The organism is Bradyrhizobium sp. 61 (assembly GCF_023073075.1).
GTDB classification, from domain to species: Bacteria; Pseudomonadota; Alphaproteobacteria; order Rhizobiales; family Xanthobacteraceae; genus Bradyrhizobium; species Bradyrhizobium barranii.
This window is the reverse complement of the sequence record NZ_JADPIU010000082.1, coordinates 230,687-286,595: the sequence shown is the minus strand read 5'-3', so window position 1 is coordinate 286,595 and position 55,909 is coordinate 230,687. Positions and strand designations below refer to the sequence as shown.

The 55,909-nt window shown below is 65.0% G+C and carries 54 protein-coding genes (2 of these 54 cut by a window edge); 25 read left to right on the top strand and 29 right to left on the bottom strand.

The window, feature by feature from the left end; genetic code table 11:
• A protein-coding gene (locus IVB46_RS32235) for a GGDEF domain-containing protein (protein ID WP_247306514.1) crosses the window boundary here: on the bottom strand, positions 1-400 show its start. It extends 647 nt beyond the left edge of the window; only the first 400 of its 1,047 coding nucleotides appear in the window; it begins with the start codon at positions 398-400; the stop codon falls past the left edge of the window.
• A 191-nt stretch (positions 401-591) separates the two neighbouring features.
• Between IVB46_RS32235 and leuS the strand changes: the two genes are divergently transcribed.
• The 3 genes from leuS (at position 592) to holA (ending at position 4,913) form a co-directional block, all read left to right on the top strand.
• Positions 592-3,216, top strand: a complete 2,625-nt coding sequence (gene leuS / locus IVB46_RS32230) for a leucine--tRNA ligase (protein ID WP_247344262.1) — start codon at positions 592-594, stop codon at positions 3,214-3,216.
• A complete protein-coding gene (gene lptE / locus IVB46_RS32225; protein ID WP_028150179.1) occupies positions 3,203-3,754 on the top strand; it encodes an LPS assembly lipoprotein LptE in 552 nt (183 codons plus the stop codon). The genes leuS and lptE overlap by 14 nt, the downstream gene beginning before the upstream one ends.
• A gap of 130 nt (positions 3,755-3,884) precedes the next feature.
• Entirely contained in the window at positions 3,885-4,913 is a 1,029-nt protein-coding gene (holA, locus tag IVB46_RS32220) for a DNA polymerase III subunit delta (RefSeq protein WP_247306492.1), read from the top strand.
• A 265-nt stretch (positions 4,914-5,178) separates the two neighbouring features.
• Here the strand turns inward: holA and IVB46_RS32215 are convergent, their stop codons facing one another.
• The 7 genes from IVB46_RS32215 to hemJ form a co-directional block, all read right to left on the bottom strand.
• Positions 5,179-6,066: a ParB/RepB/Spo0J family partition protein gene (locus IVB46_RS32215; RefSeq protein WP_085403084.1), complete on the bottom strand. Its 888-nt coding sequence runs from the start codon at positions 6,064-6,066 to the stop codon at positions 5,179-5,181.
• 137 nt (positions 6,067-6,203) lie between these two features.
• On the bottom strand, positions 6,204-7,058 hold the full coding sequence (locus IVB46_RS32210) for a ParA family protein (RefSeq protein ID WP_071908759.1): 855 nt from the start codon (positions 7,056-7,058) through the stop codon (positions 6,204-6,206).
• A 30-nt stretch (positions 7,059-7,088) separates the two neighbouring features.
• A complete protein-coding gene (rsmG, locus tag IVB46_RS32205; RefSeq protein ID WP_247306489.1) occupies positions 7,089-7,859 on the bottom strand; it encodes a 16S rRNA (guanine(527)-N(7))-methyltransferase RsmG in 771 nt (256 codons plus the stop codon).
• A 9-nt stretch (positions 7,860-7,868) separates the two neighbouring features.
• Positions 7,869-9,749, bottom strand: coding sequence for a tRNA uridine-5-carboxymethylaminomethyl(34) synthesis enzyme MnmG (gene mnmG / locus IVB46_RS32200; protein WP_247344257.1), 1,881 nt, complete (start codon positions 9,747-9,749; stop codon positions 7,869-7,871).
• Positions 9,750-10,429: 680 nt separating this feature from the next.
• Positions 10,430-11,788, bottom strand: coding sequence for a tRNA uridine-5-carboxymethylaminomethyl(34) synthesis GTPase MnmE (mnmE, locus tag IVB46_RS32195; RefSeq protein WP_247306483.1), 1,359 nt, complete (start codon positions 11,786-11,788; stop codon positions 10,430-10,432).
• 316 nt (positions 11,789-12,104) lie between these two features.
• On the bottom strand, positions 12,105-13,370 hold the full coding sequence (gene rho, locus IVB46_RS32190; RefSeq protein WP_045004625.1) for a transcription termination factor Rho: 1,266 nt from the start codon (positions 13,368-13,370) through the stop codon (positions 12,105-12,107).
• 247 nt (positions 13,371-13,617) lie between these two features.
• Positions 13,618-14,052, bottom strand: coding sequence for a protoporphyrinogen oxidase HemJ (gene hemJ, locus IVB46_RS32185; protein WP_247306929.1), 435 nt, complete (start codon positions 14,050-14,052; stop codon positions 13,618-13,620).
• A 459-nt stretch (positions 14,053-14,511) separates the two neighbouring features.
• Here hemJ and IVB46_RS32180 point away from each other — a divergent pair, with 459 nt between their 5' ends.
• The 4 genes from IVB46_RS32180 to dnaQ are packed head-to-tail and all read left to right on the top strand — an operon-like array spanning position 14,512 to position 17,335.
• Positions 14,512-15,351 (top strand): pyruvate, water dikinase regulatory protein, encoded by an 840-nt coding sequence (locus IVB46_RS32180; protein ID WP_028150170.1) that lies wholly within the window; start codon positions 14,512-14,514, stop codon positions 15,349-15,351.
• An 8-nt stretch (positions 15,352-15,359) separates the two neighbouring features.
• Positions 15,360-15,968 carry a Maf family protein gene (locus IVB46_RS32175; RefSeq protein WP_247306479.1) on the top strand — a complete coding sequence of 203 codons (609 nt, stop codon included), beginning with the start codon at positions 15,360-15,362 and terminating at the stop codon, positions 15,966-15,968.
• 23 nt (positions 15,969-15,991) lie between these two features.
• The gene (coaE, locus tag IVB46_RS32170; protein ID WP_028150168.1) at positions 15,992-16,591 is read left to right on the top strand and encodes a dephospho-CoA kinase; all 600 of its coding nucleotides are present in this window, start codon (positions 15,992-15,994) and stop codon (positions 16,589-16,591) included.
• Between the two features lie 27 nt (positions 16,592-16,618).
• Positions 16,619-17,335: a DNA polymerase III subunit epsilon gene (gene dnaQ, locus IVB46_RS32165; RefSeq protein WP_247306475.1), complete on the top strand. Its 717-nt coding sequence runs from the start codon at positions 16,619-16,621 to the stop codon at positions 17,333-17,335.
• Here dnaQ and secB read toward each other — a convergent pair.
• Positions 17,332-17,817 carry a protein-export chaperone SecB gene (secB, locus tag IVB46_RS32160; protein ID WP_247306472.1) on the bottom strand — a complete coding sequence of 162 codons (486 nt, stop codon included), beginning with the start codon at positions 17,815-17,817 and terminating at the stop codon, positions 17,332-17,334. The two genes, dnaQ and secB, sit on opposite strands and share 4 nt — an antisense overlap.
• Positions 17,818-18,230: 413 nt before the next feature.
• Here secB and IVB46_RS32155 point away from each other — a divergent pair, with 413 nt between their 5' ends.
• From IVB46_RS32155 to IVB46_RS32145, 3 genes are read left to right on the top strand one after another with little or no spacing between them, the layout of a single operon-like run.
• A complete protein-coding gene (locus IVB46_RS32155) occupies positions 18,231-18,938 on the top strand; it encodes a Tim44/TimA family putative adaptor protein (RefSeq protein WP_063980275.1) in 708 nt (235 codons plus the stop codon).
• Positions 18,916-20,469, top strand: a complete 1,554-nt coding sequence (locus tag IVB46_RS32150) for an MltA domain-containing protein (RefSeq protein WP_247306469.1) — start codon at positions 18,916-18,918, stop codon at positions 20,467-20,469. Before IVB46_RS32155 ends, IVB46_RS32150 begins: the two co-directional genes overlap by 23 nt.
• On the top strand, positions 20,466-21,056 hold the full coding sequence (locus IVB46_RS32145; RefSeq protein ID WP_247306448.1) for a Smr/MutS family protein: 591 nt from the start codon (positions 20,466-20,468) through the stop codon (positions 21,054-21,056). Before IVB46_RS32150 ends, IVB46_RS32145 begins: the two co-directional genes overlap by 4 nt.
• Here the strand turns inward: IVB46_RS32145 and IVB46_RS32140 are convergent.
• The 5 genes from IVB46_RS32140 to hslV all read right to left on the bottom strand — a co-directional run bounded on the left by IVB46_RS32140 (position 21,053) and on the right by hslV (position 25,411).
• On the bottom strand, positions 21,053-22,177 hold the full coding sequence (locus IVB46_RS32140; RefSeq protein ID WP_247306443.1) for a hypothetical protein: 1,125 nt from the start codon (positions 22,175-22,177) through the stop codon (positions 21,053-21,055). The two genes, IVB46_RS32145 and IVB46_RS32140, sit on opposite strands and share 4 nt — an antisense overlap.
• A 202-nt stretch (positions 22,178-22,379) precedes the next feature.
• Complete coding sequence (gene hslU / locus IVB46_RS32135; RefSeq protein WP_063980271.1) at positions 22,380-23,684, bottom strand: ATP-dependent protease ATPase subunit HslU; 1,305 nt, start codon at positions 23,682-23,684, stop codon at positions 22,380-22,382.
• A gap of 49 nt (positions 23,685-23,733) precedes the next feature.
• Entirely contained in the window at positions 23,734-24,351 is a 618-nt protein-coding gene (locus IVB46_RS32130) for a DUF2585 domain-containing protein (RefSeq protein ID WP_247306441.1), read from the bottom strand.
• On the bottom strand, positions 24,348-24,833 hold the full coding sequence (locus IVB46_RS32125; protein WP_247306438.1) for a GNAT family N-acetyltransferase: 486 nt from the start codon (positions 24,831-24,833) through the stop codon (positions 24,348-24,350). The genes IVB46_RS32130 and IVB46_RS32125 overlap by 4 nt, the downstream gene beginning before the upstream one ends.
• A gap of 17 nt (positions 24,834-24,850) precedes the next feature.
• Positions 24,851-25,411, bottom strand: a complete 561-nt coding sequence (gene hslV / locus IVB46_RS32120) for an ATP-dependent protease subunit HslV (RefSeq protein WP_028150159.1) — start codon at positions 25,409-25,411, stop codon at positions 24,851-24,853.
• Between the two features lie 190 nt (positions 25,412-25,601).
• On the opposite strand from hslV, the gene hisB reads away from it, so the two are divergent.
• The 7 genes from hisB to coaA all read left to right on the top strand — a co-directional run bounded on the left by hisB (position 25,602) and on the right by coaA (position 30,337).
• On the top strand, positions 25,602-26,195 hold the full coding sequence (gene hisB, locus IVB46_RS32115; RefSeq protein ID WP_247306436.1) for an imidazoleglycerol-phosphate dehydratase HisB: 594 nt from the start codon (positions 25,602-25,604) through the stop codon (positions 26,193-26,195).
• Between the two features lie 65 nt (positions 26,196-26,260).
• A complete protein-coding gene (locus IVB46_RS32110; protein ID WP_028150157.1) occupies positions 26,261-26,791 on the top strand; it encodes a DUF2628 domain-containing protein in 531 nt (176 codons plus the stop codon).
• The gene (gene hisH / locus IVB46_RS32105; RefSeq protein ID WP_028150156.1) at positions 26,788-27,438 is read left to right on the top strand and encodes an imidazole glycerol phosphate synthase subunit HisH; all 651 of its coding nucleotides are present in this window, start codon (positions 26,788-26,790) and stop codon (positions 27,436-27,438) included. The genes IVB46_RS32110 and hisH overlap by 4 nt, the downstream gene beginning before the upstream one ends.
• Positions 27,435-28,172 carry a 1-(5-phosphoribosyl)-5-[(5-phosphoribosylamino)methylideneamino]imidazole-4-carboxamide isomerase gene (gene hisA, locus IVB46_RS32100; protein WP_247306926.1) on the top strand — a complete coding sequence of 246 codons (738 nt, stop codon included), beginning with the start codon at positions 27,435-27,437 and terminating at the stop codon, positions 28,170-28,172. The genes hisH and hisA overlap by 4 nt, the downstream gene beginning before the upstream one ends.
• Positions 28,173-28,182: 10 nt before the next feature.
• Positions 28,183-28,956 (top strand): imidazole glycerol phosphate synthase subunit HisF, encoded by a 774-nt coding sequence (gene hisF / locus IVB46_RS32095; RefSeq protein WP_028150154.1) that lies wholly within the window; start codon positions 28,183-28,185, stop codon positions 28,954-28,956.
• Between the two features lie 78 nt (positions 28,957-29,034).
• The gene (locus IVB46_RS32090; RefSeq protein ID WP_028150153.1) at positions 29,035-29,355 is read left to right on the top strand and encodes a phosphoribosyl-ATP diphosphatase; all 321 of its coding nucleotides are present in this window, start codon (positions 29,035-29,037) and stop codon (positions 29,353-29,355) included.
• A gap of 25 nt (positions 29,356-29,380) precedes the next feature.
• Positions 29,381-30,337 carry a type I pantothenate kinase gene (gene coaA, locus IVB46_RS32085; RefSeq protein WP_028150152.1) on the top strand — a complete coding sequence of 319 codons (957 nt, stop codon included), beginning with the start codon at positions 29,381-29,383 and terminating at the stop codon, positions 30,335-30,337.
• 280 nt (positions 30,338-30,617) lie between these two features.
• Here the strand turns inward: coaA and IVB46_RS32080 are convergent, their stop codons facing one another.
• The 3 genes from IVB46_RS32080 to IVB46_RS32070 form a co-directional block, all read right to left on the bottom strand.
• Positions 30,618-32,852, bottom strand: coding sequence for an ATP-binding protein (locus tag IVB46_RS32080; protein WP_247306433.1), 2,235 nt, complete (start codon positions 32,850-32,852; stop codon positions 30,618-30,620).
• A 119-nt stretch (positions 32,853-32,971) separates the two neighbouring features.
• Positions 32,972-33,445: a hypothetical protein gene (locus tag IVB46_RS32075; RefSeq protein ID WP_247306428.1), complete on the bottom strand. Its 474-nt coding sequence runs from the start codon at positions 33,443-33,445 to the stop codon at positions 32,972-32,974.
• A gap of 109 nt (positions 33,446-33,554) precedes the next feature.
• Positions 33,555-35,093, bottom strand: a complete 1,539-nt coding sequence (locus tag IVB46_RS32070; RefSeq protein WP_247344252.1) for a YifB family Mg chelatase-like AAA ATPase — start codon at positions 35,091-35,093, stop codon at positions 33,555-33,557.
• A gap of 226 nt (positions 35,094-35,319) precedes the next feature.
• Between IVB46_RS32070 and IVB46_RS32065 the strand changes: the two genes are divergently transcribed.
• Positions 35,320-35,565 (top strand): PilZ domain-containing protein, encoded by a 246-nt coding sequence (locus IVB46_RS32065; RefSeq protein WP_027534981.1) that lies wholly within the window; start codon positions 35,320-35,322, stop codon positions 35,563-35,565.
• Positions 35,566-35,644: 79 nt separating this feature from the next.
• Positions 35,645-36,418, top strand: coding sequence for a tetratricopeptide repeat protein (locus IVB46_RS32060; RefSeq protein WP_247306395.1), 774 nt, complete (start codon positions 35,645-35,647; stop codon positions 36,416-36,418).
• An 82-nt stretch (positions 36,419-36,500) separates the two neighbouring features.
• On the opposite strand, the gene IVB46_RS32055 is transcribed toward IVB46_RS32060, so the two are convergent.
• From IVB46_RS32055 to rsmI, 7 genes are all read right to left on the bottom strand, one after another.
• The gene (locus IVB46_RS32055) at positions 36,501-37,793 is read right to left on the bottom strand and encodes an AAA family ATPase (protein ID WP_063980258.1); all 1,293 of its coding nucleotides are present in this window, start codon (positions 37,791-37,793) and stop codon (positions 36,501-36,503) included.
• The gene (locus IVB46_RS32050) at positions 37,790-38,524 is read right to left on the bottom strand and encodes a CpaD family pilus assembly protein (protein ID WP_247306392.1); all 735 of its coding nucleotides are present in this window, start codon (positions 38,522-38,524) and stop codon (positions 37,790-37,792) included. The genes IVB46_RS32055 and IVB46_RS32050 overlap by 4 nt, the downstream gene beginning before the upstream one ends.
• Before the next feature lie 52 nt (positions 38,525-38,576).
• Positions 38,577-40,094, bottom strand: a complete 1,518-nt coding sequence (locus tag IVB46_RS32045; protein ID WP_247306389.1) for a type II and III secretion system protein family protein — start codon at positions 40,092-40,094, stop codon at positions 38,577-38,579.
• Between the two features lie 13 nt (positions 40,095-40,107).
• Positions 40,108-40,923, bottom strand: coding sequence for a Flp pilus assembly protein CpaB (cpaB, locus tag IVB46_RS32040; protein ID WP_063980255.1), 816 nt, complete (start codon positions 40,921-40,923; stop codon positions 40,108-40,110).
• Positions 40,924-41,338: 415 nt separating this feature from the next.
• A complete protein-coding gene (gene gshB / locus IVB46_RS32035) occupies positions 41,339-42,283 on the bottom strand; it encodes a glutathione synthase (protein WP_247306386.1) in 945 nt (314 codons plus the stop codon).
• Positions 42,284-42,293: 10 nt separating this feature from the next.
• Positions 42,294-42,692 carry a YraN family protein gene (locus IVB46_RS32030; protein ID WP_071908793.1) on the bottom strand — a complete coding sequence of 133 codons (399 nt, stop codon included), beginning with the start codon at positions 42,690-42,692 and terminating at the stop codon, positions 42,294-42,296.
• Positions 42,679-43,629 carry a 16S rRNA (cytidine(1402)-2'-O)-methyltransferase gene (rsmI, locus tag IVB46_RS32025; RefSeq protein ID WP_063980252.1) on the bottom strand — a complete coding sequence of 317 codons (951 nt, stop codon included), beginning with the start codon at positions 43,627-43,629 and terminating at the stop codon, positions 42,679-42,681. Before rsmI ends, IVB46_RS32030 begins: the two co-directional genes overlap by 14 nt.
• Positions 43,630-43,968: 339 nt before the next feature.
• Between rsmI and IVB46_RS32020 the strand changes: the two genes are divergently transcribed.
• Positions 43,969-45,204 (top strand): penicillin-binding protein activator, encoded by a 1,236-nt coding sequence (locus IVB46_RS32020; RefSeq protein ID WP_247306384.1) that lies wholly within the window; start codon positions 43,969-43,971, stop codon positions 45,202-45,204.
• Between the two features lie 106 nt (positions 45,205-45,310).
• Here the strand turns inward: IVB46_RS32020 and hemW are convergent, their stop codons facing one another.
• From hemW to rph, 3 genes are read right to left on the bottom strand one after another with little or no spacing between them, the layout of a single operon-like run.
• On the bottom strand, positions 45,311-46,465 hold the full coding sequence (gene hemW, locus IVB46_RS32015) for a radical SAM family heme chaperone HemW (protein ID WP_247306381.1): 1,155 nt from the start codon (positions 46,463-46,465) through the stop codon (positions 45,311-45,313).
• Positions 46,452-47,087 carry an RdgB/HAM1 family non-canonical purine NTP pyrophosphatase gene (gene rdgB / locus IVB46_RS32010; protein ID WP_247306378.1) on the bottom strand — a complete coding sequence of 212 codons (636 nt, stop codon included), beginning with the start codon at positions 47,085-47,087 and terminating at the stop codon, positions 46,452-46,454. The genes hemW and rdgB overlap by 14 nt, the downstream gene beginning before the upstream one ends.
• An 11-nt stretch (positions 47,088-47,098) precedes the next feature.
• A complete protein-coding gene (gene rph / locus IVB46_RS32005; RefSeq protein WP_014490830.1) occupies positions 47,099-47,812 on the bottom strand; it encodes a ribonuclease PH in 714 nt (237 codons plus the stop codon).
• A 168-nt stretch (positions 47,813-47,980) separates the two neighbouring features.
• Between rph and hrcA the strand changes: the two genes are divergently transcribed.
• Both hrcA and grpE read left to right on the top strand, forming a co-directional pair.
• Entirely contained in the window at positions 47,981-49,069 is a 1,089-nt protein-coding gene (gene hrcA, locus IVB46_RS32000) for a heat-inducible transcriptional repressor HrcA (RefSeq protein WP_063980248.1), read from the top strand.
• A gap of 96 nt (positions 49,070-49,165) precedes the next feature.
• Positions 49,166-49,771 (top strand): nucleotide exchange factor GrpE, encoded by a 606-nt coding sequence (gene grpE, locus IVB46_RS31995; protein ID WP_063980247.1) that lies wholly within the window; start codon positions 49,166-49,168, stop codon positions 49,769-49,771.
• A gap of 152 nt (positions 49,772-49,923) precedes the next feature.
• Here the strand turns inward: grpE and pncA are convergent, their stop codons facing one another.
• Both pncA and IVB46_RS31985 read right to left on the bottom strand, forming a co-directional pair.
• Positions 49,924-50,646: a bifunctional nicotinamidase/pyrazinamidase gene (gene pncA / locus IVB46_RS31990; RefSeq protein WP_028155509.1), complete on the bottom strand. Its 723-nt coding sequence runs from the start codon at positions 50,644-50,646 to the stop codon at positions 49,924-49,926.
• Positions 50,647-50,771: 125 nt separating this feature from the next.
• A complete protein-coding gene (locus IVB46_RS31985; RefSeq protein WP_071908807.1) occupies positions 50,772-51,713 on the bottom strand; it encodes a hypothetical protein in 942 nt (313 codons plus the stop codon).
• 395 nt (positions 51,714-52,108) lie between these two features.
• Here IVB46_RS31985 and dnaK point away from each other — a divergent pair, with 395 nt between their 5' ends.
• From dnaK to IVB46_RS31970, 3 genes are all read left to right on the top strand, one after another.
• Positions 52,109-54,010, top strand: a complete 1,902-nt coding sequence (gene dnaK, locus IVB46_RS31980) for a molecular chaperone DnaK (protein WP_071908809.1) — start codon at positions 52,109-52,111, stop codon at positions 54,008-54,010.
• 245 nt (positions 54,011-54,255) lie between these two features.
• Positions 54,256-55,383, top strand: coding sequence for a molecular chaperone DnaJ (gene dnaJ / locus IVB46_RS31975; protein WP_063980245.1), 1,128 nt, complete (start codon positions 54,256-54,258; stop codon positions 55,381-55,383).
• 88 nt (positions 55,384-55,471) lie between these two features.
• Positions 55,472-55,909 carry the 5' portion of an rRNA adenine N-6-methyltransferase family protein gene (locus tag IVB46_RS31970; protein ID WP_028148799.1) on the top strand. Its footprint extends 162 nt past the window's final position, so 438 of the gene's 600 nt are visible here — the first part of the coding sequence; the start codon lies at positions 55,472-55,474; the stop codon falls past the right edge of the window.

Below are 55,909 nucleotides of genomic sequence, written 5' to 3'. Positions count from 1 at the left end.
CCAGCGCCTTCGGATCGACGCCAGCCCTGCCCTGATCAGCGACCTCGCTGATCGCCTGCATCTGGGAACGATTGTCGGCCATGGCCGTCGCCAGAAACTCCTTCGCCGCCCCCATGAGGGCGTGCAGCCGATCGGACGTCTCGGAGGCGACGGCGCCCGCCCGGGGCGCGACATAGGTCTCGAACAGATCCTGGTTGGTCCTGGCGTCGAAGGGACGGTTGTGGTCGATCAGGAGATCGATGGCATTGCGCAGGTCGTCATGGCTGCCTGCGAAATAGTGGAACCAGACGGCAAAATTGGTCGGCGTCGGCGGAATCCGGTGCTCGGCCATGCTCCGCACCGCCCGTCCGGCGACAGACGCGGCATAGTCGTAATCGAGATCGTCGAAGCCTGATTCCATCGCCTGGCGGGGTGCTGTCGGGGGCCAACCTCGCACCGACCCCTTAATCCGATCCCAATGGGCCGTCCGTACTTTAGCGGAGCAGCCTTGCGGGGGGCCGCCGCCAGCGGCAACCCATTGACCCCCTAAGGACTTCTATGGCCTAGTCCGCCGTCTTTAGACGGCCGAATCCACGAAAACCCAACGATTCCATGACCTCCGAACGCTACAACGCCCGCGACGCCGAACCGCGCTGGCAAGCCGCCTGGGACCAGCAGGCGATCTTCGTCTCCAAGAACGACGATTCGCGGCCGAAATACTACGTGCTGGAGATGTTCCCCTACCCGTCCGGGCGCATCCATATCGGCCATGTCCGCAACTACACGCTCGGCGACGTGCTGGCCCGCTTCATGCGCGCCAAGGGGTTCAACGTGCTGCACCCGATGGGCTGGGACGCGTTCGGCCTGCCGGCCGAGAACGCCGCCATCGAGCGCAAGGTCGCGCCGAAGGCCTGGACCTACGACAACATCGCCGCGATGAAGAAACAGCTCCGCTCGATCGGGCTGTCGCTGGACTGGTCGCGCGAATTCGCGACCTGCGACCCCAGCTACTACAAGCATCAGCAGAAGATGTTTTTGGACATGCTCGCCGCCGGCCTGGCCGAGCGTGAGAAGCGCAAGCTCAACTGGGATCCGGTCGACATGACCGTGCTCGCCAACGAGCAGGTGATCGACGGCCGCGGCTGGCGCTCGGGTGCCGTTGTCGAACAACGGGAAATGAGCCAGTGGGTCTTCAAGATCACGAAGTACTCGCAGGAACTGCTGTCCGCGCTGGATGGGCTCGACCGCTGGCCCGACAAGGTGCGGCTGATGCAGCGCAACTGGATCGGCCGCTCCGAGGGCCTGCTGGTCCGCTTCGCGCTGGATCAGGCGACGACGCCCGCCGGCGAGAGCGAGCTGAAGATCTTTACGACGCGCCCGGACACCCTGTTCGGCGCCAAATTCATGGCGATCTCGTCGGATCATCCGCTGGCGCAAGCAGCCGCCGCGAAGAACCCGAAGCTTGCCCAGTTCATCGCTGACATCAAGAAGATCGGCACCGCGCAGGAGATCATCGACACCGCGGAAAAGCAGGGTTTTGACACCGGCATCCGCGCGGTGCACCCGTTCGATCCGAGCTGGAAGCTGCCGGTCTATGTCGCGAACTTCGTGCTGATGGAATACGGCACGGGCGCGATCTTCGGCTGCCCCGCGCACGACCAGCGCGACCTCGACTTCGTCAACAAGTACAATCTCGGCAACATTCCGGTGGTGTGCCCCGAGGGCCAGGATCCGAAGACCTTCGTCATCACCGACACCGCCTATGACGGTGACGGCCGCATGATCAATTCTCGCTTCCTCGACGGCATGACCATCGAGCAGGCCAAGGACGAGGTCGCAAAGCGGCTGGAAGGCGAACTGCGCGGCAACGCGCCGGTTGGCGAGCGTCAGGTCAATTTCCGCCTGCGCGACTGGGGTATTTCACGGCAGCGCTATTGGGGCTGCCCGATTCCCGTCATCCATTGTCCAAAGTGCGATGTGGTGCCGGTGCCGGACGCCGACCTGCCGGTGACGCTGCCGGACGATGCGACCTTCGACAGACCGGGCAACGCGCTCGACCATCACCCGACCTGGAAGCACGTCACCTGCCCCAAATGCGGCGGCAAGGCCCAGCGCGAAACCGACACCATGGACACCTTCGTGGATTCATCCTGGTATTTTGCGCGCTTCACCGATCCCTGGAACGAGAACGCGCCGACGACGCCAGCCGTCGCCAACCGGATGCTGCCGGTCGATCAGTATATCGGCGGCGTCGAGCACGCGATCCTGCATCTGCTCTACAGCCGCTTCTTCACCCGCGCGATGAAGGCGACCGGGCACATTGCGCTGGACGAGCCGTTTTCCGGCATGTTCACACAGGGCATGGTGGTGCACGAGACCTACCAGAAGGCCGACGGCACCTATGTGCAGCCGGCCGAGGTGAAGATCGAGGTCGGCGGCAACGGCCGGCGCGCGACGCTGCTGACGTCAGGCGAAGACATCCAGATCGGTCCGATCGAGAAGATGTCGAAGTCGAAGAAGAACACGGTCGACCCCGACGACATCATCGAGACCTACGGCGCCGATGTCGCCCGCTGGTTCATGCTGTCGGACTCCCCGCCCGACCGCGACGTGATCTGGAGCGACGAGCGCGTCCAGGGTGCCTCGCGCTTCGTGCAGCGGCTGTGGCGGCTGGTGAACGATGCAGTGGAGCTCGGCCAGGCCGCGCCGGCAGATCGTCCGGGCTCGTTCGGCCCGGATGCGACCGCCTTGCGCAAGGCCGCTCATGGCGCGCTGGACAAGGTCACCACCGGGATCGAGCGGCTGCACTTCAACGTCTGCCTTGCCCATATCCGTGAATTCGCCAATGCGTTCTCCGAGGTGCTCCAGCGCCCCGGCCAGCCCACACCTGACCTCGCCTGGGCGGTCCGGGAGGCCAGCCAGATCCTGGTTCAGCTGTTCTCCCCGATGATGCCGCATCTGGCCGAGGAGTGTTGGCAGGTTCTGGGCCATAGCGGGCTGGTTTCCGAGGCCGATTGGCCCCAAATCGAACGCGATTTGCTGGTTGAAGACGCCGTGACCCTGGTGGTCCAGGTCAATGGCAAGAAGCGGGGTGAGGTCACAGTTGCAACAGTGGCCCAGAATCCGGAAATCGAGGCTGCCGTTTTGGCCCTCGATGCGGTAAAACTGGCCCTGGACGGCAAGCCCGTCCGCAAGGTGATCATCGTCCCCAAGAGGATCGTGAATGTTGTCGGCTAGGATCCGGATCGCTGCCCGCTTGCTGGCGGTCGCCGCATTGGCGGCGCTGACGGCTGGCTGCTTCCAGCCGATGTATGCCGAGCGTGGTGACGGCACCCCCGGCCTGCGCGAGAAGCTGATGGGTGTGGACCTTCCGCCGATCAACAAGGCCAATGCCTCCCGCGAGGCCCGTGTCGGCGTCGAGGTCCGCAACGCCCTGGCCTTCAAGCTCTACGGCACGGCCACCGGCATGCCGCCGACCCATCGCCTGGAGATTCGCTTCGCGAGCAGCAAAACGTCGCTGATCGTCGATCCCAATACCGGCCTGCCGAACAGTGAAAACTACGGCATCGACGCCCAGTACAATTTGATCGAGGTCGTCAGCGGCAAGTCGGTCATGACCGGCACGACGTTCGCGCGCGTGTCCTATGACATGCCTGGCTCCTACCAGCGCTTTGCCCGCAACCGGGCCCTGCGCGATGCCGAGGATCGTGCCGCCAACGAGATCGCCGAGAACATCAACACTCGCCTCGCCTCGTTCTTCATCGCCGGCACCTAAGTCATCCCCGTCATTCCGGAGCGCCCGCAGGGCGGATCCGGAATCCAGAGATTATTGATCGAGATTCTCAGGCGCGCAATTGCGCGCCGTAGTTCGCGCTTCGTGCGCCCTGGAATGACAGTCAGGTCCGATGGTCGCGCTGCGCGGAAAAGAGATCGACGCCTTCCTCGCCCGTCCCGACGGGGGCCGACCGATCATCCTGCTCTACGGTCCCGATGCCGGCCTCGTGCGCGAGCGCGCCGATGCACTGATAGCCTCGGCCGTCGACGACCCCAACGATCCCTTCTCCCTCGTCAAGCTCGACGGCGACGAACTCTCCGCCGAGCCGTCGCGGCTCGTCGATGAAGCCATGACGGTGCCGTTGTTCGGCGGCCGCCGCGCCATCCGTGTCCGTGCCGGCTCGCGCAGCTTTGCCAGCGGTATCGATACGCTGGCGGAGATGGGCGTGAAGGATTGCCGGATCGTGATCGAGGCCGGCGAGCTGCGCCCGGAATCGCCCCTGCGCAAAGCCTGCGAGCGCGCCAAGACGGCCGTGGCGATCGGGTGCTATCCCGACACCGAGCGCGACCTTGCCAAACTGATGGACGACGAGCTCCGCATCGCCAATCTGCGCATCGCGCAGGATGCCCGCGCGGCGCTGATGTCATTCCTCGGCGGCGACCGCCAGGCCTCGCGCAATGAGCTGCGCAAGCTGACGCTCTATGCGCATGGCAAAGGCGAGATCACGCTGGATGACGTGATGTCCGTCGTTGCCGATGCGTCCGAGCTGAAACTCGACCCCATCGTCGACGGCGCCTTCGCCGGCCGGCCCGACATCGTCGAGACCGAATTTGCAAAGGCCATGATCGCGGGCACCTATCCCGGCGTGATCATCTCCGCCGCGCAGCGCCAGGCCGCGTGGCTGCACAAATCTGCGCTCGCGATCGCCGACGGCCAGCCTGCGTCCGCCGTGCTCGAGGGCGGCTATCCGCGCCTGCATTTTTCGCGAAAGCCGGCGGTCGAAACGGCGCTGCGCAATTTCAGCGTGGCGCGGCTCACTGCAATCATTGAGCAGCTCGCGACCGCCGCGCTCGACACCCGCAAGCAATCCACCCTCGCTGCCGCCATCGCCCAGCGCACGCTGATGGCCATCGCCGCGAATGCGAAGCGGCGCGGCTGAGGCACCGCTCTCTCCACGTCATTGCGAGGAGCGCAAGCGACGAAGCAATCCAGAGTCCCTCCGCGGAAAGAATCTGGATTGCTTCGCTTCGCTCGCAATGACGATGTGGAAACAGATGCGCCCGCAAAGACGGAACGAAGCGCCTACTCCTCATCCTGAGGAGCGCGCCTTGCGCGCGTCTCGAAGGATGAAGGCCCGGGCCCTCGCCCTTCGAGACGCCGCTTTGCGGCTCCTCAGGGTGAGGGAGACAGACTGTGAATGACGTCTACAGCGCGCCCTTCGCCAGCCGCCTCATCACCTCGTCGAGCTGATCGAGGTTGCGGTAGTTGATCTGGACGGAGCCGCCGGGGTCGCGGTGATTGACCGTGACCTTGAGGCCAAGCGCATCGCTGACGCGCTTTTCGAGATCGATCGTGTCAGGGTCTTTTTCCTTGCCCCCGGTGCTGCGCGCCTTCTGCGGCTTGCGCTCCGGCACACCCTCTTCATGCGCGAGCGCCTCGGCCTGGCGGACGTTGAGGCCTTCCGCGACGATGCGCCTGGCTGACGCGAGCGGATCGGGCACGCCGATCAGCGCGCGGGCGTGGCCGGCGGTCAGCTCGCCGCTCGTGATCAAGGCCTGCACTTCGGCCGGCAGTTTCGTCAGCCGCATCATGTTGGCGATGTGGCTGCGGCTCTTGCCGACGACCTTTGCGATGTCGTCCTGGCTGCGTTTGAACTCGTTGGCGAGCGCGTGATAGCCGAGCGCCTCTTCCATCGGGTTGAGGTCTTCGCGCTGCACGTTCTCGACGATCGCGAACTCCAGCGCATCGCTGTCGCTGATGTCGACCGGCACGATCGGCACTTCGTGCAGGCCGGCCATCTGCGATGCGCGCCAGCGCCGTTCGCCGGCGATGATCTCGAAGCGATCCTGCGCGCCCTTCACCGGACGCACGACGATCGGCTGGATCACGCCGTGCTGCTTGATCGAATCAGAGAGCTCCTTGAGCTCCGTTTCCGAAAAGGCGCGGCGCGGGTTGCGCGGATTGGGCTTGATGAATTCGATCGGCACCTTGCGCTGCGCGCGCGGACGATCGACATGCTGAGCCTCGCCGCCGACGTCACCGATCAGACTCGCAAGACCCCGGCCCAGTCGCGAACGCGCTTCGTCGGCCATCGCCAGCTCCCTTGGATTCACGGTGCAACACTCCAGAACTGAATTATCGTAGAGTGGGCAAAGCGAGGCGTGCCCACCAGTTGTGTGCAGAAGATGGTGGGCACGGTGAAGACGCCTTTGCCCACCCTACGGCAGCGTCAATGCGTGGTGCGCAGCTCGCGCTCGCGCTGGATCACTTCGGTGGCGAGCCGCAAGTAAGCTTCGCTGCCGACGCATTTGAGATCGTAGACCAGGACCGGCTTGCCGTAGGACGGCGCTTCCGAGATGCGCACGTTGCGCGGGATCATGGTCTTGTAGACCTTCTCGCCCATGAACTGACGGACGTCGGCGACGACCTGGTTCGAGAGGTTGTTGCGCGAGTCGAACATGGTCAGCACGATGCCGTGGATCGACAGGTTCGGATTGAGCGTCGAGCGCACCTGCTCCACCGTCTGCAGCAATTGCGACAGACCCTCGAGCGCGAAGAACTCGCACTGGAGCGGCACCAGGATCGCATCGGAGGCCGCCATCGCATTCACCGTGAGCAGGTTGAGCGAGGGCGGGCAGTCGATCAGCACATAGGTGTAGTCGGCGTCCGGCGAGACGTTGTTGTTGAGCGCGCCGATGGCGTCGCGCAGCTTGAACGCGCGGCCGGGCGTGGTGCCGAGCTCGAGCTCGAGGCCGGAGAGATCCATGGTCGAGGGTGCGATGTGCAGCCGCGGCACCGCGGTCGAGACCACCGCCTCGCGCAAAGCAGCTTCGCCGATCAGCACGTCATAGGTCGAGCAGGAGCGGTTGCGGCGATCGATGCCGAGGCCGGTCGAGGCGTTGCCCTGCGGATCGAGATCGACGATCAGGACGCGCTCGCCGATCGCAGCGAGTGCTGTGCCAAGATTGATCGCCGTGGTTGTTTTTCCCACGCCGCCCTTCTGATTCGCCAGCGCCAGGATGCGCGGGTGGCCCTGCGGGACTTCGCCGGTCTGTTGCTGCTGCGGTTCGTCAATCACGCTCATCGCAAATTCCCCACTCGACCCTTGAACGCGTCAGCCGCGCTGCTCGACGGACGTCAGCTCGACGATCCAACCGTCGCCGGTACGGCTTTGGTGAAGCTGCGGCTGAATATTCCAATATTTAGCGGCTTCGGTCAATTCAGCCTCTACATCTTGACCCTTCGGAAACAGCGCTTTTGCACCCTGGCGCATCAGCGGCTCCGCAAAGCCGATGAGTTGATGTAGCGGAGCCAGCGCACGCGCGGTGACGCAATCGACGGGGCCGGTGATTCTATCCACATTATCCCCGATCTCCGCGAGATGTACGAGCCCCGGAGATGCGGTGACGCGAACTGCTTCGCGCAGAAAGGCCGCCTTCTTGGCGATTCGCTCGACGAGATGGACGCTGGCGCCAAGCGTCCCGGCCATGGCACAGGCGAGGACGATTCCGGGAAAGCCGCCGCCGCTGCCGAGGTCGGCCCAGCGTTTGGCCGAAGGGGCGAGATCGACGAGCTGAAGCGAATCGGCGATGTGCCGGGTCCAGAGCTGCGGCAGGGTCGAGGGCGCGACCAGATTGGTCTTGGCCTGCCACTCGCGGAGCAGCGCAATGTAGCGGTCGAGTCGCTCCTCGGTTTCACGTGAAACGGGGGCGAGCCTGAGGGCCGCGAGCTTGTCCGCGGCGATGATCGCGTCCAGCGACCGATCGTTGGCGCTGGCCTTGTCGATCTTCGGCTTGATCGGCGTCGGTTCGGATCGGCGACTCGCGCCCTCGCCCGCCGATGGTTTCCCTGATGACGATCTGCCGCCCGGCCCGCGCTGTTTCACGTGAAACGCCTATGCGATCGCCTTTGAGGTCTTCCGTGCCTCGCGCCGGAGGTAGGCCGCGAGGATACCGAGAGCCGCCGGCGTCATGCCGTCGATCCGGCCAGCCTGGCCGACGGTGAACGGCCGCGCCTTCTCCAGCTTGGCACGCACCTCGTTGGAAAGACCGGGGACCTGCTGGTAATCGACGTCCGACAGCACCATCCCCTCGTCTCGCCTGAAAGCTTCGACGTCGGCGCTCTGGCGCTCGAGATAGACGTCGTACTTCGCGTCGATCTCCAGATGGGTGGCAATGACCGGGTCGATCGCCGACAGCTCCGGCCAGATGGCCCGGACCTGGCTCCAGCCGATGTCCGGATAGGCCATCAACTCGAACGCCGAACGGCGCTGGCCGTCCCGGTTCAGGGTCAGGCCGTGCTTGATCGCCTCGTTCGGGGTGATGGTCAGGGACTTCGACAGCGCCCTGGCCGCATTCAGGGCGTCCATCTTGGCGCGGTGATGCTGCGTCCGGGCGCTCCCGACGCATCCAAGCGCAATCCCCTTCTCGGTGAGGCGCTGATCGGCATTGTCGGCGCGCAGGGTTAGCCGGTACTCGGCGCGTGAGGTGAACATCCGATAGGGTTCGCTGATCCCGCGGGTGACGAGGTCGTCGATCATCACACCGAGATAGCCATCGGCACGGTCGAACACGGTCAGGGCGGCGCCGCTCGCCGCCAAAGCCGCGTTCAGGCCGGCCACGATACCCTGCCCGGCAGCTTCTTCGTATCCGGTGGTGCCGTTGATCTGCCCAGCCAGGAAGAGACCACGCAGACGCTTGGTCTGCAGGGTCGGATCGAGCTCGCGGGGATCGATGTGGTCGTACTCGATGGCATAACCGGGACGGACCATCTTCACCTGCTCCAGGCCAGGAATGCTGGCGAGGATCGCGAGCTGGACCTCCTCCGGCAGCGAGGTCGAGATGCCGTTGGGATAGACGGTGCTATCGTCGAGCCCTTCCGGCTCCAGGAAGATCTGATGGCCGTCGCGGTCGCCAAAGCGGACGATCTTGTCCTCGATCGAGGGACAGTAGCGCGGTCCGGAACTCTTGATCTGGCCGGAGTACATCGGCGAGCGATGGACGTTGGCCCGGATCACTTCATGGGTCGCGGAGGTCGTCCGGGTGATCCCGCACTGGATCTGCGGGGTCGTGATCCGCTCCGTCATCACCGAGAACGGCTCCGGAGGCTCGTCTCCGGGCTGCATCTCGACCGCTGACCAGTCGATCGTGGTGCCGTCCAGACGCGGCGGAGTGCCGGTCTTGAGCCGTCCAAGGGTGAAGCCTGCCCGCTCAAAGGAGCTCGAAAGACCCATCGCCGGGGCTTCGCCGACCCGACCGGCGGGCCAGTTCTTCTCGCCGAGATGGATCAGACCGCGGAGGAAGGTGCCGGTGGTGACGACGACAGCCCCTGCCCGAAGCTCGCGGCCGTCCGCCAAGCGTAGTCCGGTCACCCGGCCCTCGACCACGATCAGCTCGTCCGCCTCGCCCTCGATGACAGAAAGACCTTCGGTGTCCCGGATCGCGGCCTGCATGGCTGCGGCATAAAGCTTCCGGTCGGCCTGGGCTCGGGGCCCCCGGACGGCCGGTCCCTTGCGGCGATTGAGGACGCGGAACTGGATGCCGCCGGCATCGCCGACCCGGCCCATCAGACCATCGAGAGCATCGACCTCGCGGACCAGATGGCCTTTGCCGAGACCGCCGATGGCGGGGTTGCAGGACATCGCGCCGACCGTGGAGAAACGGTGCGTCACCAGAGCGGTCGTCGCACCCATCCGGGCGGAAGCAGCCGCGGCTTCACAGCCGGCGTGGCCGCCGCCAATCACGATGACGTCGAAACTCTCTCGCTCTGTTCGCATGGGCGGACTTCTATCTCAGAGGTGGAGAAGCCGGAAGTAGAAACTGGGTGAGGCGGTTGTTTCCCGTGAAACGGGGCGACAGGAGGCGATGCGCATTTTCGCGAGAACAACCCCATGCACAGTAGAACCGGAACTGAGCGGACTGCCGTTTCACGTGAAACAGGATGGGTCTAACCGGGCGAGAACTCCTGGCGAGATCTCGCCCTGCTCTGGACGCGGGTAGGAGTGATCCGTCTACTCCGTCATTGCGAGCGGAGCGAAGCAATCCAGTGGAGGCAGTCTGGATTGCTTCGTCGCAAGGGCTCCTCGCAATGACGGGATTGGGGGCCGAGTGTCGTTCGCAGCCAAGACCGCTTGAGCAGTGAAATCGAATCTCCCGCCCAAGTCTGCGGGCCCAGAAGCCGCAATGAGGGCCGCTCGCGTTTCACGTGAAACAGGCCGGAAGCGCCCACCACCTGTTTCAGTGAAACAGCAGGAAGCTTGTAGCCCGGCTGGAGCGCAGCGAAATCCGGGAAAGGTGTTCCGGCTGCGGAGCCGTCCCGGATTGCGCTTCGCTTCATCCGGGCTACGAAACTGCAAGCACCTGTTCCATGTGAAACGGCCCGGAACCCATCCCATTGCCGTTTCACGTGAAACGCAAGGACTGGAACAAGCGCTAGTTCTACAATGAAGAACTAGTTCTACTTTCCGATGCAGAATTTCTGGAAGATGGCCCCGAGGACGTCCTCGACGTCGACCCGGCCCAACAGGCGACCCAAGGCATAGGCCGCAGCACGCAACTCTTCGGCGGCAAGCTCTTCGCCGTCTTCTACAAGCTCCAGGCTCCGACGCAAGCTGTCTGAGGCCCGGCGCAACAGATCTCGCTGGCGGGCGCGGGTCACCAATGCGCCCTCGGTCGTCCCGAAAAACTCGGCGGCGAATTTCACCAGAGCGTCGATCAGGTCGGGAACCCCGTCCCCCCGGCTCGCCGAGATCCCGAACTCGCCACGCCGCCCGACGTCCCCCGCCTGGCCCAGATCGATCTTGTTGCGGACGATCCAGACCGAGCCGCTCGATTGATCACGCCCGGGGCCTGACTTCACCAGCGATTGCATCGTACCCGGATCGACAGCGCGCCCACCCTCGACCAGCCACAGCACGAGGTCGGCGGCGTCGGCTCGCGCTCGTGCCCGGCGCACGCCTTCCTGCTCCACAGGATCGTCGGTCTCCCGGATGCCAGCCGTGTCGATTACCGTGACCGGATAGCCGTCGAGATCGAGCTGCACCTCGATCACGTCGCGCGTGGTGCCGGCATGCGGCGAGACGATCGCGACCTCGCGGCGCGCCAGCTGATTGATCAGCGTCGACTTGCCGACATTCGGCTCGCCGGCAATCGCGACCACCAGGCCGTCGCGCAGGCGTTCAGAATGTCCCTGTGCCGCAAGGACTTCTGCGATTTCGTCATGCAGCGCCTTGATCGCTTTTACCGCCGGCGCCCTCAACTCGGCCGGCACATCGCCCTCGTCGGAAAAATCGATGCCGGCCTCGATCAGCGCCGACGCCTCGATGATGCGCTCGCGCCAGTCGCGCGCGCGATCGCCGAGCAGGCCCTGCAACTGGCGCAGCGCCTGGCGGCGCTGACGATCGGTATCGGCATGGATGAGATCGTCGAGGCCTTCGGCTTCGGTGAGATCGAGCTTGCCGTTCTCGAACGCACGCCGCGTGAATTCGCCGGGCTCGGCCGCGCGCGTATTCGGAATAAACGAAATAGCGGAGAGGAGTGCCGCGAGCACCGCGCGGCCGCCATGGACGTGAAATTCAGCGACGTCCTCGCCGGTCGCGCTGGCCGGCCCCGGAAACCAGAGCACGACCGCGTCGTCGATCGCCTGGCCCGCGCCATCGCGGAGCAGCCGGCGGCTGGCCTGTCTCGGCGCCGGCTGCCTCCCCGCCAGCGTCGTGAGCGCGAGCCCCGCTTGCGATCCGGAGACCCGCACCACGGCGATCGCGCTCGGCGCACGGCCGGACGACAGCGCAAAGATGGTCTGGTCTCGCGGATGCATGGCCTATTTGTCCGGCTGGCGACGAAAAGGCAAACGGCCCGTTCTCGCGATGCCGACGCCCCTTTTGCTGCGCTCTGGCCCGCAGCAACGGCTCTATTGCGATGCAATATAAGACGCAGCATTTTGCTGCAAAGGCAGCCTCGCCCAGGCACCAAATGGTCAGCCAGCGTCAAGTATTACGTAAAGATATCAACAACTTCCGGAAAATCCGGATTTTCCTTTCGTCCCATCGCCATGCTGCATTTCTTCCGCAGCAAAGCCGCACAAAAGCAAAAGGGCGCCCGAAGGCGCCCTCTAATCTCATGCTGCATCGCACTCAGGTGTTCATCGAGTCGAAGAACTCTGAATTGCTCTTGGTCGAGCGCAGCTTGTCGAGCAGGAAGTCGATCCCATCCATGGTGCCCATCGGGTTCAGGATGCGGCGGAGCACGTACATTTTCTTGAGCACCTGCGGATCGGTGATGAGCTCCTCCTTGCGGGTGCCGGAGCGCGAGATGTCGATCGCCGGGAAGGTGCGCTTGTCCGAGACCTTGCGGTCCAGGATCAGTTCGGAGTTACCGGTGCCCTTGAACTCTTCGAAGATGACTTCGTCCATGCGGCTGCCGGTATCGACCAGCGCGGTTGCAATGATCGTCAGCGAGCCGCCCTCCTCGATATTGCGGGCGGCACCAAAGAAGCGCTTCGGGCGCTGGAGCGCGTTGGCGTCGACACCACCGGTCAAGACCTTGCCGGATGACGGCACCACGGTGTTGTAGGCGCGGCCCAAGCGCGTGATCGAATCGAGCAGGATCACGACGTCGCGGCCATGCTCGACCAGACGTTTTGCTTTTTCGATCACCATCTCGGCGACCTGGACGTGACGAACCGCCGGCTCGTCGAAGGTCGACGAAACCACCTCGCCCTTCACCGAGCGCTGCATGTCCGTGACTTCTTCCGGACGTTCGTCGATCAGCAGGACGATCAGATAGCATTCGGGGTGATTGTGCGCGATCGAATGCGCGATGTTCTGCATCAGCACGGTTTTACCCGTGCGTGGCGGCGCGACGATCAGCGCGCGCTGGCCCTTTCCGATCGGCGCGACGATATCGATCACCCTTGCAGAAAGGTCTTTTCGCGTCGGGTCGTCGATTTCCATACGGAAACGCTGATTCGGAAACAGCGGCGTGAGGTTGTCGAAATTGACCTTGTGCTTGGCCTTTTCCGGGTCTTCGAAATTGAGCGTGTTGACCTTCAGCAGCGCAAAATAGCGTTCGCCCTCTTTCGGGCTGCGAATGTGGCCTTCGATGGTGTCGCCGGTGCGCAGACCGAAGCGGCGGATCTGCGAGGGCGAAACGTAGATGTCATCCGGTCCCGGCAGATAATTGGCGTCCGGCGAGCGGAGGAATCCGAAGCCGTCGGAGAGCACCTCGACGACGCCCTCGCCAACGATGTCGGTTTCAGCAATCGCGAGCTGCTTGAGGATGGCGAACAGCAGCTCCTGCTTGCGCATGGTGCTGGCATTCTCGACCCCATTCTCTTCCGCGAACGAGACAAGCTCGGCCGGCGTCTTCGACTTGAGGTCCTGGAGTTTAATTTCCCGCATTGGGGTGGTCCTGTGGGGTAACCTTGGGAGGGGGTGCGAGGAGGCTCTGAAATGCGGACGCGAGAAGGTAAGGTCCGCAGGTCTGGCAAGGAGAGCGCCGGTGAGGCTTCAAACCTGATGCGGTGTCCGGCCTCTGGAAAGCTCAGACAAAACCACATCCGCCTGCGTTGGGTGGGATATCGCCAATATAGAAAATCGCTTTCCACTCCGCAAGCCGAAGCGCTGAGCGATTCATCGCAAGCCTTGCCTAGAACGGCTTCACGATCACCATGATGACGATCAAAATCATCAGAGCAGTCGGCACCTCATTGATAATTCGATAGAATTTCTGGCTACGCGGACGCCGGTCGGCGGCGAAATCCTTGCACCAGCGTGAAAAAAAGCCGTGGACCCCAGACATCGCCAGGACCAGTGCCAGTTTTACGTGCAGCCAGCCGAAAGAGAACCAGTGGCCGGACCAGGCGAGATAGAGCCCGGCAAGCCATGTGACGATCATGGCGGGGTTGATGATCGCCTTGAGCAGCCGGCGTTCCATCACTTTGAAGGTTTCCGACTGCTTCGATCCGATCTCGGCCTCGGAGTGATAAACGAACAGCCGCGGCAGGTAGAGCATGCCCACCATCCAGGAGATGACGGCGATCACATGCAGCGCCTTGATCCAGAGATAGACGTCTTCGAACATTTTCTGCGCCCGGCTTTCTGTCCAGCGCAGGGAACGCTGGGGATAGTAAGAACTCGTTAAGGTCTCACCCTGCACACTTATCCATCCATAGGGCCTTCCTTAAAACTAGAATCTTAGATTCTTAAGGTTTGAGTCTATGTGACCGTGAATAGGACTCACACAATTCCGTCCGCACGTTCACGTGCGCTTGTTCACATCCATCAACATATCCCTGATGCTTCCGGCGGCCTTCGATAAGTCGGCCAGCTTCAAAGGCTTGCGCGTTTCTGTCGGCAGCTTATCAAGGGGGTTGTCCGCGCAATCCCGTTTTCCTCTCAACGGGTCGCCGGACTTGTTCCGATGGGCAGTGGTGTGAAGAAAATTGGCACTTGTCCCGCCCCTGGTGTCGCGCAACCCTTTCCGAGGGGTTAAGGTCCACAGAAATCCACAAACCACACCGCCTCCATACAAAGGGCTTTTGTGCCGACCTCGAACAATTATTTCCATCTCCACCTGGTCTCCGACTCCACCGGAGAGACGCTGATCACCGTCGCGCGCGCCGTCGCGGCGCAGTACGCCAACGTCACCCCGGTCGAGCATGTTTATCCCCTGGTGCGCAGCCAGAAGCAGCTCGATCGCGTGCTCGACGAGATCGAGGAGGCGCCGGGGATCGTGCTGTTCACGCTGCTGGAGAAGGATCTCGTCTCCAGGCTCGAGGACAAGTGCAAGCAGATCAACGTTCCGAGCCTGTCGATCATCGGGCCGGTGATGCAGTTGTTCGAAGCCTATCTCGGCGCCGCGACCACGGGCCGCGTCGGCGCCCAGCACGTCCTCAATGCGGAATATTTCAAGCGCATCGACGCGCTGAACTACACGATGATCCACGACGACGGACAGCATGTCGAAGGCCTCGACGATGCCGACGTGGTGCTCGTCGGCGTCTCACGCACCTCCAAGACACCGACGTCGATCTATCTGGCCAATCGCGGCATCCGCACCGCCAACGTGCCATTGGTTCCGGGCATTCCGGTGCCGGCACAATTGGAGACCCTGACGCGGCCGCTGGTGGTGAGCCTGCATGCGACGCCGGAACGCCTGATCCAGGTGCGCCAGAACCGCCTGCTCTCGATGGGTGCCGATACCAGCGGCGACACCTATACCGACAGGCAGGCGGTCGCCGACGAGGTCGCGTTCGCGCGCAAGCTGAGCGCCAAGCACGACTGGCCGCTGCTCGACGTCACGCGGCGATCGATCGAGGAAACCGCCGCGGCGATTATGAAGCTCTACAGTGATCGCCAGCGCAACCGGCCCACGGGATAGTTTCGGCGATGTCTCTCTGGCGCGGCGAAACTCCGTTGATACTGGCCTCGCAGAGCAGCGCGCGAAAGATGCTGCTGGCCAGTGCCGGACTGGAGTTCAAGGCGATTACGGCCGATATCGACGAGCGCGGCATTCAGGCAGCCTCGAAGCTTTCAGGCCCGCATGACATCGCCCTGCTGCTGGCGCGTGAGAAGGCCAAGGCGGTCTCGGCTGGTCATCCAGGGAGCTATGTGATCGGTGCCGACCAGACCCTGGCTCTCGGCGAGCGTCTCTTCAACAAGCCCGCAGGCCGCGCACAGGCGATGGCACAATTGCTCGACCTCGCCGGCAAAAGCCACGCGCTGAATTCCGCGGTGGCCGTGGCGCGAGATGGCAAGATCGTTTTCGAGGATGTTTCGGTGGCCCGCATGACCATGCGGCCGATGACCGAGACGGAGCTTTCCGCCTATCTCGACGCCGCCGGCGATGCGGTGACGACCAGCGTCGGCGCCTATCAGCTCGAAGGTCTCGGCTGCCATCTGTTCGAGCGCATCGAGGGTGACCATTTCACCATTCTCGGCCTGCCGCTGCTGCCGTTGCTTGCGTTCCTGCGGCGCGAACGGCTAGTTGCTGTGTGAATGACAGAAACGGCTGCCTGCTGATGCGGATCCTTGGACTGACCGGCTCGATCGGGATGGGAAAATCCACCACCGCGAAATTGTTCGCGGAGGCCGGCGTTCCCGTCTACGACGCCGATGCCGCCGTCCATCAGCTCTACGAGGGCGAGGCTGCGCCCGCGATCGAGGCCGCCTTTCCCGGCACCACCGCGAACGGCAAGGTGGATCGCCCAAAACTGTCCGCGCGCGTCGTGCATGATCCGGCCGCGATCAAGCAGCTCGAGCAGATCGTCCATCCGATGCTCGGCGCCTCCCGGCAAAAATTCTTCGCCGATGCGGAAGCAGCCAAGGCGCCCGTCGTGGTCCTGGATATCCCGCTGCTGTTCGAAACCGGCGGCGAGAAGCGGGTCGACGCCGTCGTCGTGGTGTCGACCTCGCCGGAACTCCAGCGCAAGCGTGTGCTGGAGCGCGGCACGATGGACGAGGCTAAGCTCGACGCGATCATCGCCAAGCAGACGCCGGATGCCGAGAAGCGCAAGCGGGCCGATTTCGTAGTGGATACGTCACACGGACTTGAACCCGTGCGCGCCCAAATCACGCACATTCTGGCCGAGGTCGTTAAGATGCCGCAGCGGCGAGCCTGATTCGCTGCCTCACACGGCCTCTTGATCATGCGTGAAATCGTTCTCGACACCGAAACCACTGGCCTCGATCCGCTCCGCGGCGATCGGTTGGTCGAAATCGGCTGCGTCGAGATTTTCAACCGTATGCCGACGGGCCAGACGTATCACGTCTATATCAATCCCGAACGGGACATGCCGGCGGAAGCCTTTGCGGTGCACGGGCTGTCGGCCGAGTTCCTGTCGACCAAGCCGCTCTTCCACGAGGTCGTCGACGCGTTTCTGGAGTTCATCGGCGATGCGCCGCTGGTGATCCACAACGCTTCGTTCGACATCGGCTTCATCAACGCCGAGCTCGACAAGGTCAAACGTGTCGCGATCCCGCGCGAGCGGCTGGTCGATACGCTGCTGTTGGCGCGGCGCAAGCATCCGGGCGTGTCGAACCGGCTCGACGATCTCTGCTCGCGCTATTCGATCGACAATTCACACCGCACCAAGCACGGCGCGCTGCTCGACGCCGAACTCTTGGCCGAAGTTTATGTCGATCTGGTCGGGGCGCGGCAATCGCAATTGCTCCTCGCTTCGGAAGGCGAGGACATTCGCAGTAATGCGGCTGGCGATGTGCCGCGGCGGCAGCGGACCGTGCCGCTCGCGCCGCGGATTTCCGATGCCGAGCGCGAGGCCCATCGGGCCTTCATCGCAACGCTCGGCGACAAGGCGATCTGGAACGAGTTCCTGCCCGCTCCAGCCGCCCCTCCGGCTGTTTAGGCCTGACCGCTCGTCTGCTGAGCGGCCATTTGCCGCTCCATGTTCTGACGATAGAGACCGACGAAGTCGACCGGATCCAGCATCAGGGGCGGGAACCCGCCGTCGCGCACGGCGGTCGCGATGATCTCGCGGGCGAACGGGAACAGCAGACGCGGGCACTCGATCATGACCAGCGGATGCAAATTCTCCTTCGGCACGTTGGTGATGCGGAACACGCCGGCATAGGCGAGCTCGAACGAGAACATGATCTTACCGGCGGTCTCGGCCTTGCCCTCGACCGACAGCGTCACCTCGAACTCGGTTTCGCTGAGATTGATGGCGCTGACATTGATCTGGATGTTGATCTGGGGCGGCTGGCCCTGCTGCTGGAGCGAGGTCGGCGCGTTCGGATTCTCGAACGAAAGGTCCTTGATATACTGCGCCAGAACGTTGAGCTGGGCAGCATGGGCCGCCTCGGGAGGGGTGCCGTTGCCGTTGGTCATGAGAGTCTCTCCTTACCCGATTTGGGCTGAATTTCGCGGCGGTTGGCTAACATAGGGCCGCCTCACTCCACAAGGACGAACGGCCCCGGATCGGGTATCCGCGCCGCCCCCGCAATTGTGACGTTCACCCGGCCCTCCTGACGAAATCGCGCGTTAAACGATTGAAGATGCGCGATTTCCGGGCAGGATCGGGTTTCCCCTTAAGCATAAAACGCGCTACACTCGGCGCTGTGCCAAAAGGCGCCATTGGCCGGGCAAGATTTCGTGCCTACATCCCGAGGACCAGACGCGCGGACCTAAAATGGTGATGTAGACTTGCCGTTCCCGTATGGAACGGTCTACTGGCCGGATTGATTTTCCCGGCGACGACCTGAGACGGCCCCTTTCAGCGAAGACCAGAAAGCGAATACGACGTGGACATCTACACCATCATCTTCCTGGCGCTGGCGGTCTTCATCTTTCTGAGGCTGCGCAGTGTGCTGGGACAGCGGACGGGTAACGAGCGGCCGCCGTTCGACCGCACCGCCGCCCGCAATGCGCTGGGGGGTGCCCAGGACAAGAACGTCGTGACCATGCCGGGCAAGGTGATCGATCAGGCCCCGCTGGCGCCGACCGCCGAGCCGGCCCCGCCCTCCGATCGCTGGAAGGGCCTGACCGAGCCGGGCACCGCGCTCGCCCAGGGTCTCGACGCCATCGTCGACAAGGATTCCACCTTCGATCCGCGCCATTTCATCTCGGGCGCCCGCGGCGCTTATGAGATGATCGTGCTGGCCTTTGCCAATGGCGACCGCCGCGCGTTGCGCGACCTGCTGTCGTCGGAGGTCTATGACAGCTTCGACGCCGCCATCAAGGAACGCGAGAAGTATGAGCAGAAGACCGAGACGCGTTTCGTCTCGATCGACAAGGCCGAGCTCGTCGGCGCCGAGCTGCGCGACCGCACGGCTCAGCTCACCATACGATTCGTCTCGCAGATGATCTCGGCCACCCGCGACAAGAGTGGCAATATCGTCGACGGTAGTGCGGACACGGTCGCCGACATCACCGACATCTGGACCTTCGCCCGCGATATCACCTCTCGCGATCCAAACTGGAAGCTGGTTGGCACCGGAAGCGCGAATTAAGAATTTCCTGAAGAACAGCGCGACGGCGCTTTGCGCAGGTGCCGTCGTGCTGTCGTCGTTTTCGCTCGGCGCCGAAGCGGCGCGGCGTCACTATCGCAGCCATCACCATCATCTCCCGGCACTTGCCGCCGCCCCGCCGCGCGCCTTGCCCTATCCGCAGCTCCCTTTGCCGTTCGAAATCCCCGGTGCGCAATATCTGCCGCTGACCTGGACGGACGTGAAAGGCTGGAGCGACGACGACCATCTGGCCGCCTACAAGACGTTCCGCGCGAGCTGCCGGACGATCAACGCGCAGACCGGTGCGGCCGAACCGAAGGCGCTTGGCGGCTCGCTGAGCGAGCCCTGCCGGGCCGCCAAGTCGCTCGAGCTCACCGACGACGGCAAAGCCAGGACCTTCTTCGAGGAGAATTTCGCGCCGCTGCGGATCTCGCGCCTCGGCGAGCCCGACGGTTTCGTCACCGGCTATTACGAACCGGTGCTGGAGGGATCGCGGACGCAGACCGACGCCTTCAACGTGCCGGTCTATCGTCGCCCGTCGAACCTGTTCGTGCGCGGCTACAAGCAGGACTCGGTCAGCTTGCCCAACAAGGGCCCGGTCTATCGCAAGATCGGCCGCCGCAAGCTGGTGCCCTATTACGATCGCGGCGAGATCGAGGACGGCAAGATCGCCGGCCGCGGGCTGGAGATCGCCTGGCTGAAGGACCCGACCGATCTGCTGTTCGCCCAGATCCAGGGCTCGGCGCGGATCAAGTTCGACGACGGCGGCACGGTCCGGCTGAATTACGACGCCTATAACGGCTATCCCTACACGGCCGTCGGTCGTGTCCTGATCGAGCGCGGCATCATTCCGAAGGAAGAGATGTCGATGCAGAAGATCAGGGAGTGGATGGCGCAGAACCCCGATGGCGCCAAGGATCTGCGCCGCCAGAACCGCTCCTACATCTTCTTCCGCGAGGTCAATCTGTCCGACAAGGAAGAAGCAGTGGGTGCGCAGGGCATTCCGCTGACCGCCGGCCGCTCGATCGCGGTCGACAAGGCGCTGCACGTCTACGGCACGCCGTTCTTCATCGAGGGCGAGCTGCCGATCGATTCCGAACGCTCCAAGACGCCGTTCCACCGGCTGATGATCGCGCAGGACACCGGCTCGGCCATCATCGGCCCCGCCCGTGCCGATCTCTATTTCGGCGCCGGCGCGGATGCCGGCCGCGTCTCGGGACGGCTGCGCCATCCCATGCACTTCGTCATGTTGGTGCCGAAGGGCCTCGATCCCACGGTGCGCGCCGCGAAGTTGCCGGTGCCGGACCCGCGTCCCTCGGAGAAGATCGCAAGGCTGTTTCCGCAGACCGATCCTGCCAGGGATTCGCCCAAGGATCAGACCAAGCCGGCGGCTCCGGCCGCAGCCGTGGCGCAAGGTAAGGGTGAGACCGTCGCCGTTGCCAATCCGGTCCCGTTGCCGGTGCCGCGTCCCGTGATAGAGCCCGTTCAGGAGCCGCGGCGGCCGGTCAAGAATCGTCCCCATCGGCAGCAATGAAGCGATCGTCCCGTCCGCCCGTGCTGGAGCCTCGTCCCTCGCCGCGCCGCCGTGCGCTGAGCGAGGAGGAGCGCGCGCTGTGGGATGCGGTCGCAAAACAGATCAAGCCGCTGCGGAAGCATCGCGTGGCAAAGACACACGCCCCGCCGCGCACCGAGCCTTCACCGGCAGCGCCGGCTACGCGATCTGCACCGTCGCCACGGCCGATCGCTGCTGCGCCGGCTGTGCGCGTGGCAAAGCCGGCCATGCCGCCGCTGGCACCGCTGGGCAAGCGCGAGCGCATAAAATTGTCGCGCGGCCGCAGCGAGATCGAGGCGCGGCTCGATCTGCACGGCATGACCCAGATACGCGCCCACCGGGCCCTGACCGGCTTCCTACACCGCGCCCATCACGACGGCCTGACCTTCGTGCTCGTCATCACCGGCAAGGGACGGAGCGGCGGCGAAAGCGGCGTGCTCCGCCGCCAGGTGCCGGAATGGCTGAGCCTGCCGGAATTCCGCGCCTTCGTCGTCGGCTTCGAGGAGGCGCATATCGGCCACGGCGGCGAGGGCGCGCTCTATGTGCGGATACGCCGGGCGAGGTATTAGAATGGCCGGACGATTCCGACGCGCGGGATCAGTGTGATGATCAGGCCGAAGATATTTGTCTTCCGATCCTCCGACGCGATCAGCGGTGCATTGTATTTGGCCGGCAGCATCTTCACCGCATGCAGGATCAGGAACAGGCAGACCGCCCAGTTCGAGATCCAGCGCGAATAGTCGAACACCATCGCAAACATCACGAGATAGGCGAGGCTGATGCCGATCAGCGCCGTGACGACGAGGCGCCGGTGCAGGTCGTTCGCGAGCGCGCCGATCAGGCCGGCAAAACAGCGCCAGAGTGGCGTGTGCAGCCAGATCAGCAGGGCAAACACCGGCACGCCGAGGATGTTGTGTGGCAGGCGGCCCCAGGTATCCGAAACCTCCTTCGCCAGCGGCTGGTACCAGATGTAGGCGAATTGCAGCAGGTCGGTTCGCGCCGGATCAGCCATCCGGGTCTTCAGGTAGGCAACGAAATCCGCTTCCGGGATCGGCATCGTTCCCAGGAATTGCGCCGCGAAGAACAGCGCGCTCACGCAAAGCAGCGCGACCAAACCGAACACGACATTCGCTCTGGTGACGCCATGCGTGAGGTAGTGCCTGATCACGACGATGGTGATGATCGTCGGCACATACATCAGCAGATGAATGTGGTGGATCAGCACGAGGACGATCGAGAACAGCGCGGCCGTTGCGACGAACAGCAGCGAGCCCGCCGGCATCAGCAGCAGGATGATCGTCAGTGCGCAGCCATAGATGTCGAAATGGCCGAGCGTGTGCATGAAGTTCTTGAGAAAGAACGGCGAGCCCGCGGTGAAGACGAACAGCGGCAGCGTCCTCTCGGTGAAGCCGAACGTCTTCTGAAATAATCTGGCGTACAGCCCAAGCGTCACCAGCCACGTCGCCCCGCCGAGCGCGAACACCAGCCAAACCGGCACCTTGTCCGTGAACAGCGCGACGATGGCGCCGATCAGCGCCCGCTTGATGAAGCCGAAATGATAGTCGACGAGGAGGTGGATGTAGGGGACGTAAGGCGGCAGCTGGATCTTGTGGACGAACACGCCGACGATGACCGCCGCGTTGATCGCGAGCAGGAGACGCCAGGGATTTTTTTGAATCTGAGCGATCACGCCGCACCCGAACTGACGCGATCTACCTCCGCCGTCGTCCCGGACAAGCGAGCACAGCGAGCGCAGATCCGGGACCCATAACCACAGGAAGTCGTTCGAGCCGGGATCGTGGTCGCCATCTGTTTCAACGAGAGCCGCTGGTGGTTATGGGTCCCTGCTTTCGCAGGGACGACAGCGGCATCAATAGCGCGGCAGCGCCGAATTACAAAATGAACCGGCTCAGATCCGCGTTCTTGGCGAGGTCGCCGACGTGCTTCTGGACGAAATCCGCATCGACCTTGACGGTCTCGCCGCTGCGGTCGGGGGCGGTGAAGGAGATTTCGTCCAGCACCCGTTCCATCACCGTCTGGAGCCGCCGCGCGCCGATGTTCTCGACGGTGGAATTGACGGCCACCGCGACGTCGGCCAGCGCGTCGATGGCGTCGGCGGTGATGTCGAGCGTCACGCCCTCGGTCTGCAGCAACGCGATATATTGCTTGATCAGCGAGGCCTCGGGCTCGGTCAGGATGCGCCGCATGTCGTCGCGGGTCAGTGCCTGCAGTTCGACGCGGATCGGCAGGCGGCCCTGCAATTCCGGCAACAGGTCGGACGGTTTCGCGACGTGGAAGGCGCCGGACGCGATGAACAGGATGTGATCGGTCTTCACCGCGCCGTGCTTGGTCGAGACCGTGGTGCCTTCGATCAGCGGCAACAGGTCACGCTGCACGCCCTCGCGCGAGACGTCGCCGCCGACCCGGCCGTCGCGCGCGCAGATCTTGTCGATCTCGTCCAGGAACACGATGCCGTTGTTCTCGACCGCGCTGATCGCTTCCAGCGTGAGCTGGTCGGTATCCAGCAGCTTGTCGGATTCCTCATTGACGAGGATCTCGTGCGAGTTCTCCACCGTCAGGCGCCGCGTCTTGCTGCGCCCGCCCAGCTTGCCGAAGATGTCGCCGAGCGACACCGCGCCCATCTGCGCACCGGGCATGCCGGGAATCTCGAACATCGGCATGCCGCCGCCCGAGGACTGCGTCTCGATCTCGATTTCCTTGTCGTTGAGCTCGCCGGCGCGCAGCTTCTTGCGGAACGATTCGCGCGTTGCCTGGCTGGAATTGGCGCCGACCAGCGCGTCGAGCACGCGCTCCTCGGCGGCGAGCTGCGCGCGGGCCTGCACGTCCTTGCGCTTGCGCTCACGCACCTGGGCGATCGCGACCTCGACGAGATCGCGCACGATCTGCTCGACGTCGCGGCCGACATAGCCGACCTCGGTGAATTTCGTCGCTTCCACCTTCAGGAACGGCGCATTCGCGAGCTTGGCGAGCCGTCGCGCGATCTCCGTCTTGCCGACGCCGGTGGGGCCGATCATCAAGATATTCTTCGGGAGTACCTCTTCGCGCAAGGAGCCGGAGAGCTGCTGCCGCCGCCAGCGGTTACGCAGCGCGATCGAGACGGCGCGCTTGGCATCGGCCTGGCCGACGATGAAACGGTCGAGTTCGGAGACGATTTCGCGGGGAGAGAAGTCTGTCATGGGACCTTAGCTAGGATCAGATGCGGGTCGGGACAAGCCGCATTTTACGTCAGATGATGGGCGGACCCGATTGCCATTGCTTCACGGCGTCGATCGGATGGATCAGCATCAGGATATTGAGCGTCAGATTGTCGCGAATGTGAAGCGCCAGCATGATTTCGAAGGCGAGCCCGAGCAGGACGGTCACGGGTACAGGCAGCACGCGCGCGGCGAGGAACCCCATCATCATGGCCAGATTGTCAGAAATCGAATTGACGATGCTGTCGCCGAAATAATCCAGCGAGATCGTGCCGGCACGGTAGCGTTCGATGATGAAGGGCGAGTTCTCGACGATCTCCCAGGCGCCTTCGATCAGCATGGCGACGATCAGCCGTGCCGGCCAGGACAGTTGCAGGAACGGCAGGCGCGCGAACAGCAGCCAGGTCAAGCCGTAGAACAGGAAGCCATGCAGGATGTGAGAGAAGGTGTACCAGTCCGTGATGTGCTGCGAATTTTCGGAGCTGTTCACCACGCCATGCCAGAGCTTTACATAGCCGCAGGTGCAGATCGGCACCCGCCCCATCGCGAACAGGATCGAGGCCTGCAGCGCCAGCAGCAGCAGTGCGATGCCGACCCAGGCCAATGGCGGTACGGCGACCTTGCTCTCGTGCGTGCTGGTCAGCGTCACAGCTCGCGCACCATCAGAAGCGCCGTCCCGTCCGGCGTCTCGACCATGCGGTCGCGGACGAAGCCGGCCTTCTCATAGGCGCGCACGGCACGTGCGTTGAGCGGATCGGGATCGGTGACGATGCGTGGCAGGCCCTGCCGCAACTGGCCGTCGACGAACTGGCGGATGAACGCGGAGCCGTGGCCGCGCGCGATCATGTCGCTTTCGCCGATGAACTGGTCGATCCCACGGGTGCCCTCCGGTTGCGGCCCGAAGCCGGTATTCCAGGCTGTCAGGCGATAGCATTGAAGATAGCCGAACGGGTGGGTGCCAGCCAACACGATGAACTGGTCCATCGCCGGCTCATTGAGATCGCCGCTCACCAGCAAGAACTGCTCGTCCGGATCGCCCCACCACTCCCGCACATGCACCTCGCCCAGCCACCGCCGGATCAGCGGCAAATCGGCCGGGCTCATCGGGCGGAAGGTGTAGGCGGGCGCCATGTCCTGTTCGGTCTGGCCTAGCCGGTCGCCAGGCTTTCGATGGTCAGATTGCGGTTGGTGTAGACGCAGATGTCGGCGGCGATATCGAGGGAGCGGCGGACGATGGTCTCGGCATCCTTGTCGGTGTCGATCAAGGCCCGCGCAGCGGCCAGGGCGTAATTGCCGCCGGAGCCGATCGCCATGACCCCGGCCTCGGGCTCCAGCACGTCGCCAGTGCCTGTCAGCACCAGGGAGACGTCCTTGTCGGCCACGATCATCATGGCCTCCAGGCGGCGCAGATAGCGGTCGGTCCGCCAGTCCTTGGCGAGCTCCACCGCGGCCCGGGTCAGCTGCCCCGGATACTGCTCGAGCTTGGATTCCAGCCGCTCAAAGAGCGTGAAGGCGTCGGCCGTGGCGCCTGCAAAGCCGCCGATGACGTCGCCCTTGCCGAGTTTTCGCACTTTTTTGGCGTTGGACTTGATCACGGTCTGGCCGATCGAGACCTGGCCGTCGCCGCCGATCACCACCTTGCCGCCCTTGCGGACCGTCAAAATCGTGGTGCCGTGCCAGCCCGGCGCGCTGTTCTGGGAATCCTGCATCAAATACCTCGTTGTCGGACCTGATTTAGGCGGTCGGGACCGACCGTACAACGGGCCGCTCCGGGCCCATTTCGCTCACCATAGGCAGAAGTAGAGGCCCGGCCAGCCGTTCCCGCAGTAGCGAAGGCGTCATTTGACTGTTAAAAGACCGCCGTTTTCGGTCCAAAACCAGAATGGAAACCGCTTTTCAATGCGCACCGCGACGATCAAGCGCAAGACCAAGGAAACCGACATCGAGGTCACCGTGAACCTCGATGGCACCGGCGTGTCCAATATCGCGACCGGCATCGGCTTTTTCGACCATATGCTCGATCTCCTCGCCCGCCATTCCCGCATCGACCTCACGGTCAAGGCGGTCGGCGATTTGCACATTGATCATCACCATACCACCGAAGACACCGGCATCGCGCTCGGCCAGGCGGTCAAGCAGGCGCTCGGCAACATGGCGGGCATCACCCGCTATGCCGGCGTGCACATGCCCATGGACGAGACGCTGTCGCGCGTGGTCATCGACATCTCGGGCCGTCCGTTCCTGGTGTTCAAGGCCGACTTCCCCCGCGACAAGATCGGCGAGTTCGATACCGAGCTGGTGCGCGAGTGGTTCCAGGCCTTCGCCATGAACGCCGGCGTGACTCTCCACGTCGAGACCCTATATGGCGATAACAGCCACCATATCGCCGAGTCCTGCTTCAAGGGCCTGGCGCGGGCGCTGCGCACGGCCGTCGCGATCGATCCGAAGGCTGCGGGCGAAATCCCGTCCACCAAGGGCTCGCTCGGCGGCTGACGTCTTTCGGCCCGCGGCACGCGCCGCTTGCGGTATCACTGAATTCCTAGGAACGGGGCATCACCATGCCTGTCTACACAGTTCATGCTCCCTCCCCTGCCGGAGCCGATCTGCGCGCGACCGACAAGTTCGTGTTCGTGCGCGACGGTTTTCATTTCTGGGCGATGGTTCTCGGCCCGTTCTGGCTGCTCTGGAACAGGCTCTGGCTGGCGCTGATCGGCTGGGTGATTTTCCTGGCTGCATTCGATGCAGGGCTGCATAGCCTCGGCGTTGGCCGCAGCTCGATCTTCCTGGCCAATATGATCATCGCGGTGCTGATGGGTTTCGAGGCCTCGAGCCTGCGCCGCTGGACGCTGTCGCGCGGCAAGTGGCGCCAGCTCGACGTCGTCATCTCCGACGACGAGGACACCGCCGAGCGGCGGTTCTTCGAGCGCTGGAGCCAGAAGCAGCGCGGCATCGTCAACGATCAATGGGCCGTCGATCGCGGCGGCCCGCCGCCAACCCGCAATGTGCCGGGTCAGCAATTCTCGAATCCGCCACCGCTGCCGTCGGGCGGCATCATTGGATTGTTTCCAGAACCGGGAGGGTCAAGATGAGCGTCGCGATCATCGATTACGGTTCAGGCAATCTGCATTCCGCCGCCAAGGCGTTCGAGCGCGCCGCGCGCAGCCTGGAGATTCCGCAAAAGGTCTTCGTCACCAGCGATCCGGATCAGGCCTACGGCGCCGACCGTCTGGTGCTGCCCGGTGTCGGCGCCTTCGCCGATTGCCGGCGCGGGCTCGATGCCGTCAACGGCATGGTCGAGGCGATCACCGAAGCGGTGCGCGTCAAGGCGCGGCCCTTCTTTGGTATTTGCGTCGGCATGCAGCTGATGGCGAGCCGCGGCAAGGAACACGTCATCACCGAGGGCCTGAACTGGGTCGGCGGCGACGTCGAGAAGATCATGCCGCGCGACGAGAGCCTGAAGATCCCGCACATGGGCTGGAACACGCTCGACCTGCTGCGCGAGCATCCGGTGCTGGACAGGCTGCCGCTCGGCCCCAAGGGGCAGCACGCCTATTTCGTGCACTCCTACCACCTCAACGCTGCCAATGAAGCGGACGTGCTCGCGCGCGCCGACTACGGTGGACCCGTCACCGCGATCGTCGCGAAGGACACCGCCATCGGCACCCAATTCCACCCCGAGAAGAGCCAGCGTTTCGGCTTGGCCCTGATCTCGAACTTTTTGCGATGGAAACCGTGATTCTCTTTCCCGCTGTTGACCTCAAGAACGGCCAGTGCGTGCGCCTCGAGCAAGGCGACATGGCGCGTGCGACCGTGTTCAACCTCAATCCCGCAGCGCAGGCGCAGAGCTTTGTCGAACAGGGCTTCGAGTATCTCCACGTCGTCGATCTCGACGGCGCCTTTGCCGGCAAGCCGGTGAATGCGCAGGCGGTCGAGGCGATGCTCAAGACGATCAAGATCCCGGTGCAGCTCGGCGGCGGCATTCGCGATCTTGCGACCGTCGAAGGCTGGCTCGACAAGGGCATCACCCGCGTCATTATCGGCACCGCCGCGGTGCGCGACCCTGAACTGGTGAAGGCGGCTGCAAGGAAATTCCCCGGCCGCGTCGCGGTCGGGCTCGATGCCCGCGACGGCAAGGTCGCCGTCGAAGGCTGGGCCGAGACCTCGCAGGTGACGGTGCTGGAAATCGCGCAGCGTTTCGAGGATGCAGGCGTCGCCGCCATCATCTTCACCGACATCGCGCGCGACGGCCTGCTCAAGGGCCTCAACCTCGATGCGACCATCGCGCTGGCGGATGCGATCTCGATTCCCGTGATCGCTTCCGGCGGCCTCGCCTCGATCGAGGACGTCAAGGCGATGCTGACGCCGCGCGCCAGGAAGCTCGCCGGCGCGATCGCCGGCCGCGCGCTTTACGACGGCCGGCTCGATCCCGCCGCCGCCCTCACCCTGATCCGCAACGCGCGCACCGCCTAGGAGCCGACACATGTTCAAGGTGCGCGTGATCCCCTGCCTCGACGTCAAGGACGGCCGGGTCGTCAAGGGCGTCAACTTCGTCGACCTGCGCGATGCCGGCGATCCCGTCGAAGCCGCGATCGCCTATGACGCCGCCGGTGCTGACGAGCTCACCTTCCTCGACATCACCGCGACCCATGAGAACCGCGGCATCATGCTGGACGTGGTCCGGCGCACGGCGGAGGCCTGCTTCATGCCCGTGACCGTCGGTGGCGGCGTGCGCAAGGTTGACGACATCAAGACGCTGCTGCGCGCCGGCGCCGACAAGGTCTCGATCAACAGCGCCGCGGTGTCGCGGCGCGAGTTCGTCAAGGAAGCCGCCGAAAAATTCGGCGAACAGTGCGTGGTGGTCGCGATCGACGCCAAGCGGGTCAAGCGTCCGGGCGGCGATCGCTGGGAGATCTTCACCCATGGCGGGCGCAACTCGACCGGCATCGATGCCATCGAATATGCCCAGGAAGTGGTCTCGCTCGGTGCTGGTGAAATCCTGCTCACCTCCATGGACCGCGACGGCACCCGGCAGGGCTTCGACATCCCGCTGACCCGGGCGATCGCCGACAGCGTTCCCGTTCCCGTGATCGCCTCGGGCGGCGTCGGCAATCTCGATCATCTCGTCGACGGGATCCGCGACGGCCACGCCACGGCTGTGCTGGCCGCCTCGATCTTCCATTTCGGGGAATTCACCATTCGCGAAGCCAAGGAGCACATGGCCCGGCGCGGACTGGCCATGCGCCTCGATGCCTGACGACTCCCGATCATAAAAATGCTACATAGGCCTGCGGGGAATGGCCTCCGTGGCCTTGTGTGTTTTCGAGTAATTCCGATGTCGCGTTTCACGATCCACGATCTGGCCGACACCATCGACGCCCGCGCGGCGGCCGGCGGCGAGGCGTCCTATACCCGCAAGCTCCTGGACAAGGGCGCCGAGCATTGCGCCAAGAAGTTCGGCGAGGAGGCAGTCGAAACCGTAATCGCAGCAGTCGAAAACGATCGCGCGCATCTGATCGCTGAAAGTGCCGACCTGCTCTATCACTTCCTTGTGCTGCTCAAGGCCCGCGGCGTAAAGCTGGAGGAGGTCGAGGCCGCGCTGGACAAGCGGACGAATATGTCCGGATTGGAAGAAAAGGCGTCCCGCAAGGGTTAGTAGATCCCAACGGAAAGGTCGCGTCATGGATATCCGCGCACCCGAGCAGCAGTATAATCCGTACCGCGTCTATACGCGCGAGCAGTGGTCGCGACTGCGCGACGACACGCCGATGACGCTGGAGCCCGGCGAGTTCGACCGGCTGCGCTCACTGCACGATCGCCTGGACTTGCAGGAGGTCGAGGACATCTACCTGCCGCTGTCGCGCCTCCTGTCGATCTATGTCGATGCGATGCAGCGCCTGTATTACGCGGAACGCCAGTTCCTCAACATCCGCGACCGCAAGATGCCCTACATCATCGGCGTCGCCGGTTCGGTTGCGGTCGGAAAATCGACCACGGCCCGCGTGCTCCAGGCGCTGCTGGCGCGCTGGTCGCCGCGTCCGAAGGTTGAACTGATCACCACCGACGGATTTCTGTATCCCAACGCCGTGCTGGAGCGGCAGGGCATCATGCAGAAGAAGGGTTTTCCGGAGAGCTACGACCTGCCGCTGCTGCTCAGCTTCCTCTCCGACATCAAGGCCGGCCGCCGCCACGTACGCGCGCCGGTCTATTCGCATCTGACCTACGACATCGTGCCGAACCAGTGGGCCGAGATCGACCAGCCCGACATCCTGATCGTCGAGGGCGTCAACGTGCTGCAGACCGGCAAGCTGCCGCGCGACGGCAAGGCGGTGCCCGTCGTCTCCGACTTCTTCGACTTTTCGGTCTATATCGACGCCGACGAGGCGGCGCTGCGACAATGGTACATCAAGCGCTTCCTGGCGCTGCGCGACACCGCTTTCACCAATCCAAAATCCTACTTCAACCGCTATGCGCTGTTGTCGGACGAGGAAGCCACCGCCACCGCAATCGCGATCTGGGAACGCACCAACCTCGCCAATCTCGAAGACAACATCCTGCCGACCCGCCCCCGAGCGACGCTGATCCTGAAGAAGGGCGCCGACCACACCGTGGCAAGCGTGGCGCTGCGACGGCTGTAGGCCGCGGTGCCGTGGTATCGTAGGGTGGGCAAAGGCGCGAAGCGCCGTGCCCACCGTCCATCTCCATTGTGAACGTGAATGGTGGGCACGCGGAGCCTGTCATCGGGCGCGCGTTCGCGCGACCCGTTGGCTTTGCCCACCCTACGGCATTGGTGTTTGGCGCACGCCTGCAGCCACATCGTCATTGCGAGCGCAGCGAAGCAATCCAGAATCTTTCCGCGGAGGGATTCTGGATTGCTTCGTCGCAAGGGCTCCTCGCAATGACGGAGGAGAGACCTTCCTACACCGCCAGATGCCGCGCCGCCGCCAGCCCGGCCAGCGCCTCGTCCAGCTTGTCGCGATCGAGCGGCTTGATCAGAAACCCGTTCATGCCGGCCTCGAAACAGGCATAGCGATCCTCCACCAGCGTATTGGCGGTGAGCGCGAGGATCGGCGTGTGGTGGCCGCCTTTGGCGGCCTCATGCGTGCGGATGCGTTTCGTCGCCTCGATGCCGTCGAGCTGCGGCATCTGGATGTCCATCAGCACGAGATCGTAGGGCGTGCCGGCGGATGACGCGGCGAGCCAGGATTCCAGCGCCGCCTCGCCATGAACGGCGATGACGACGCGGTGGCCGAGCTTGGTCAGCAGCGAGCGCATCAGCAGCGCGTTGATCTCGTTGTCTTCGGCGACGAGGATCGACAGGCCCGTTGCCGTTACGACGCCGGCGGGGGAGGCGGTCGGCGGCTCCGGCGCCAGTTCGGGCGAGGCGACCTCCGGCGTCAGCGCGAGACGCGCCGCGAGCGAAGCCGCGCGCAGCGGCTTGATCAGGAAGCCCGTGAAGGAAGCTGAAAATGTCTCGTGACGCGAGCTCGACGTCAGCAGCACCAGCCGCTGCGTCGCATGCTTGCGCGCGACCTCGCCGAGATGGTCGGCGATGGCGGCGCCGATCGCACGATCGACCAGCACCGCATGCCATGAGCGCTCCGGCAGCAGCGCCTCTGCGACGGCTCCATCCGAGACGAGGCAGATCTGTCCGCCCCAGCGCTCCAGCCGCCGCGCGATCAGCGAGGCCTCGATGCCGTCGGCGATCAGGAGGATCGACTTGCCGGTGAGGTCGGGGCTTGGGAACGCCGTCTGTCCCGCGCCGGATTGCGATGGCGGAAGCGGGATCGCGACCTCGAAGGTCGAACCCTTGCCCGGCTCACTCTCCAGGGTGATGCGGCCGCCCATGCGCTTGACGATGCGTTCGCTGATGGCAAGGCCGAGCCCGGTGCCGCCATAGGTGCGGGCGACGCGCTCGTCGGCCTGCTCGAATTCTCGGAAGATGCGCGTTCGCGCCTCGGGGGCGATGCCGATGCCGGTGTCGCGCACCAGAAAACTGATCTCGTTCGGCCAGATGCCGGGTTCGACGATCAGCGCGACACCGCCGGTCGCGGTGAACTTGATGGCGTTGCCGGCGAGGTTGAGCAGCACCTGGCGCAACCGCGCGGCATCGCCGACGACCTCGAGCGGCAGGCGCTCGTCGACATAGGCGGCGATCTCGAGCGTCTTTGCCTGCGCGCGCGGCGCGAGCAGCTCGGTGATCTCCTCGATCATGGTCGAGAGCGCGAACGGGCGTTGGTCGAGATCGAGCTTGCCGGCCTCGATCTTGGAATAGTCGAGCAGTTCCTCGATCAGCGCCATCAGCGCTTCGCCGGAGGTTTTCACCGCCCTGGCATAGGTCGTCTGCTCCGGCGTCAGCGTGGTGTCGAGCAACAGGCCGCCCATGCCGATGATGCCGTTGAGCGGCGTGCGGATCTCATGCGAGGCCATCGCCAGGAAGCGCGACTTGGCGCGGTTGGCGGCATCGGCCTGGTCGCGCGCGTCCGACAGCGCGCGCTCGGTCTCGGTGCGGTCGGTGACGTCGCGTCCGACGCTCTGCAGTTCGGCGGGCTGGCCGGCATCGAGACGGACATAGCCCTCGCGCCAGGCGATCCAGCGCGCGCCGTGCGGGGTGGTGATCCTCTGGTCGTGAATGCGCGTGCCGTTGCTTTCGCGGGCGCTGTCGCCCTGCTCGAGGACGTCGAAATCGAAACGCGTGCCGACCAGCACGTTGCGCGCCTGTCCTGCGAGCGCGCAATAGGCGTCGTTGGCGAAGGTGATGCGGCCCTGGTGGTCGCGCAGCACGATCAGGTCACCCTGCTGTTCGAACAGGCTGCGCGCGCGTTCCTCCGCCTCCTTCAGTTCCCAATTGCGGTCGATCAGCGTCTCGTTGTGGGCGGCGAGCTTACGCATCCGCTTGTTGACGAAGCGCAGCCGCATGCTGAGCGTGGCGAGGCCGAGGCAGGCGAGCGCGAACAGGAAGCTCGCACCGACCGCAAACGTATTGGGATCGTAGCCGGAGTTCTCGGAGCGGCTGCCGGAGACAAAGCCATAGGCGCCGCCGAACGTCGCCGAGAAGATCATGAAGGAGCGAATCGCGAACGCGATGCGGGGATGCTGTCGCCTGAAGCGGCGCATGCGCACCTTGATCCGGAACGTCCGATCCATCGCCATCGACCCCGACTCTTGCTCCGAAACCCCGCGTCGCCAATTGCGACGATGTCTCGCCGACCTTGCGAACAGCTTGAGGCTTTGGTTCGGCCTCCAAACAGGGTTGACGAGGTGTTAACGCTTCAGAGCGAGGCGGCCTGGAGCGGGAGCGGGCGGTGGCCGCCATTGGCGCCGACGATCAGCGCCGCGGCCTCGCGCTGCGAAAAGGTCTTGGAGCGCACATAGATTCGATAATCGGCCGGCCCGTCGGTGGACAGGTAAATCACCGGACCGCCGTCGACCGGCTCCGCGGCAATCGTGACGAGGCGCGTCACCGGATTGGCCTGACAGGAGTCCGGTTCGGAGCCGAGACCGTCGTCCACGACCGCGAAGTCCGCCGCGTCCGGATCGTCGGTGATCTGAACCCGCACCGTGGCCCGCGACAGATCGTCGGTGAAGGCGATATGGACGCCGGCCGTCCAGAACAGGGATGTCAGCTCGACTGAAGTCTCGCCCAGCGCGATGCAGGGATGCGAGACCGATCCGATCTCGCCGCGGGCGAACACCGCGGCCGCCAGCAGGGGAACAACCGAGGCCAGGATCTTGAAACGCAACATGACACTCTACTCGCCCGGCCCGGTGTGGACTCGTACTGGGAACGCTTGGGCCTTATGGTTTGCAGAGCGTAAAGGAAACTCGTTACCGCCGGGTTGATGCGCGGAAGGATCAGGCCATCTGCCGCACATCCTCCGCGAGTGCGCGGTAGGACAGCGCCTCGGCGAGATGCAGCCGACCGATCTTCTCGGCGCCGTCGAGATCGGCGAGCGTGCGCGCCACCCGCAGCACGCGGTGATAGCCGCGCGCCGACAGCCGCATGGTCTCGGCGGCATCGCGCAGCAATTTGGCGCCTTGCGCATCCGGCTTGGCGACGTCTTGCAACACCGAGGCCGGCGCCTCGGCATTGGTGCGAACATACGGCAGGCCCGCATCCGCGTAACGCGCGAGCTGGATGTCGCGCGCGGCTGCGACGCGCGCAGCGACTTCCGCCGAGCCCTCGGCCGGCGGCGGCAGGATCAGATCCGCGGCGGTCACCGCGGGAACCTCGATGCGCAAATCGATGCGGTCCATCAGCGGACCGGAGATGCGCGCCTGGTAGTCGCCGGTGCAGCGGTCGATGCGGCCGCGCTTGCAGGCATAGCCGGGCTCGAACGCATGGCCGCAGCGGCACGGATTCATCGCCGCGACCAGCATGAAGCGCGCCGGATAAGTCACGCGATGATTGGCGCGGGAGACGGAGACCTCGCCGTTCTCCAGCGGCTGGCGCAGCGAATCCAGCACGCGCGGATCGAATTCGGGCAGCTCGTCGAGGAACAGCACGCCCTGGTGCGCAAGCGAGATCTCGCCGGGCTTTGCGCGGATGCCGCCGCCGGTGAGCGCGGCCATGCTGGCGGAATGATGCGGCGAACGGAACGGCCGCCGCGCGGTCAACGCGCCGCCCTCGATCTCGCCGGCAACGGAGGCGATCATGGAGACTTCGAGCAATTCGCCCGGCGACAGCGGCGGCAGGATCGAGGGCAGGCGCGCCGCCAGCATCGACTTGCCGGCACCGGGCGCGCCGATCATGAGCAGGTGATGTCCGCCGGCGGCCGCGATCTCCAGCGCGCGCTTGGCGCTCTCCTGGCCCTTGATGTCGCGCAGGTCGAGCGGGGAGGCGGCGACCTCGTGCACGCGCGGCGTGGGCCGCGACAGCACCTGCGTGCCCTTGAAATGGTTGGCGATCTGGATCAGCGATTGTGCCGCGATGATCTGGATGTCCGGGCTCGCCCACGCCGCTTCCGAGCCGCAGGCTGCCGGACAGATCAAGCCTTCCTCGCGCACATTGGCGCCGATTGCGGCGGGAAGCACGCCGGCCACCGGCGCGATCGAGCCGTCGAGACCGAGCTCGCCGAGAACGGTAAAACCGGTCAGCGCATCCGGCGGGATCGCGCCGATCGCGGCCATCAGCCCGAGCGCGATCGGCAGGTCGTAATGGCTGCCCTCCTTGGGCAGGTCGGCGGGCGCCAGATTGACGATGATCCGCCGCGCCGGCAGCGCCAGCCCCGAGGCGATCAGCGCCGAGCGGACGCGCTCCCGTGCCTCCGACACCGCCTTGTCGGGCAGGCCGACGATGGCGAAAGCCGGCAGGCCGGGCGCGACCTGCACCTGCACGTCGACCGCGCGGGCCTCGATCCCCTCAAAGGCGACGGTAGAAACCCGCTGAACCATGCCCGAACCAGCCTGCCCTCTCGTACAATTAGGGGTAGCAGAGCCCGATCTTTCTTGCAAGAACAATACGAGAACAACCCGAGGGCCCGGAAAACCCTAACCGGTCGTAAACATCACGCAGACACTACGCCTCGAATGCGAGCGGCTCTCATCAGCACATCCCAACGAATGTTCGCTACTCCTAGAGCTGCGGGATGGGCCGTGATCTAACGGGTGAACAATTCAAATGCTTGCAAATCGCCGCAGAAGCGAACGACGGGTGTGCACTCGGCTCGCCAAGATTCACTTTGGCGCGGGCTCGCTGCCGAGGGATTGCACGATCACGGATATCTCGGATGGCGGCGTGAAAGTGGTGGCGGAGTTTCTGGAAGTGCCGCCGCAATTCACCATCATCTTCGCGCCCGATTATTCCCGCCAATGCCGCCTGCGCTGGCGCATCGGCTGCGAATTCGGCGCCGAGTTCACCGATTGAGCCGGACGGGCCGGGTTCCTTAACTGGACTTTAGCGTTAATCGGTAAGCATCGCTGATCAGTCGCCGAGTGATCAGAGTATGCCCAAGCGTTCGTCCCTTGCCTCTCCGCCGGCGAGATTCCTGCTTTCCGCGCTCGTGATGCTTGCCCTCGGCGGCTGCCAGACCACGAGTCTGGAGGACATCACCGGCGCGCTCGGTGGCAAGTCGGAAACGGCTGGCAGGGCCGATCCGAAGCCGGACATGGACGCGCTTCGCGAGCGCTATCGCGCCAAGCCTTCCGATCCCAACGTCGTGCTCGAATATGGCATGGCGCTGCGCGAGACCGGCCAGCGCGCCCAGGCGGTTGCGGTGATGGAGCAGGCCGTGCTCGCCCATCCCAGCAACAAGGCGCTGCTCGCCGGCTACGGCCGCGCGCTCGCCGACAGCGGTAATTTCCAGCAGGCTTTCGACGTGCTGAGCCGCGCGCATACGCCTGAGGATCCGGACTGGCGCATCCTGTCGGCGCAAGGCGCGGCGCTCGATCAGCTCGGTCGCAACGAAGAGGCGCAGCAATATTATTCGGCAGCGCTGAAGATCGTGCCCGAGGAGCCGCAGGTTCTGTCCAATCTCGGCCTGTCCTACATGCTCCAGAACAATCTGCCGCGGGCCGAGGAAACGCTGCGCCGCGCCTATGAGCGCAATCGCGCCGATTCCCGCGTGCGCGCCAATCTGGCGCTCGTCGTGGGACTGCAGGGAAAGCAGGCCGAGGCCGAGACCATCGTGAAGGCCGACCTGCCGCCGGATCAGGCCGCGGCAAAGGTCACGGCGCTGCGGCAGTTGCTGGCGAAGAAGCAGCAGCGGGCGGACAAATAGCCCGCCCTCGTCTGGATTCTTTTTTTTGACGCGTTGTCCTGGCGCGACCCGGTATTCACTTCGCTCGAAAACGCTTTCGCCCTTACGACACCTTGCGATGCGGAGCTGAACCGCGACCCGCCCTGCCCTTGAGCCTCTTCAGGAGCGGCCCGAGCAGCGAGCGCTTCGGCTTCTTCACCTCGCCGCGCCCGGCGAGGCGGTTCGCCATGTTCTGGAACAGAAGGGTGGTGCGGTGGTTCTTGGAGACTTCCGCGATCATCTGGCCGTTATTGGCCGCGGTCGAGAACAGTTTCGAGTCGAACGGGATCGCCGCGATCGGCTGGCTCTCCATGGTCTTGGCGAACGCCTTGACGTCGATCTCCGCGCGCTTGTGCATGCCGACCTGGTTGATGCAGTACAGCGGCGGACGGTCATTGGGCCGTGCCGCCTTGAGCACGCTCAGCATGTTCCTGGTGTTGCGCAGATTGGCCAGATCGGGCTCGGCCACGATCACGATATCGTCGGCATTGACGAGCGCGCGGCGCGTCCAGCCCGACCATTGGTGGGGAACGTCGAGCACGATGCAGGGCGTCGTCATGCGCAGCGTGTCGAAGATCGCATCAAAAGCTTCGGCGCCGAAATCGTAGACGCGGTCGAGCGTTGCGGGCGCGGCGAGGAGACTGAGGCGCTCGGTGCATTTGGCGAGCAGGCGCTCCATCAGCGCCGTGTCCGGCCGGTCCTGCGAGAGCACCGCGTTGGCGATGCCCTGCGCCGGGTCCTGGTTGTAGTCGAGGCCGGCGGTGCCGAAGGCGAGGTCGAGATCGATCACGACGGAATCGAGCGCGAGGTCGCGCGCGATGGTCCAGGCCACGTTGTGCGCGACCGTGGACGCACCGACGCCGCCCTTGGCACCGACCACCGCGATGACGCGGCCGGTGATGATGGCTTCCGACGCCGAGAACAGGCTGCAGATCGAGCGGACGACGTCGAGGGTTTCGACCGGTCCCACCACGTAGTCGTTGACGCCGCGGCGGACCAGTTCGCGATAGGGCGCGGTGTCGTTGGGGTTGCCGATCACGACCACGCGGGTGCCGGGATCGCAGACGCCGGCGAGATCGTCGAGGCCCTCGAGGATATCGCGTGTGCCGTCGGATTCGATCACGATGACGTTCGGCGTCGGCATCGTGTCATAGACTTCGATGGCCGCGGCAAGGCCGCCGCCCTTGGCGGTGAGATGCGCCTTGGCGAGACGGCGATCCTGCCCGGCCGCGGTGATCGCGGCGAGCGTCTGCTCGGTCTCGCAAAAGGCCTGTACCGAGATGCGAGGAACCGGCGCAATGTGGTCCTCGGGGTGCCGCGGGTCGTCCGCTTCTTCGTCGTCGTGAAAACTTGTCATTTGCCGGTGTCGCTGAGTTTGGCCTTTTCGGCCTCGGGATACATGGTCGTGGTCGCCATGCCCTTGCGGTAGCGCTCGAAGGCGATCTCGCGCCGTGCGGTGTAGGCAGGCGTCTCCGCCCTCGGCTGCTCGAGGTCGGCGGGGTTGTCGATCATGGCCGCGAGGTTGCGCTGGCTGGCGCAGCCCAGATTGAAGTACGGCCGGTTCTCGTTGTAGCCGGGGTCGAGGATGTTCGGACCGACGTCTTCCGGCCACAGTCCGCAGGGGCCGGCGACCGCGGCGATCTTCGAATAGCTCAGGCGGATGGTCGGCAGCAGTCCGGGATCCTCGGGGCGATAGGGATGCTGGACGATGGCGCGCGACGGCACGCCGCCGGATGCGAGCACCGACCGGATCTCGTGATAGGTCGCCGCCGCGGCGCGCGAATTCGCAGCGTCGCTCGGCACGTCGACGACGACGGAACCGGTGCCTTCGCGCACCCAGTCCCTGGCAATGCCCGCGACGTCCGCGTGCTGCGCGGTGGAGAGGCCGCCGCGCGCCTTGCCGACGAAGATCACGATCGACTTCTTGGCTTCCTGCACCGCGATCGGGTGGCGCTGGCGATAGTCGGTCGGCACTGTCTGGGTGACGATGTCACCGGTGGTGTTGCAGGCGCCGAGCATGACGGAAAGCCCCGTCAGCGCGAGCGCGATCCGCAGCTTGCGACGTCGATCGGCGATCGTTTTCGTCATCGCTTTGTCCCCTCTTGCCCCGTTTCTTGTCCCGGTCCCCAAACCGTCCGTCTCAGTCGATGATGAAGCCGAAATCGCCGCGGCTGCCTTCGATCGGATCGACGCTGCGCGCGATGCCATAGAGCCGGTTCATGCGGCCGAGCAGCGCCGTCTGCGCGTCCGAGGCCGGCGCAAAGCCGTCGTCGGGCCGCGACAATTCCTTCTGGGCGACCGCGCGCACCACATAGGGCGTCACGATCACCATCAGCTCGGTCTCGTTGTTGACGAAGTCCTGGCTGCGGAACAGCGCGCCGATGATCGGCACCTGGTCGACGCCGGGCAGGCCGTTGATCGCCTGCTTGGTCTTCTGCTGGATCAGGCCGGCCATCGCCATCGAGCCCCCGGAGGGAATTTCCAGCGTGGTCTCGGCGCGGCGGGTCTGGACCGAGGGGATGGTGATCGAGTTGCTCGAGGTCGAGGACACCGCCTGCGTCAGCGTGATCGCGTTCGTGTTCGACAGCTCCGAGACCTCGGTCATCACGCGCAGGCTGATACGGCCTTCGCTGAGCACGAGCGGGGTGAAGTTCAGCGAGATGCCGAACTTCTTGTAGGTGACCTGGGTGGTACAGACGTGGGTGACCGGATCGCAAGAATAGCCTGCAGGGATCGGGAATTCGCCGCCGGCGATGAAGGTGGCGGATTCGCCCGAGATCGCGGTCAGGCTCGGTTCGGCGAGCGTGCGCATGACGCCGGCGCTCTCCATCGCGCGCATCGTGGCGCTGACGGTGGCGACACCCTTGGCGAGGCCGGCCACGCCGAGCCCGTTGCTGCCGACGATCGGTCCGCCAGAGACCGAGAACGGGTTGGAATTGTTGAAGTTCACGACCGCCGTCCCGGCATTCAGGCTGGCGCTGAGGTCGACGCCCAGCTGCTTGACGATGTCGCGGCGGACTTCGCCGACGACGACCTTGAGCATCACCTGGTCGCGGCCGCGCACGACGATGTTGTTGACGACCTTGTCAGCGCCGCCAACGAGTTTTGCGGCGACGTCGCCGGCCTGCTGGGCCTCGATCGGGCTCGACACCGAGCCGGTCAGCATCACGCTGTCGCCGACGCCTTCGATCTGCACGCCCGGCAGTGACTGGCGCAGCGCCGTGCGCATGCCGTTGAGATCGCGCTTCACCGCGATGTCGTAGGCGGCAACCTGCTGGCCGTCGGCGGTGAAGAACACGACGTTGGTCTGGCCGACCTGGCCGCCGATGATATAGGCGCGCTGCGACGAGCGGATTACTGCATTGGCGATCTTGGGATCGGCCACCAGCACGTCCTTGACCTCGCGCGGCAGATCGATGACGACGGACTTGCCGACGCCGAGCGACAGCGAGCGCGTGCGTGCAGGTGCGATGGTCGAAACCGGCGACACGCCGAGATCCGGCGCCTGCATCGGCGCCTGGTCGCCGACCGGCGCATCCGCCGCGCTGACGAAGTCGGGGGCTGCGATCAGCCCCAGCATCAGCACCGCCCCCGTCCAGAACGAGCGCGCGCGCTTCCCCCGAATGCGCAGGCCCGTCCGATCATCCCCGTAGTTCATGGTGTCCCCATCATCACTTCTGTGACGTCAGTTGCCGTGCCTGCACCCCGTAGCGGATCACGTTCACGCCGCCGGGCCGTTTGGCCGTCAGGTCTTCGATCGAAATCTCCGACGCGTTGGCATCGGCGATGCTTCGCAACGCGAGCGTCAGCGTGCCGCCCTGGCGCGAGGCCGACAGCGTCGCGACCTGGTCCGGCTTGAGCTCGAGCGTGACGGTCTTGCCGAGCACGGCGTTCTGGCCGTCTTTTTCTTTCGGCGCCTGGTCGATCGCGAGCACACGGATGTTGCTCAGGATGACCTCCGACAGGATCAGGTCGTTGCCGCCGGTCGCGCCGTTGGCGCCATCGGGGTTCTTCAGGCGCCGCGTCAGGACGATGTCGACGCGGTCGTTCGGCAGGATGAAGCCGCCGGCGCCGGTCTCGGCTGAAATCTCGGTGGAGACGGCCCGCATGCCGGAGGGCAGGATCGCGGCCATGAAGCCCGAGCCCTCGGCCCTCACCAGCTTCTGCTCGCGGATCGGTTCGCCCTGCATCAACGGCACGCGCGCGATCGAGCCTGCGATCTGGGTCTGGGCGTCGGGCCTGCTGTCGCGGCGGATGAAGGCGCTGCTCGCGGTCGCCGCCGGCCAGGACTGCCATTGCAGGTCCTCGGGCTTGACGGCCTGGCCGAGCTGGATGTCGTTCTTCGCGATCAGCACCTCGACCGTCGGCAGCTTCTCGGCGACGGGTAGGGCGGGCGCGGGCTTGTTGTCGAAGCCGCTCGCCAGATACGCAGCGACGCCGCCGGCGCCCAGCGCGATGACGAGAACGACAATGCGTGCGGTGTTCATACGCTTCTACTCTTACGCGGGGCACTCGAACCGCACGTGGCGGGTTCCCCTGCGTCGATGAGTAGGGAGTAAAGGTATAAGGGGTGTTGCGAGGCCGAGTGTGATGGCCCGTGACGATGCGCGTTCTGGGCAGATGGTGAACGTCGCGTTATCCGGTCGGCCAGTGGCCCCGTAGATTCACGCAGAGCGGGACGTTCGTTCGAACGATGCGCGCGGCGTCATGGTGAATGGGTGGTTTAGTCATGGGCGCTTCGCGCAGCGTGCGCGGTCGTCGCTCCTCAGGGTGAGGAGCGTACTTCCTCGTGTTTCAATTGATGTCCGTAGCCCGGATGGAGCGAAGCGCAATCCGGGCTCGTGCAGCGCGCGGTGTGATCCCGGATTTCGCTGCGCTCCATCCGGGCTACGAGTGAGCGCCCTACTTCGCCCGCTTCTGCTCGATCACGTCCCAGACCTTCGCCGCGACATCAGGTCCGCCGAGCCGCGCGATGGCGCGGATGCCCGTCGGCGATGTCACGTTGATCTCGGTGAGGTTGCCGTTGATGACGTCGATGCCGACGAACAGCAGGCCGTGCTCGCGCAGCGCCGGGCCAACCGTCGCGCAGATCTCGCGCTCGCGTGGCGTGAGCTCGGTTTCCTGCGCGGCGCCGCCACGCACCATGTTGGAGCGGAGGTCGTCGGCGGCCGGCACGCGGTTGACCGCGCCGGCGAACTCGCCGTTGACCAGGATGATGCGTTTGTCGCCGTGCTTCACCTCGGGGATGAACTGCTGGATCACCCACGGCTCCCTAAACGTCACCGAGAACATGTCGAACAGCGAGCCGAAATTCATGTCCTGCGGCATCACGCGGAACACCGCCGCGCCGCCATGGCCGTGCAGCGGTTTCATTACGACGGCGCCATGCTTGTCGCGAAAGGCGTTGATCTCGTCGAGATCGCGCGAGATCAGCGTCGGCGGCATCAGCTGCGGAAAGTTCATCACGAACAGTTTTTCCGGCGCGTTGCGCACCGAGGCGGGATCGTTGACGACCAGCGTCTTCGGATGGATGCGCTCCAGGAAATGCGTCGAGGTGATGTAGGCGAGATCGAACGGCGGATCCTGGCGCAGCAGCACCACGTCGAAGCCGTTGAGCGCTTCGCGCCTGGGCTCGCCCAGCGTGAAGTGATTGCCGGGCTCGTCGCGCACGGTCAGGAGCTGGATGGGCGCGACGATCTCCTCGCCGACCATCGAGAGCTTGTCGGGCGTGTAATAGGACAGGCCGTGGCCGCGCTTCTGCGCCTCCAGGAGCAGTGCAAAGGTGGAATCGCCCTTGATGTTGATACGGGCGATGGGGTCCATCTGGACGGCGACGTTCAGTTTCATGGTCTGCCTTTCAGGTCGAGGCGTCGAATGCCGCCAACACATGGCGCGGAAGTGAGCGCGGCGCAATCAGCATGGCGTCGAATCGCAGTTCGAATTCGGCATGCTCGGGATGCGCCACGAGCCAGCCTTGCGCGGCGTCGATGATCCGCTGCTGCTGGCGCGGGGTCACGGCGAAGGCGGCGTCATCCAGCGTCGCGCGGGCCTTGACCTCGACGAAGGCGATCAGGTTGCGACGGCGCGCCACGATGTCGATCTCGCCATGTGGGGTGCGGTAGCGCTTGGCGAGGATGCGGTAGCCCTTGGCCATGAGATAGGCGGCGGCGCGGCTCTCCGCGGAGATGCCGGTGCGGAACGCAGCGACGCGCTCGGGCGAGGCGACTTTCGGTTCCGCGCCCTCAGTCTTCGCCATCGCCGTCCCTCAGGTCCTTTGCGAGCTCGAGCGCGCGGGCATAGACCTCGCGGCGCGGTCGGCCCGAGAGCGCGACCGCATGCGCGACGGCATCCTTGACGCTGTGCGCGGCGAGCTGCTCGCGCAGGAGACCGTCGAGCGCATCCGAGGTCAGCAGCTCCGCGTCCGCCGCAGGCGGCGCGATCACCAGCACGAATTCGCCGCGCGTCTCCAGCGTGTCCGCTCCGCGTGCCAGCTCCTGCAGCGGCGCGCGCGAAATCTCCTCATGCAGTTTCGTCAATTCGCGGCAGATCGCGGCTTCGCGCGTGCCCATGATCTCAGCAAGCTCGGCGAGCGTGTCCTGGACGCGGTTGCCGGAGTCGAACATCACCAGCGTCGCATCGATGCGGGCGAGCTCCGCAAGGCGCGATTTTCGCGCGGCGGATTTCGCCGGCAGAAAGCCCTCGAAGAAGAAGCGGTCGGTCGGCAATGCGGCGACCGACAGCGCGGCCAGCACCGAGGACGGGCCGGGCAGCGCGTAGACCGCATGGCCGGCTGCGCAGACCTCGCGCACCAGCTTGAAACCGGGGTCGGAGATCAGCGGCGTGCCGGCATCCGACACCAGCGCGATCGAGCCGCCCTGCCCCAGCGCCTCCAGGATCCTCGGACGCGCCGCTTCCGCGTTGTGCTCGTGATATTGCTTGAGCTGCGCCGTGATCGCGTAGCGCTCGGTCAGGCGCCGCGTGATGCGGGTGTCCTCGCAGGCGATGACGTCGACGCCGGCGAGCGTCTGAAGCGCGCGCAGCGTGATGTCGCCGAGATTGCCGATGGGGGTGGCGACCAGATGGAGGCCCGGCGCCGCCTTCGGCGCCGTCAGCCGATGGGCGTCGATGGAGAAACCGCGCGAGGCGGGATCCGTCGCTTCAGGTGTATTTATCGGGCTCGGCTTTACGCGCATAATGAATCGAACTTAGGCATGATCCCGGGGGCTGGGAACCGGTCCTCGGAAAAAGATCGCGCCAGGTCAGGGGTGAGGAAGGACTGGAATGTGATCCATCCGGCATCACATTGCAGAGGGAATGAAGCGTCGGCGCCACATTCGCGGCGGAAACGCCACCTTGATGCGGGTGACGGATGGTGGACAGCTAGCCAGGGCTTGAGGTGTGGCCGCGTTAAGTGGTCATTATCCTTTTGTTTTAGTTAACTATTTGCCGACAATATGCCTGAATCCGCGGCTTGTGTCGTGGAAAGAATGTTGTGACCAGCCGGCCGACGGCCGGTCAGAAGAGAAGTTGTGATGCTGGGCCCGCGCGATCCTAAATCTCCCGTTCAGGGCTCCCGATTATTGGGGGCGACCCGGCGGAGCGCACTCGGCCTGTTGCTCGGCGCCCCCTTGCTGTCGGCCTGCGCCGGCGTGCAGCAGAGTCTCAGCCAGTTCTCCAACCCGTTCAGCAGCTCCTCCCCGGCCCCGGCTCAGCCGGCCGGACCGCCGCAACAGGCCACCACCGCCGGCAGCGGCGGGGTGAAGGTTGCCGTGATCCTGCCGCTCTCGGCCGCCGGCAATGCCGGCCTCGCCGCGCAGTCGATGCGCAACGCCGCCGAGATGGCACTGGCCGAGTTCCAGAATCCCAACATCCAGCTCCTGATCAAGGACGACAACGGCAGCCCGCAAGGCGCCCAGGCGGGCGCGCAGCAGGCGGTCGACGAGGGCGCCGAGATCATCTTGGGCCCGCTGTTCGCGCAGTCGGTGCCGGCGGTGGCGCAGGTCGCGCGTACGCGCGGCATCCCGGTGATCGCGTTCTCGACCGATTCCAGCATCGCCGGCCGCGGCGTCTTTCTGCTGAGCTTCCTGCCGGAGTCCGACGTCAACCGCATCGTCGAATATTCCGCGAGCATCGGAAAGCGCTCGGTCGCCGTGCTCGTGCCCGACAATGCCTATGGCAATGTCGTCGAGGCCGCGGTGAAGGCGGCGGTGCCGCGGCGCGGCGGCCGCATTGTCGCCTTCGAGAAATACGGCGCCGATCGCGCGACGCCGGCACGCACCGTGGCGCAGCAGCTCGGCAGCGCGGATGCGCTGTTCATCGCCGATGACGGCGATGCCGTCGTCGCGGTGGCCGATGCGATGACGGCCGCGGGCGCGAATTTGCGCAACATCCAGCTGCTCGGCACCGGCCTGTGGGACAGTCCGCGTGTCTATGCCAATGCGAACTTGCAAGGCGGTCTCTACGCCGCGCCGGACCCGGCCGGCTTCCGCGCCTTCTCCGGCCGCTACCGCACCAAATGCGGCGCCGAGCCGATCCGCACCGCGACGCTCGCCTATGACGCGGTCGCCCTCGTCGCCGCGCTCGCGCGCACGCAGGGCCCGACGCGCTTCTCGCCGGATGTGCTCACCAACCCTTCCGGTTTCGCCGGCATCGACGGCCTGTTCCGCTTCCGCGCCGATGGCACCAACGAGCGCGGCCTCGCCGTGATGAAGGTGACGACGGGTGGTGGCGTGGCGGTCGCGGGCTCGCCGAAGAGCTTTGGGGCGTAACTGCCGTAGGGTGGGCAAAGGCGCTTCGCGCCGTGCCCACCATCTGCCTGCAAATGCTGTGAAAATGGTGGGCACGCTTCCGCTTTGCCCACCCGACGGCAGCTCGCTACGCGGCGAGATCCGCGACCACGGCGTCCAGCACCGGGAATCCGCTGCTCGTGACCCGCAGCCGTCCCGTCGCATCGACGATGATCGCACCCTCCTCGCGCAACAGCGCGATGCGCTTGGGATCAAGCGGGCGGCCCGACAGCGCGCTGTAGCGTTCGGGGTCGATGCCCTCGGCGAGGCGAAGTCCCATCAGCAAAAATTCGTCGGCGCGCTCCTCGCTGTTGAGGAGATCGTCGGTGACGTTGCCGTGGCCGTTGGTCTCGACGCGCATCAGCCAGGCCTCGGGACGCTTCTCGGTGGCGGTGGCGTGCCTGATACCGTCGATGTCGAGGCGGCCATGGGCACCGGGGCCGATGCCGGCATATTCATCGCCGCGCCAGTACACCAGATTGTGCCGGCACTCGGCGTCGCGCCGCGCGTGATTTGAAATCTCGTAGGCGGGCAGGCCGAGCTTGTCGCAGGTCTCCTGCGTCACGTCGTAGAGCGCGCGCGCGACCGCTTCGTCCGGCGTCTTCAATTTGCCGGCCTGGTGCAGGCCGAAGAACGGCGTGCCTTCCTCGATCGTCAATTGATAGAGCGACAGATGCTCGGCCGCTTCATCGATCGCGAGGCGCAGCTCGTCGGCCCACATCGCCGGCGTCTGGTCGGGGCGGGCGTAGATCAGGTCGAACGAATAACGGTCGAACGAGCGGCGCGCGATGGCGACGGCATCGAGCGCCTCGCGGGCGTTGTGCATGCGGCCCAGCGCTTTCAGCGAGGCATCGTCGAGGGCCTGCACGCCGAGCGAGACGCGGTTGACGCCGGCGGCGCGATAGCCGGCAAAGCGCGTGGCCTCGACGCTGGTCGGGTTTGCTTCCAGCGTCACTTCGACATCGCTGGCGACGTGCCAATGCTTGCCGATGCCATCGAGCACCGCGCCGACGGTTGCGGGCTGCATCAGCGACGGCGTGCCGCCGCCGAGGAAGATCGAGGTGACTTCACGCCCGGGCGCACGCTGTGCGGTCGTTTCGATTTCACGCGCGAAAGCTGAAGCGAAGCGCGTCTCGTCGATCGCGGCGTGGCGGACGTGGCTGTTGAAGTCGCAATAGGGGCACTTCGACAGGCAGAACGGCCAGTGCACATAGACGCCGAAAGCTTGCTTAGCGCGGCTCAAGGCAGATCTCCGCCAGTTTCACGAAGGCGCGGGCGCGATGCGACAGGCCGAGGCCGAGCGGCGGCAGGCCGTGCTTCTCGATGCTGGTCATCTCGCCGAACGTGCGATCGTGGCCATTGGGCAGGAACATCGGATCATAACCGAAGCCGGCCGTGCCGCGCGGCGGCCAGACCAAGCTGCCGTCGACGCGCGCCTCGACCTCTTCGAGATGATCGTCGGGCCAGGCGACGCAGAGCGCGGATACGAAATGCGCGGTGCGCTTGTCGGACGTGGTGGCGCCGCGCTCCTGCAACAGGCGCTCGATCTGCGCCATCGCCGCGGCAAAATTCTTGGCTGGACCGGCCCAGCGCGCGCTGTAGATGCCGGGCGCGCCATCGAGCGCGTCGACCACGATGCCGGAATCGTCGGCGAAGGCGGGAAGCTTGGTCGCCTGCGCCGCCGCGATCGCCTTGATCGCGGCGTTGCTGCGGAAATCGTTGCCGGTCTCGTCGGGCTCGGGCAGGCCGAGCTCACCGGCCGACACCGCCTCGATGCCGCAAGGCGCGAGCAGCTCCTTCATCTCGGCGAGCTTGCCGGGATTGTGGGTCGCGATGACGAGCTTTCCAGTGATTCGGCGGTGCATGGGCTTATTGACTACGCGACGGCCAGTTTCTGCAAGTCCACGAGCCGCGCGATACCCTTCTGGGCCAGCGCCATCAGCGCGAGGAATTCGTCCTGTGTGAACGGTTCGCGTTCCGCGGTGCCCTGCACCTCGATGATGCGGCCATCGCCGGTCAGGACGAAATTGGCGTCGGTCTGGGCTTCCGAATCCTCGGCATAGTCGAGGTCGAGCACGGGCGTGCCGTTGTAGATGCCGCAGGAGATCGCGGCGACGTTGTCGCGCAGCACCTTGGCCTTGATCATGTTGCGCGCCTTCATCCAGTTGATGCAATCGGCGAGCGCGACCCAGGCGCCGGTGATCGAGGCCGTGCGCGTGCCGCCGTCGGCCTGGAGCACGTCGCAATCGACCGTGATCTGGCGCTCACCGAGCGCTTCGAGATCGACGATGGTACGAAGCGAGCGGCCGATCAGGCGCTGAATCTCGACGGTACGGCCGCTTTGCTTGCCCGCGGAGGCCTCGCGGCGGGTGCGTTCGGAGGTCGCGCGCGGCAGCATGCCGTATTCGGCGGTGACCCAGCCGCGGCCCTGGCCCTTCAGCCACGGCGGCAGGCGGTCTTCCAGCGTGGCGGTGACCAGCACATGGGTGTCGCCGAATTTCACCAGGCAGGAGCCTTCCGCATATTTGACCACGCCGCGCTCCAGCGTCACGGGGCGCAATTCGTCGGGCGCACGGCGGCTTGGCCGCATGGGAAATCCTCCAAAACTCTCGGAAAAGGGCTATTCGCGGTGCTTGTAGGTGGGGTGAGGGTGGGCGGCAAGGCTTTTTCACCCCGGGTTTTCCACCCCGCAAACGCCACGCTTGTCAGAACCCTCCGGGATGGACAAATTATAAGCGTCTGAGAGGAGTTACCGTCCGTGGCCCATCACGATCCGATCCATCTGATCGCGCCGCGCGCAGGCCTCGCCCAGCTCAACGAGCGTTCCCGCGACATCTTTCGTCAAATTGTCGAAAGCTATCTCGCGACCGGTGAGCCGGTCGGCTCGCGCAATATTTCGCGGCTGATCGCGATGCCGCTGTCGCCGGCCTCGGTCCGCAACGTCATGGCCGACCTGGAACAGCTCGGCCTGATCTACGCGCCCCACACCTCTGCCGGCCGCTTGCCGACGGAACTCGGCCTGCGCTTCTTCGTCGACGCCCTGATGCAGGTCGGCGACCTCAATGACGCCGAGCGGCAGTCGATCCAGAGCCAGTTGACGTCGGTGGGTCACGCCCAATCGGTCGAGGCGGCGCTGTCGGAGGCGCTGACGCGGCTGTCCGGTCTCACCCGCGCCGCAGCGGTCGTGTTGACCCCGAAATCCAATGCGCGGCTGAAACACATCGAATTCGTCCGGCTGGAACCCGAAAAGGCGCTGGTGATCCTGGTCGGCGAGGACGGTCAGGTCGAAAACCGCGTGTTGTCGCTGCCGCCAGGAGTTCCCTCCTCGGCGCTCACGGAAGCCGGTAATTTCCTCAATGCGCGGATTCGCGGCCGCACGCTGGCCGAGGCGCGGCTCGAGCTCGAAACCGCGCTCGGCGAAGCCCGCGCCGAGCTCGACCAACTGACGCAGAAGGTGATTTCGGCCGGCATTGCGAGCTGGTCCGGCGGCGAGAACGAGGACCGCCAGCTGATCGTTCGCGGCCACGCCAATCTGCTCGAGGATCTGCACGCGCTGGAGGATCTCGAGCGCGTTCGCCTGCTGTTCGACGATCTCGAGACCAAGCGCGGCGTGATCGACCTTCTGGGGCGCGCCGAGACCGCCGAGGGCGTGCGGATCTTCATCGGCTCGGAGAACAAACTGTTTTCCTTGTCAGGCTCCTCCACCATCATCTCGCCCTATCGGGATGCCGCCGGCCATATCGTCGGCGTTTTGGGCGTGATCGGGCCGACGCGGCTGAATTATGCCCGCGTAATCCCGACCGTGGACTACGCCGCGCGCATCGTCAGCCGCCTCCTGGGGGGCTGATCGGCGTTTCCTCCGATCACGGGCGCTTGATTTTCGTGAGCTTAGGCACGATATCCGGGCCAACAATCCCTTGAGACGAGTTCGAGAAGAGAGCCGATGACCGATCGAGACCGGCAGCCCGACGACACGACCCCACCGACCGACGAGCCGGTGGTGTCAAAACCCTACATCATGCCCGACGATCCGGAGCCCGGCTCGGTCGAGCTGTTGCAGAAGGAAGCCGCCGAGGCGCGCGACCGCATGCTGCGGACGCTGGCCGAGATGGAAAATCTGCGCAAGCGCACCACCAAGGAAGTCGCCGATGCCCGCCTCTACGGCATCACCGGCTTCGCCCGCGACGTGCTCGACATCGCCGACAATCTCCAGCGTGCGCTCGATGCCGTTCCGGCCGAGGCCCGTGCCGCGGCCGACCCGGGCCTGACCTCGCTGATCGAGGGCGTCGAGCTCACCGAGCGCTCGCTGCTCAACGCGCTGGAAAAGCACGGCGTGAAGAAGTTCGATCCGCAGGGCCAGAAGTTCGACCCGAACTTCCAGCAGGCGATGTACGAGGTGCCGGATGCGTCGGTGCCTGCGGGCACCGTCGTGCAGGTCATGCAGGCCGGCTACACCATCGGCGAGCGCGTGCTGCGCCCGGCGCTGGTCGGTGTCGCCAAGGGCGGCACCAAGGCTGCACCGGCTGCGAACAGCAACGAAGTGAACTGAGCGGCGCACTGGTTGATCCTCATGGTGAGGAGGCGCGTCAGCGCCGTCTCGAACCATGCAGGCCCGGCTGTTGCAGCTCGGCCTTCATCCTTCGAGACGCGTGCTAAGGAGCACGCTCCTCAGGATGAGGGTTTGGCAGCTTTTCGCGCCGCTTACGCGCTCACCGCGATATCCGCGGACTGAATCCGCTTCACGCCGGCCTTGGCCATGTCGGCCCAGGCTTTTGCGAGCGAACCCTGCGTGTCGATGCCGCGGCAGGCGTCCTCCACCACATAGACCTCGAAGCCCGCCTTGCGCGCATCGAGCGCGGTCCAGGCGACGCAGAAGTCTGTCGCGAGGCCGGCGACGAAGACGCGCTTGATCTTGCGGCCCTTCAGGTAACCGGCGAGGCCCGTCGAGGTCTTGCCGTCGGCTTCCAGGAAGGCCGAATAGCTGTCGACGTCCTTGTGAAAACCCTTGCGGATGATGAGCTCGGCATGCGGGATCGCAAGGTCCTTCGACAGCGCGGCGCCATCGGTGCCCTGCACGCAATGGTCGGGCCACAGCACCTGCTTGCCGTAAGGAAGATCGACGGTCTCGAACGGCTTCTTGCCGGAATGCACTGACGCAAACGAGATGTGGCCCGGCGTGTGCCAGTCCTGGGTCATCACCACGTTCGCAAACGCTTTCGCCATCTTGTTGATGACCGGAACGACCTGCTCGCCTTCCTTAACGGCGAGGCTGCCGCCGGGCAGGAAGCAGTTTTGCACGTCGATCACGAGCAGCGCGGAGGCATCGTCCGGCTTGATCGATGCGGCCGCAAGGAGCGCGGTTGGAGCAAGGGCTACGAGAGCGCTTGTCCCAAGCGCCGCGAGGATTTGTCGTCGATCAAGCATCGTTCGCCTCCCTCCAGGATGATCCAATGGAAGGAAGCCTAGTTCCGTTCGTATACGAACAGAAGCCCGAAAATGCAGCCGGTTCTGTCCAGCGCTTGGGCTAACCCTTGGACTAACCCTTGAGACTAACCCTTGGGCTGGATGCCGTCGCGCACGGCGCGGAAGCGGGTGAAGGCGGCCGACCACTGGTCGCGCGGGGCGCTGGCGATGATGCGCAGCGAGGCGCCGCCGCTCGAGAAGCGGATCCACTGCACCACGGTCACGGGCGTCTTGTCCTTGCCGCTGACGCCGTCGATCCGGGTCTCGAAACCCTGCTGGCCGTTGATGCGGATCGGCTCGGACATGGTGACGCGCGACTCGCGCACGCCGGGGATCTGGAGCGCGGCCTCCTGGGCGAAGCGGGCGCGGTCGTCGGCCTGCTGCGGGGTGGCGCCGATCAGGCCGAGGATCATGAACGGCTTGGATTCATAGCCCGAGCTCTCATTGCCGTCGGCCAGGATGATGCTGGAGCCCGGCGCCAGGGTGCGGATGTCCTTGAAGTCGGCGAGATCGGTGATCTTGAACGGCATCAGCCCGATCTGCTCTTCGGCCGAGACCTGCTTGCGGGTGACGGCGCTCGCAAACATCTGCCGCACCGCCTCGTCGGTGTAGATCTTGGTCGCGTTCTCCGGGATCTGCACCGCGACATAGCCGGAGAAGCCGGCGCCCGGCACGATCATCGAGTAGCGCTTCACCGGCGTCTCGCCGGCCTTGCCGCTTTCCGTGGTGAAATAGGCAAGACCCGCGGGGGTCTCGAGCTTGTCCTGCTTGACGCCGGGGGTGCCGGCGGGATTGGAATTGAAGGCGCTCACGACCTCGCCATAGGCCGCCGGCGGCAGCTCGGTGATCAGCACCTTGACGTTGCCATCCTCGCTCTCGAAGCCCGGAAACGTCTTGGCCGTGCTCAGGCCGACCAGCGGCACCATGCCGAGGCGCAAGCCGGGCGGGAAAACGGCATCGGCCGCAAGGGCCGGAAGCGCCGTGGCGACGAGGACGGCGAGCGCTGCGAGGGGGCGAATGAGCTTCATGGGCACTCTGATTGGTTCACATTGAGGCCGTTCGATGGTCGGCCATTGGGCCGCTTTGTCGCGCAAAGCCGCCTTGATGGCGGCGGTCCGGCCGCCCGCCTTTTAACGGGTTTGGCCCGCCGGTAACAGGGCGGGGCAGATCACGGTGGCGGGGGCCGGCTGACGCCTGAACCTGTTAATAATTCCTCACCCGCAAGGGCGGTTGAGCCCGGATATGATCTTCCAAAACCCAATGTTTTCATGGCCGAAACTTGCGTTCGGTCCTTGCGGGCCCCTCCCCCCCTCCTATATGAGCGTCAACCATCGCAATATCGCGGATGTTTGATCTTAGGGGGTTTGGAGCGGGTGCCTCTTGGGCCCAGCCAACCTGCCGCAAAAACAAGGATATCAGGACCATGGGAAAGGTCATTGGGATCGACCTCGGCACCACGAATTCGTGCGTCGCCGTGATGGATGGCAAGAACGCCAAAGTCATCGAGAATTCCGAAGGCATGCGCACGACGCCTTCGATCGTCGCCGTGACGGACGACGGTGAGCGCCTCGTCGGCCAGCCTGCCAAGCGCCAGGCCGTTACCAATCCCGAGCGTACGTTCTTCGCAGTGAAGCGCCTCATCGGCCGCCGCTACGACGACCCGATGGTCGAGAAGGACAAGAAGCTCGTTCCGTACAAGATCGTGAAGGCTTCCAACGGCGACGCCTGGGTCGAGGCCGACGGCCAGACCTACTCGCCCTCGCAGGTGTCTGCGTTCATCCTGCAGAAGATGAAGGAGACCGCGGAAGCCCATCTCGGCCAGAAGGTCGACCAGGCCGTCATCACCGTTCCCGCTTACTTCAACGACGCCCAGCGCCAGGCGACCAAGGACGCCGGCAAGATCGCGGGCCTTGAAGTGCTGCGCATCATCAACGAGCCGACCGCGGCCGCGCTCGCCTATGGTCTGGACAAGACCAAGACCGGCACGATCGCCGTGTACGATCTCGGCGGCGGCACGTTCGATATCTCCATTCTCGAAATCGGCGACGGCGTGTTCGAGGTGAAGTCGACCAACGGCGACACCTTCCTCGGCGGCGAAGACTTCGACATGCGCCTCGTGGGTTATCTGGCCGACGAGTTCCAGAAGGAGCAGGGCATCAACCTGCGCAACGACAAGCTCGCGTTGCAGCGCCTGAAGGAAGCCGCTGAAAAGGCCAAGATCGAGCTGTCGTCGACGACGCAGACCGAGATCAACCTGCCCTTCATCACCGCGGACCAGACCGGCCCCAAGCATCTGACGATGAAGCTCACTCGCGCCAAGTTCGAGGCGCTGGTCGACGACCTCGTCCAGAAGACGGTCGAGCCCTGCCGCAAGGCGCTGAAGGACGCCGGCGTCACCGCCGGTGAGATCGGCGAAGTCGTTCTGGTCGGCGGCATGTCGCGCATGCCGAAGGTCCAGGAAGTCGTGAAGCAGCTGTTCGGCAAGGAGCCGCACAAGGGCGTCAACCCGGACGAAGTCGTGGCGATCGGTGCCGCGATCCAGGCCGGCGTGCTCCAGGGCGACGTCAAGGACGTGCTGCTGCTCGACGTGACCCCGCTGTCGCTGGGCATCGAGACGCTGGGCGGCGTGTTCACCCGCATCATCGACCGCAACACCACGATCCCGACCAAGAAGAGCCAGGTGTTCTCGACCGCCGAGGACAACCAGAACGCGGTCACCATCCGCGTCTTCCAGGGCGAGCGTGAAATGGCGGCCGACAACAAGATGCTCGGCCAGTTCGACCTGATGGGCATTCCGCCGGCCCCGCGCGGCATGCCGCAGATCGAGGTGACGTTCGACATCGACGCCAACGGCATCGTCAACGTCTCGGCCAAGGACAAGGCCACGGCCAAGGAGCAGCAGATCCGCATCCAGGCCTCCGGCGGCCTGTCGGAAGCCGACATCGAGAAGATGGTCAAGGACGCCGAGGCCAACGCCGAGGCGGACAAGAAGCGCCGCGAGGCCGTCACCGCCAAGAACGAGGCGGATGGCCTGGTGCATTCGACCGAGAAGGCTCTGGCCGAGCACGGTTCGAAGGTCGGCGAGCCCGAGCGCCGCGCCATCGAGGATGCCGTCAGCGACCTCAAGGAAGCGCTGAAGGGCGACGATGCCGAGGCGATCAAGGCCAAGACCCAGACGCTGGCCCAGGCTTCGATGAAGCTCGGCGAGGCCATGTACAAGCAGCAGGCCGAGGCCGACGCCAAGAAGGATGCGGCCAAGGACGACGTCGTCGACGCGGAATTCACCGAAGTCGACGACGACAAGAACAACAAGAAGTCCGCCTGATCCCCAAGAGGGTGATGATGCGGACGGCTTGGACCCCACACGCGCTACCGGCCTCCCCCCTCACGGGGGAGGCCGTCGTGTCGGGCTCGGCGGGGCGTGTCCCCGTTACGATCGATCAATTCCCAGCCGTTATGATGAACGTCGCCGTGCCGCCCTCTGCCGCGAAGCAAAGGGCTGCCTATATCGTCTCCTGGCGACGTTGTTCCGCTCCGACTTGAATCGCGATTGGATAGACCGAGTTCAACATGTCCACGTCCACCAAGCGCTGCTATTACGAAACGCTCGAAGTCGAACGCACTGCCGACGATTCCGTCCTGAAATCGTCCTTCCGCAAGCTTGCGATGAAATTCCACCCGGACCGCAATCCCGGGGACGACACCAGCGAAGTCAAGTTCAAGGAAATCAACGAGGCCTACGAGGTCCTCAAGGACAAGGACAAGCGCGCGGCCTATGACCGCTTCGGCCATGCGGCCTTCGAGCAGGGCGGCGGCGGCGCCGGTTTCGGCGCGGGCTTCGCCTCCTCCTTCTCCGACATCTTCGAAGACCTGTTCGGCATGGCCGGGCAGCGCGGCCGTGGCGGCCGCGAACGTGGCGCCGACCTGCGCTACAACATGGAAATCACGCTCGAGGAAGCCTTTGGCGGCAAAACCGCGCAGATCGAGATTCCGGTCTCGGTCACCTGCGAGGCCTGCTCGGGCATCGGCGCCAAGGCCGGCACCAAGCCGAAGACCTGCTCGAGCTGCGGCGGCGCCGGTCGCGTGCGGCAGTCGCAGGGCTTCTTCACGCTGGAGCGCACCTGTCCGAGCTGCCAGGGCCGCGGCCAGATGATCGAGGATGCCTGCCCGTCCTGCTCCGGCCAGGGCCGGGTCACCCGCGAGCGAACGCTGTCGGTCAACATTCCGCCGGGGGTCGAGGACGGCACCCGGATCAGGCTCGCCGGCGAAGGCGAGGCCGGGGTTCGCGGCGGCCCGCCCGGCGACCTCTACATCTTCCTGTCGCTGGCCCAGCACCAGCTTTTCCAGCGCGACGGCGCCGATTTGCACTGCCGGGTGCCGATCTCGATGGTGACGGCCGCCCTCGGCGGCGAATTCGAGGTGCCGACCATCGACAGCGGCAAAACCAAGGTGAAGGTGCCGGCCGGAACCCAGTCGGGCCGCCGATTCCGCATTGCATCAAAAGGCATGCCGGTGCTGCGCTCGCGCCAGATGGGCGACATGTACGTTCAGGTTGCCGTCGAGACCCCGCAGAATCTCACCAAGAAGCAGCAGGAATTGCTGGCGGAATTCGAAAAGCTCTCCTCCGGCAATACCCAGCCGGAATCGGTCGGCTTCTTCGCCAAGGTCAAGGATCTATTCAGTAATCGGGCAACCTGACTCGTCTTGACCGTATCGCCTTCGGCCTATACCTGTTTATGACCATTTTCTGACACGCCGCGGTCCCGCGGTCCCGTCCGGTCCCGACATGCCATTGCCATCGTCCGCGCGTGCGTTGAAGAAGCCCCGTCTCGACGACGAGGTGCGCTTTCTAAGGTCGTGGATCGAAAAGCCGCTGCACATGGGTGCAGTGATGCCTTCGGGCAAGCTTTTGGCCCGGACCATGGCGCACTACGTCGACGTCAATTCGGACGCGCCTGTGGTCGAGCTCGGGCCCGGCACCGGCGCCATCACCTCGGCCCTGGTCGAGCGCGGCGTCGACCAGAAGCGCCTCGTCCTCGTCGAATACAATCCCGGCTTCTGCGCCTTGCTGCGCGACCGTTATCCGCAAGCCAAGGTGGTGCAGGGCGATGCCTATCGCCTGCGCGATACGCTCTGGAACGTGCTCAGCGCACCGGCCTCCGCCGTCGTCTCCGGCCTGCCGCTCGTGACAAAACCGATGCTGACGCGGCTCCGGCTGGTCCGC

Excerpts from the sequence above, each read along its gene's own strand:
- leuS (WP_247344262.1), top strand. The coding sequence starts at position 592 with ATGACCTCCGAACGCTACAACGCCCGCGACGCCGAACCGCGCTGGCAA.
- lptE (WP_028150179.1), top strand. The coding sequence starts at position 3,203 with ATGTTGTCGGCTAGGATCCGGATCGCTGCCCGCTTGCTGGCGGTCGCC.
- holA (WP_247306492.1), top strand. The coding sequence starts at position 3,885 with ATGGTCGCGCTGCGCGGAAAAGAGATCGACGCCTTCCTCGCCCGTCCC.
- IVB46_RS32215 (WP_085403084.1), bottom strand. The coding sequence starts at position 6,066 with ATGGCCGACGAAGCGCGTTCGCGACTGGGCCGGGGTCTTGCGAGTCTG.
- IVB46_RS32210 (WP_071908759.1), bottom strand. The coding sequence starts at position 7,058 with ATGAGCGTGATTGACGAACCGCAGCAGCAACAGACCGGCGAAGTCCCG.
- mnmG (WP_247344257.1), bottom strand. The coding sequence starts at position 9,749 with ATGCGAACAGAGCGAGAGAGTTTCGACGTCATCGTGATTGGCGGCGGC.
- mnmE (WP_247306483.1), bottom strand. The coding sequence starts at position 11,788 with ATGCATCCGCGAGACCAGACCATCTTTGCGCTGTCGTCCGGCCGTGCG.
- rho (WP_045004625.1), bottom strand. The coding sequence starts at position 13,370 with ATGCGGGAAATTAAACTCCAGGACCTCAAGTCGAAGACGCCGGCCGAG.
- hemJ (WP_247306929.1), bottom strand. The coding sequence starts at position 14,052 with ATGTTCGAAGACGTCTATCTCTGGATCAAGGCGCTGCATGTGATCGCC.
- IVB46_RS32175 (WP_247306479.1), top strand. The coding sequence starts at position 15,360 with ATGTCTCTCTGGCGCGGCGAAACTCCGTTGATACTGGCCTCGCAGAGC.
- coaE (WP_028150168.1), top strand. The coding sequence starts at position 15,992 with ATGCGGATCCTTGGACTGACCGGCTCGATCGGGATGGGAAAATCCACC.
- dnaQ (WP_247306475.1), top strand. The coding sequence starts at position 16,619 with ATGCGTGAAATCGTTCTCGACACCGAAACCACTGGCCTCGATCCGCTC.
- secB (WP_247306472.1), bottom strand. The coding sequence starts at position 17,817 with ATGACCAACGGCAACGGCACCCCTCCCGAGGCGGCCCATGCTGCCCAG.
- IVB46_RS32145 (WP_247306448.1), top strand. The coding sequence starts at position 20,466 with ATGAAGCGATCGTCCCGTCCGCCCGTGCTGGAGCCTCGTCCCTCGCCG.
- hslU (WP_063980271.1), bottom strand. The coding sequence starts at position 23,684 with ATGACAGACTTCTCTCCCCGCGAAATCGTCTCCGAACTCGACCGTTTC.
- IVB46_RS32125 (WP_247306438.1), bottom strand. The coding sequence starts at position 24,833 with ATGGCGCCCGCCTACACCTTCCGCCCGATGAGCCCGGCCGATTTGCCG.
- hslV (WP_028150159.1), bottom strand. The coding sequence starts at position 25,411 with ATGCAGGATTCCCAGAACAGCGCGCCGGGCTGGCACGGCACCACGATT.
- hisB (WP_247306436.1), top strand. The coding sequence starts at position 25,602 with ATGCGCACCGCGACGATCAAGCGCAAGACCAAGGAAACCGACATCGAG.
- IVB46_RS32110 (WP_028150157.1), top strand. The coding sequence starts at position 26,261 with ATGCCTGTCTACACAGTTCATGCTCCCTCCCCTGCCGGAGCCGATCTG.
- hisH (WP_028150156.1), top strand. The coding sequence starts at position 26,788 with ATGAGCGTCGCGATCATCGATTACGGTTCAGGCAATCTGCATTCCGCC.
- hisF (WP_028150154.1), top strand. The coding sequence starts at position 28,183 with ATGTTCAAGGTGCGCGTGATCCCCTGCCTCGACGTCAAGGACGGCCGG.
- IVB46_RS32090 (WP_028150153.1), top strand. The coding sequence starts at position 29,035 with ATGTCGCGTTTCACGATCCACGATCTGGCCGACACCATCGACGCCCGC.
- coaA (WP_028150152.1), top strand. The coding sequence starts at position 29,381 with ATGGATATCCGCGCACCCGAGCAGCAGTATAATCCGTACCGCGTCTAT.
- IVB46_RS32080 (WP_247306433.1), bottom strand. The coding sequence starts at position 32,852 with ATGGCGATGGATCGGACGTTCCGGATCAAGGTGCGCATGCGCCGCTTC.
- IVB46_RS32075 (WP_247306428.1), bottom strand. The coding sequence starts at position 33,445 with ATGTTGCGTTTCAAGATCCTGGCCTCGGTTGTTCCCCTGCTGGCGGCC.
- IVB46_RS32070 (WP_247344252.1), bottom strand. The coding sequence starts at position 35,093 with ATGGTTCAGCGGGTTTCTACCGTCGCCTTTGAGGGGATCGAGGCCCGC.
- IVB46_RS32065 (WP_027534981.1), top strand. The coding sequence starts at position 35,320 with ATGCTTGCAAATCGCCGCAGAAGCGAACGACGGGTGTGCACTCGGCTC.
- IVB46_RS32060 (WP_247306395.1), top strand. The coding sequence starts at position 35,645 with ATGCCCAAGCGTTCGTCCCTTGCCTCTCCGCCGGCGAGATTCCTGCTT.
- IVB46_RS32055 (WP_063980258.1), bottom strand. The coding sequence starts at position 37,793 with ATGACAAGTTTTCACGACGACGAAGAAGCGGACGACCCGCGGCACCCC.
- IVB46_RS32050 (WP_247306392.1), bottom strand. The coding sequence starts at position 38,524 with ATGACGAAAACGATCGCCGATCGACGTCGCAAGCTGCGGATCGCGCTC.
- IVB46_RS32045 (WP_247306389.1), bottom strand. The coding sequence starts at position 40,094 with ATGAACTACGGGGATGATCGGACGGGCCTGCGCATTCGGGGGAAGCGC.
- cpaB (WP_063980255.1), bottom strand. The coding sequence starts at position 40,923 with ATGAACACCGCACGCATTGTCGTTCTCGTCATCGCGCTGGGCGCCGGC.
- gshB (WP_247306386.1), bottom strand. The coding sequence starts at position 42,283 with ATGAAACTGAACGTCGCCGTCCAGATGGACCCCATCGCCCGTATCAAC.
- IVB46_RS32030 (WP_071908793.1), bottom strand. The coding sequence starts at position 42,692 with ATGGCGAAGACTGAGGGCGCGGAACCGAAAGTCGCCTCGCCCGAGCGC.
- rsmI (WP_063980252.1), bottom strand. The coding sequence starts at position 43,629 with ATGCGCGTAAAGCCGAGCCCGATAAATACACCTGAAGCGACGGATCCC.
- IVB46_RS32020 (WP_247306384.1), top strand. The coding sequence starts at position 43,969 with ATGCTGGGCCCGCGCGATCCTAAATCTCCCGTTCAGGGCTCCCGATTA.
- rdgB (WP_247306378.1), bottom strand. The coding sequence starts at position 47,087 with ATGCACCGCCGAATCACTGGAAAGCTCGTCATCGCGACCCACAATCCC.
- rph (WP_014490830.1), bottom strand. The coding sequence starts at position 47,812 with ATGCGGCCAAGCCGCCGTGCGCCCGACGAATTGCGCCCCGTGACGCTG.
- grpE (WP_063980247.1), top strand. The coding sequence starts at position 49,166 with ATGACCGATCGAGACCGGCAGCCCGACGACACGACCCCACCGACCGAC.
- pncA (WP_028155509.1), bottom strand. The coding sequence starts at position 50,646 with ATGCTTGATCGACGACAAATCCTCGCGGCGCTTGGGACAAGCGCTCTC.
- IVB46_RS31985 (WP_071908807.1), bottom strand. The coding sequence starts at position 51,713 with ATGAAGCTCATTCGCCCCCTCGCAGCGCTCGCCGTCCTCGTCGCCACG.
- dnaK (WP_071908809.1), top strand. The coding sequence starts at position 52,109 with ATGGGAAAGGTCATTGGGATCGACCTCGGCACCACGAATTCGTGCGTC.
- dnaJ (WP_063980245.1), top strand. The coding sequence starts at position 54,256 with ATGTCCACGTCCACCAAGCGCTGCTATTACGAAACGCTCGAAGTCGAA.